Origin of the sequence: Bradyrhizobium sp. 197 (assembly GCF_023073375.1) — a bacterium.
Classification (GTDB): domain Bacteria; phylum Pseudomonadota; class Alphaproteobacteria; order Rhizobiales; family Xanthobacteraceae; genus Bradyrhizobium.
The window spans coordinates 1-57,671 of record NZ_JADPJJ010000121.1 but is presented as its reverse complement, the minus strand read 5'-3'; the positions used below and the strand labels follow the sequence as shown (position 1 = coordinate 57,671).

Here is a 57,671-nt window from a genome sequence, read left to right as displayed (position 1 = left end):
GCGGCGAACCCGGAATCAAGTCTTGCCCCTGGGGAAGGCAGCCAATCATTCGATTCCGCCGAGCGGATGCACTCTGGGCCTCAAGATAGAAGGAAGTCCTTCGCTCGCATTGCGCGCGGTGCCGATGATGCCCTTGGCGACAGATCTTCCGGACCCTCCGTTGGCGCACATCGGATCCTGGGCGCTGCGCCAGGTGAAGCCACTGCACGACGGTGCGGTTTTCCCCCAGTGCCGGAGGGTGGAGCGCCAGGTCGAGAAGAAACCTTTTTAGGTTCTGATGACAAACCCTGGCTCGGCAATAAAGGATCCAGAAGCTCGCAACCAGACACGGTGCTACCCCATAGGCAAACGGAGTCCGACCCGGGTGCAGGACCGGGAAGGCGGCGTTTCGTCCATGTAGCCGAACAGAGCTTCAAGCGTGGATACTCGGAAAACCTACTTAATAACGCTTTACATGACATTTCCTTCGCTGGCGACATCACTAAATTCTCGTGCGCTGTGGTGGAGTATGACAGGAAGCTGCAGGGTCGAGCGGACCACGCAACATTCCTGCAAAAGGCCGCTTCCGAGTTCAAACGCGAATTTGTCCCAAGATGGGAACAAGATATCCGCGCCCGGAATACATGGGGGTACGCCACCTCATGCAACACCATGAGCCGGGAGGCTGGAGGTCAGGCAGGCGTGGAAGCGTGCAGGGCCATGGCAGCTCAGGTGTCGAGCCTCGGCAATGCACTAAACGACGTCGAAAGCAAAACGCTTTCCCTATTCGTATTGTCGTTCAGTCGATATCCCGGGGTGGCGGAATGTCGCAATGGAATGATCCGAATCGCCAGATTTTTTCGTGAGCAACGCGGAGCACTTTCGGAGCTCAACGCTCAAAGTCTCGCCCTGCTGGTCAACGGCTTCAGCAAGTGCCCGGAACAGGAGAACTCTCGTGAGGCCACAATAGCAGTTGCCGCTGAGATTCGACGCCGCGCTCCCGGGCTCTCTGATTTTGGTCCGCAGAGCCTGGCTATCGTGGTGAACGGTTTGAGCAAGTGGCCGGAAGAGGCGGAGTATCACGGTGCTATAAGGGCAATTGCCAGCGAGGTCCGTCACCGCGCGGGCCGCCGCGACGTCTGGCTCTCTGACTTTGGTCCGCAGAACTTGGCTACCGTGGTGAACGGTTTGAGCAAGTGGCCGGAAGAGGCGGAGTGTCGCGGTGCAATGAGGGCAATCGCCGTCGAGGTCCGTCGCCGCGCGGGTCGCCGCGATGTCTGGCTCGCTGATTTTGATCCACAGGCGTTGGCGAACCTGGTGAACGGCTTCAGCAAGTGGCCGCAGGACTGTCGAGATGCTATAGTTCAAATCGCCGTCGAGGTCCGTTACCGCGCGGGCCGCCGCGATGTCGGGCTCTCTGATTTTGATCCACAGGCGTTGGCGAACTTGGTAAACGGCTTCAGCAAGTGGCCGCAGGACTGCCGAGACGCTATAGTTCAAATCGCCGACGAGGTCGTCCATCACCGCGGCGACCGGCTCTCCAATTTTACTCCCCAGCACTTGTCGAACCTCGTGAACGGCTTCAGCAGTTGGCCGGAGGGGGCGAAGTGCAACGACGCTATACTTGCAATCGCCGACGAGGTTCGTCGCCGCGCTGGCCGAGCGGACCGGCTCTCCAGTTTTACTCCCCAGCACTTGTCGAGCTTGGTGAACGGCTTCAGCAGGTGGCCGGAAAGGACAGACTGCTGCAGCGCTATAATTGAAATAGCCGACGAGGTCCGTCGCCGCGCCGACCGGCTGTCTGAGTTTGATCCGCAGGGTCTGGCGAACCTGGTGAACGGTTTCAGCAAGTGGCCTGACGAGAGGGGCTGTGGCGACGCCACGCTGGCGATCGCCGGTGAGGTCTGTCGCCGCGCCGACCGGCTATCTGGGTTTGATCCGCAGGGTCTGGCGAACCTGGTGAACGGTTTCAGCAAGTGGCCTGACGAGACGGGCTGTGGCGAAGCCACGCTGGCGATCGCCGGTGAGGTCTGTCGCCGCGCAGACCGGCTTTCTGGGTTTGATCCGCAGGGTCTGGCGAACCTGGTGAACGGTTTCAGCAAGTGGCCACAAGAGGAGAACTCACGTCACGCCACCGTTGTGATCGCCGGTGAGGTGCTTCGCCGCGCCGACCGGCTCTCCGATTTTACCTCTCAGCACCTAGCGAATCTGGTGAACGGCTTTAGCAAGTGCCCACAAGAGGAGAACTCACGTCAGGCCACCGTTGTAATCGCCCATGAGGTCCTTCGCGCCGACCGGCTGTCTGATTTCACTCCGCAGGGTCTAGCGAACCTGGTGAACGGTTTCAGCAAGTGGCTGCAAGAGCAGGACGCTCGCCAAGCCACAGTCGCGATTGCCAACGAGGTCTCTCGCCGTGACAACCGGCTCTCTGATTTTACTCCGCGGGAACTGGCGATCCTGGTGAACGGCTTTAGCAAGTGGCCGGAAGAGGCGGTGTGCCATGGGGCGATAATCGACATAGCGGGCAAACTCGGCTCGGGAGACCTCCGATTCGGAGCGTTCACCACAACTCAGCTCAGCATGATAGCCAATGCTCTCGGGCGAGGTGTCACGAGGGGAGAGGGCACTGGAGAGATCATAGAGACCGCTCTGCTGAAGAATCGGCTGCACGGTATGGCCCACTACCTTCACTATGCCAGTGATCGCCTGGAGCAGACCCAGGTTCTGAACATCGCCATGATTTTCAAAGCGCTGGCTAAGGCTCAATTGTTTGACGATCTCGGTTTGCTCGCACGCACGGGGTTAGACCGGCTGGCGGAACTGCATCGTGCCCCTGGCTTTGCCGCTGAGAACGACCTCGAAACCATGGGTACTCTCTGCGTCGCTCTCCTGCCGCTGGCGCGCAGCCCGCACCTGCGCTGGCACCGGAGGCGGGCTTTAAACTTGCTGAACGACATTCAACCGATCGTCGAGCACAAGATCGAGGGGCATCTCAAAGCAAGCGATGCCGAGCGAGCCCGAGGGCCGTACTCGAGCCGTTGCCCCGCCTTGTCGATCTATCAAACGCTCAAGGCCCGTGCGGTTTTCGCGGCATTGTTCCGCCGGCCCTATGTCGAAGGCAAGAAGTCCGATTTGCGGGTGAGGCAGGAAGAGCTGCAGCGCAAGACTAAGGAGATTTTGGACAAAACGGGCGGCCTCGTCGAAGGCGATCTTTCCAACATGAGCTGGAACCTGATGGCGGAGATCGCGGCGGAGAGTCCGGTCGATGCGCTGGACACGTTCTTGGCGCAGAATGCGGCGACGGTCCAGGCCCAACATCCAGCGTCCGTGTTCGACGTCCATCAGGTGTTGCGAACCATGGCCCACGAGCCCAGACCTCCGCAGGGTGACGCGGGACTTATGCAGTTGTCAGTGGTGGACATGCAGGGCCGGCCAGTGGCCACGGAGCCCGAGACACGCTATTCGATTTTTCATCGCCTGACCTCGGGGGTTTTGCCCGTCGTCGCGGTCCAGCTGCCAGGAAAGCCGAGCGCGTTCATGCTGGCGCGTACGGTCACCGTCCAGGGTGTGCCATACCGCATGGACCTGTTCGGCGGAAGCAAGTTAAAGCCGCCCAAAAAGCCCGTGTCGCAGATCGCCGGCCGCCTTCCAGGTGTGGCGAGGGCAGAGTCCTCCGGGGGAAAGCTGCTGGCGATTCCGTATGCCGAAACGGCGCCGGGCACAGCGTTCGAGCAGCTGTCACGTGCCTGGGCCCCTTTCAAAGAGGCATACTATTACACTCAGCGCAGGGGTTTTGCCGCGCCGCCGGCAATCAAGGACCTAGGTCCTCGGGACTACGCGCTGGAGGGCGCCTTCAAACTGTCGCTGCTGCCGGACCGTCCTGCCAGCGAGGAGCATCCCTTCAAGCTGACTGGGCCAGAAGGCCCGATCGCCTTGCGGCCGCATGATGGTTGCGGTTTTATCAAGGCCTCGCTGGCCAACCGTATGCCAGCTGTAAATCGCGCCCGCCGACAGGAAGGTCCTGATCGGGTGCCTGCCTTTGCTGAGGGAAGAAGAATGTCCGTTCCCGCATCGGCGCTGCAACACTATCCCCGAAGCGAGCCGGTGACCGATGAGGCGCGGGAGAAGGCCAAAACCTGGCTCGAGAGCAGACAAGGGCGAGAGTTGACGTCTGAAGAGTTGTTTCGCACCGTGACGGCCGGACACATCGACGGTCCCGGCGCGGTTGCCGTACCGTCCAGCGATGACTGTCTCCATGTGCCGACGCTCAAGAGCGAGACGTTGATGGGGGCGAGCGGCGTGCTGATCGGGCGCTCGCCCTACGACAAGCCCAATCTGCGCCCGTTTGCCGCCGAGCGAATCAAGTCGGCCGTTGAGGGGGACCCGACCGCTGTGTTCCTCGAAAACTGCACAGCCATCCAATACAGCTTCAATGTCGCGCAGAAGTCGGGGAAGGAACTGGCGGGCGACGATCCGACTTTTTTTGCCAAAGGCATTCTGATGGTTGTGCCGGATAAGATGTGGCCGGCCGGCTACGCCGACCGTGGGCTGGTGTTGTCTGCCGAGGACGTCAAATGCCATTCGAGCTGGACCTCGAGCAAGGACCGCGCCAAGGTGGACACGCCGCTCGAGTGCGTCGGCATCCTGCAGGCTACCGAGGTGTTCGCTCCGGGCTCGTTGGTTGCCGTCCCGATCGGGGAACAGAAAAAACTTGACGGAGACTTCGACGGGGACACCGTCGTCATTGTCGGCGACCGGCCGCAGCTTTATGAGCATGTGCGCCAGTTCGATCGCAAGGAGCAAGCTCTCGGACTTCCGTCGCTGAAGCCGCCAAAGTCGCATACCCCGGCGCTTGAGGGCGACAATTACCAGTTCGGTCGCGCCCGCCAGATCCTCGCCGCCACGCAGGATGTCCTGGGAACCTATAGCTGCCTGCAGCGAAACTTTCTGGCTCAATCCCATGAAGCACAACGCTGGTTTGCCGAGCGTGCTGTCTTTGGCACCTATGAGGGCGTTCACCACGAGCTCAGGCGAGAGATCCGTCAGCTGTTGGGCCAGGAAGAGGTGAGTAGCCAAGATATCCAGAACACGTTTGCGAGAGCGAGGAGCGAGATTGAGGTCGCCAAACATCTGGTTGCTCGCGAAATGGCCGAGTTGCTCGTCGACGACCTAGCGGCATGGGCAGTGAAGCCGAATGAGCAACCCCTGCCCGAAACAATCGAAAGTTCGAACGCCGCAAACCCGAGCCTCAGCGTAAGGCTCTGCAACCTTTTCCCGGATCTGGCGGAGACCTATCCGGCAACGCCTCAGCCACGAGACCGCATCCAGCTTTTACTCGACCACTATCCTCCTCGCATCGATCCCCGCCCGGATGGTTACAATGCGGACGACCTCGTAAAAAGCGCAAACAACTTGCTGAGCCTCGGCATCAAGGTCGGCACCGACGCCTATAAATCCGATACTGGCGCCAACCTCTTTTTCCAGAAGAGCAGTCATCTTCAGCGGCTCCTCTACAAGACGCCGGGCTTGAAGTCCGTGCCCTACGTCAAGGGCGTGGCGGCGACCCTCGCCCGCGGAAGGTTTGATGTCAATGCGACCTTGGAGGATCTGAGGGACAACCCCACTCTGGCGGCTTCAATCATGGAGACCTCGATCAAACTCGCTGCGGAGCAGGGCATTTTGCGCAAACCGTCCGGCCTCCGGCCAGCCGCTGACGATGCTGACATGATCACGCTGACCCGCGAGCAGGCCTCAGAACGCGCTCAAAATGAGGCTGGCCGAGCTATAGCCGAAGAGAGGAAAATCACCGCAGCGGCACGCGAGGTTGCCGGAATCCTTGCGCAAGCCGGCATCGAGGTGAAGATGCCCCATCTGGAGCGCCGCTTGAAATCGCATGCCTCCATGACAGATCAGCTCACCGGCATGAGCATCCCACCCAGCAGCGCCCCACAGCTCTTCAGCAACGCGGTACGCCACGTCTTAGAAATTCCTGACAAGGATTTTACACGTGCCTTCAAGAAAGCCATGCTGGCCTTCGAGGAGCGGGACTACACCGAACGCCAGACAACCAACTGGTTCAGAATGCGCAGTCCGACTTTCGTCGGCGTCAAGACAGTGCTCACCACGGCGGACTCTTATCGCTTCGAAGTGGAGTTCCACACGCCAGGCAGCTATCAAGCCAAGCTTGCCAATCACGACAGCTATAAAATTCTCGGCAGGCTGCGGCGGCAATCAAGGGAGGATGCTTTGGAGCAAGCTGAGGCCGAGAAACTGGTGCAGCGGACGAGAGAGGTTTGCACAGAGATTGCGATCCCCGACGGCGCCCTGGGCATACCCCACTGGGGAGCCGAAGGAGATCGTAAGGACGGTGCCGCTGCGGCATTTGGATTGCGAGCTTTCGATGAATCAAGAATGCCCGAGATCGCCAGGTCAACGGAGGCAAGAGAGATTATCGCGGCGACTTGTTCACACCGCGCAAAACCAGGGTGAGCCGCAGCTCCCCTGTGCGGTTCTTGACCGGAATGGTATCGCCGATGTGCGGAAGCGAACAGAACAGCCATTTTGCCTGTGAGTAAGCTCGCGCTCGCTTGGCCCTTCTAAGGTTCAAGCGCCTCCAGCGGCCTCGGCCTCCGCGCCCCCAAAAGTCCCCATGGCCGAGGCCGTCTTTAAGGCTACCGATGGCCCAATGGCGCCGATGGACCCTTCGACATTCAAATGGAAAGTTCCGAACCTCGGCGCCGAGCCGGCCACAGACGCCTCAAACGAACCGCGGCTCGACGTCCGACAGCCGAAACGAACGCTATGGCTGCACCAGTCCTCTCCGGCCGCCTTAAGGAAGCTCTGCAAGTCGTAGGAAGTTTGCGAACAGTACGTCCCCTTGTGGGGTGAGTATCGACTCTGGATGGAACTGCACGCTATATGTTGGTTGATCGCGATGGGCGAGGGCCATGAGTTCCGCATCATCCGAGCGTGCTGTCACCGTCAGGTGACGGGCAGATGAAGGATCCAATTCGACGATAAGCGAATGGTAGCGCCCCACACGAAGTGGAGACGGTAGTTCTTTGAAAAGCCCGCCGCCTTCATGTGTGACATACGAGGACCGACCGTGCATAGGACGACGGGCGCGCGTTACGCGTGCGCCGAACACCGTCCCAATGCACCGGTGTCCGAGACAAATCCCGAGAATTGGCACCTGACCCGAAAGTTCACGAACGACGGCTGTCGATATTCCAGCCTCAATTGGAGTGCACGGACCGGGGGAGATGACAACCGCGCGGGGCCTGAGGTCAGCAAGTTCGCTCACGTCCATCGCGTCGTTCCGGACGACACGTGTTGCTGCACCAAGCTTGCGAAAATATCGCGCAATGTTGAAGACGAAAGAGTCGTAGTTGTCGATAATGACAATCAAGATGCACCGGCGTCTTCAGCAATGAATGCGCGAAAAATGCGCTCTGCCTTTGCAAGGCTCTCCTCATATTCGGCGGCCGGATCGGACATTGCTGTTATCCCGGCCTGCATGGAAGACGGCCTGGCCGTCGCCGATCGTTACGGTGCGAATGGCAATATTTACATCCATATGTCCATTGAATCCTATGTAGCCTATGGCCCCGCAATACACCTCTCGCGCCACACGCCCGATATCCAAGATAATTTCCATCGAGCGTACCTTGGGAGCTCCGGTAACTGAGCCGCCGGGAAAGCAGGCCCTAAGTAGGCCTACGGCATCCTCTCCGTGTGCTAGCTCACCCGTAACGACGGACACGAGATGGTGCAGTGAGGCATAGGACTCGAGATTGCATAAGGACGGGACGTGGACTGATTCAGGCGTGCAAACGCGCGAGAGATCATTGCGCAGGAGGTCGAGGATCATGGTGTTCTCGGCGCGGTCTTTCTCCGAATGTACCAGCGTCTCAGCGCGACGCCGGCCTTCCTCGCAATCAGCAAAACGCGCCACCGTCCCCTTGATAGGTCGCGTTTCGACCTGTCGCCCGTCAAACTTTAGGAAACGCTCGGGCGAGCTCGATGCAATGGTGAGCTTGCCATACCGAAGAAGGGCGGCAAAGGGAGCCGGATTCATTTTCCGCAGCTGACAATAGAAGGCTATCGGATCGAACGAGTTCGCCAGGCGAGCGCTGAAGCGCTGCGCAATGTTGACCTGGAAGGCGTCACCCGACAGAATGAGATCAATCACGCGCTGTACCGCCGCGATGTATCCCTGGCGACTGAAGTTTGAATGCCATGAGCCGGCCTCGCCTGGTTTAAAATCAGGAGGAGGGCTGAGACTGTAAGCAGCCCAACAAATCCTTCGGCTCTTTGGCGAGCTCTCTCACGGCGGCGAACTGGATCCTGCTCCGGCCACCCGGTAGAAAGGATCCAGCATCTATCATGGCGATGTCGAAGCTTATCACGACGTCGTAAAGATGTAGGAGTGCCTGAGGCAAGCGATGCCCCCCGATGGTCGGCACCGGCAATCGCTCCAGCGTCCTGTTCAGCTCGTATCCAAAAAAGCCGGCGGCGCCGCCCTGGAATGCCGGGAGATGGGCGCGATGTATTTGCGGATAGTTGGCTAGCAGAGCGCGAAGTGCCGCCCACGGATCGCCCACAATGGACTCTCCGTTGCAAATACCTCTCCCGTCCGCGATGATGTAAGTGCTGAAGGGATCGCACGTCACATACGAGTACTGCCCGAGCACCGCGTGTCTCGATGCGCTATCCAGGAACGTGAGGTGCCTCCGATGCGCGAGGCGTCGCATGGCTATGAGGGCTCAATCCACTGCAGTTCCAATACATGCATTAGTCTGTCGCTCAGCGATACATGGCCGATTGTAATCCCGTCCGGCGAAGGCGTGCCTCGTGGGCACCCAAAAACCCCTACGTGCCGGCCAGGTTAATTACGCCCGCGGGTAGGGCCAGCCAAATGGCTCCGCATCTGTTGACATGCTGTAATCGGCCGCGAGACGTAGCTCTCGGAGCGGTCTTACCTGCCGGATCGACTCCTGGTAAAGCTCGTGCGCTTTATAGGCTACCAGTTCGACTTCGTCGTCGAATTCACCGTAGACGATCACGTCAATTTCGTTGCCAGGCCGGTCACTCTTGCGGTTGCGAGCGACCTCAAGCCGGCGTGCGTGCGGGATTTTGGCGAGTACGGAAAGGCCGTCGACTATTTTGTCGACATGCGCCTAATCTTTTGCGGTGAAGAATACGATGTGTCGAATCATAGATGACCGTCGGTAATCGCGAACATTGCGGTTTGACTTCGCCCAAAGCGACAGATGCCTCATCGCAAAGCTGCAAGCCTCGGGCAGCCGTTCAGATGCCACTGCACGGCAGGCGCCCTGCACCATCGCGGTGGCGGGTGTTTAGCTCGCTGTTCTTCCTCCGCTATTACGCAAGGTAGACAATCTCTGAGACGAAATTCTGCATCGAAGTAAGGAACCGCCTGATCATAGTCGCTAGGACAACTTCAGCAGATGCTTCCGTCGACGGTCATTAGCTTCGCGCGGATCTCGTGCATGAAACGGTCTCACTTGCAGAATCGGCGCATAAGAACTGCAGCAAAATGCGCTCCTTCGTTGAATACAGGCTGGGTCACCAAACAGAAGGGGGAAGGCCGCCGCCAGCCCCTGAAGCGATGACATCGACGCGTGACTTCAAGGTTGATTCCGCTCTTCGGCTGATCACCGCAAAGAGATGATCGTGAAACGACTTTCAATCGCGGAACGTGGCGATAGTCTTAGCCATACATGTCGCCTGGGAGGAGCTTATCGTTTCGGCGCTGCTCGTCGCGAAGCAACCACGGCACCTCGGGCGGCCATTTTTCCCAAAACTTGGCGAAGGCGGAGCAGCATTTCAGCGACTTTCCGGAAGGCAGCGCAGCCTTCCGGCGCGATGCAGCTTCTGATCGAGCACTCCGAGACGGCCTTCATTTGGACCGCGTTGCTTGCATGCGCGTGAGAGCCCAACGCGCTGGTACATCGGTGGATGCGATTGCCCAGGGAAGCGCGGCTGCCATTTGCTTGACATCAATACAAGTAATTCGATGGTCTTTCCTTAAGCAAAGCCTAGCGGAGGCAAGACATGCGCTATCTGCTGTTTGTCGCTGCTAGCACTTCCCATGCCACTTGGCTTTGTCTCGCCTTCGGGTGTACGTCCTGCGACACGCTTGGCAGGACGCTCATTGTCCGCAAGGACGTATCTGGGGGGATCCTGGCAATTGCCAGTTCTCGTTCGGGGACGGACGCCTATTGCGGTATCGACCCGACATACGCATTGGCGCGGCGGGTAGAACGATCGCGCTGACGACTAGTACAAGACGCCACGAAAAGACGCACAAGGGAAATGCGGGGTGTTGTTACGAAATCGTGTCTTCGACGAATAGTAGTGGCCTTTGAACGTGTGCAGCAGAAGCTGCTGACCTCGCAATGGCGGCCGCCGCTTAGATTGCGACCGCACTACTGCGCCTTAACCCCGCTTAGCCCTTTTTGCATCGCATGACTTGGCTGGCCGTGTCAAACTGTCGACTCTTCGATGGCCTGACGCTTGGGTTGCCACGGCTACTGCGAATTGAGCAGCAAGCGGACGGCAAGCGCACCGGCGCCTCAGGTCAGCGACGCCTCTAAGCGGCTCGCCTGACAAGTCTGTACGGTCGGGTTATCCACACGCCATCGAATTAGCGGCGGCAGACGCGCGTCTGCATAGCTTTCACGATCTGCTGCGCTGGAAAGCACTCCCATGCTTGCATTTGACGAAGGCGCGGCAGTCACTCCGAGCTCGTTTGAAGGATTTCACCGCGGAATTACGCGCAACGCAATTTTCGGCCGACAGGCAGGGGTTCATCGAACTAATCGATCGCGATATGCCGCTACAACAGAGGGTGAGCGCGAGGCCTGTTTCGGGAGCTGGAAAGTGCCAAGTATCCCGGGGAAGGGATTGCAGCAGGGCATGGTACGCAATTTCTATCAGCTCTGTATGGGGAAGTATGCCGGAGCGTTGATGCAGCGCAGCAGGTGTGAGCGGCAACAAATCCTCTGGCTGCAGTTGAACTTGATGAGGCTCGGAAAAGAACTCGCTCCGGTAGAGTATTGCCTCCCTGGGCAGAGCCAGCCAGTCCGACATGCAAGAGATGCGGTTAAGACAACGCGCAGGCAAATTGCCAGAATGATCGCATCGGCGCGCCCTGAGGCCCAGCGTGACGCAAGGCGCTTCCAAATGACAATTTGAATCTGGGAGTTCTTGCTTGATGGTCGCGCGACCATTGGAGTTTTTATGCACGCGCCTGCTACTTTGGAGGCGTATGTTTCCCTTTCATGGTTGACGAGTTTTCACTCGTCCGCCATAGAAAAAGGGTGGTCCCCCGGGATGCGCGCAATACTCAACTGCTTCGGTCGCAAGAATCGGATTACCGTTCGCCTAGCATATTCGGTGACGCGGGGACTTCGGGAGGGCGGTGGCTTCAAAATCGTAGGCGAGACAGGTGAGATTAAATTGTATCGCTTCGAGCTCCGAAATCGACCTGAGGCCATCTGACGGAACGGATCGAAAATGAGCCACGCTTCGGAAGTATCAGTTGAGCGGATCACGATTCCAATCCTGCAGCGGTGGAAGCAGGAGCGGCGGCGTGTCGCCATGACCACCGCCTACGATGCGGTTACTGCAGGCATCGCTGACCCCATCGTCGACATCATTCTTGTCGGCGACAGTGTTGGCAATGTCTGCCTCGGATTCGACAACACGTTGCCTGTCAGCATGGCGATGATGAATCATCATCTCGAGGCTGTTGCGCGCACAAGGCCCCGTGCCCTGCTCGTGGCCGATATGCCGTTTCTTAGCTTTCACCTCAGTCCGGAGGAGACGATACGCAACGCCGGAGGATTCCTGCAGCGAGGTGCAGATGCAGTGAAACTCGAGGGCGGGGCCAAGCGCGTGGAAATGGTGCGCGCCCTGGTCGATTGCGAAATTCCCGTCATGGGCCATCTCGGCCTCACCCCGCAGAGCGTCAATATCATGGGCGGATTCAAGGTGCAGGGCCGGAAAGCCGATGACGCTTTGCGGCTGCTTGATGACGCTCACCGTCTGCAGGAGGCCGGATGCTTCGCGTTGGTGCTTGAAGGCATTCCGGCCGAGCTAGCCCAGCGAGCGACCGAATCGCTGTCGATACCAACTATTGGAATCGGCGCGGGTCCTGGGTGCTCGGGCCAAGTGCTCGTATTTCATGACGTGCTGGGGCTGACCGAAGGTCATCGGGCCAAATTCGTTCGCGCCTATGCAGATGGTTTTCAGCTGTTGCAGGAGGCGCTGTCGCGCTGGGCTACCGATGTCCGCAGTGGAGCGTTCCCGGCGCCGGAAGAGTCCTATCGGCTTCCTGAAAGCCTGGGTAACATCATCGCAAACTGGGCTCCTCCTAAGACAACCTGATGTAGGTGCTACGATGCAGACGATTACGACGGTGGCTGAGCTTCGTCGTGAACTCGCGAAGGCTTGCAGCGCGGGCAAACGCGTCGGGCTCGTGCCGACAATGGGCTATTTGCACGAGGGCCATCTCGCCCTGGTCAAGGCGAGCCGAGCGCAATGCGACGTCACCGTCGTTAGCATCTTCGTCAATCCGACTCAGTTCGGACCAAACGAGGATCTCAGCAGCTATCCTCGCGATTTCCTGCGCGATGAAAAATTGTGCCGCGATGCCGGTGTTGCGATTGTCTTCGCGCCGGGTGCACGGGAAGTCTATCCGGCTCAATTCGAGACCTTCGTCGAACCGGGCGAATTGGCGAAGCCACTATGCGGGGCTTTTAGGCCCGGACATTTTCGCGGCGTCGCAACCGTGGTATGCAAGCTGTTCAACATGGTGCGTCCGGACGTCGTGTTTTTCGGGCAAAAGGATTTTCAGCAATGCGCGGTCGTGCGTCGCATGGCAACTGATCTCAATCTTCCGATCGAGATCGTCACCGTGCCAACCGTTCGGGAACCGGACGGGCTCGCGATGAGCAGTCGCAATCGCAATCTGAGCGACGAAGAACGTCGGCGAGCCGTTGCCATCAGTCGTGGGCTGTTCGCCGCGGCCGATGAGTTCCGCTCAGGAGTGCGCGAGGTGGATAAGCTGATTGCGATCGCGGAGCGGCATCTTGAGACCGTTGATCGGCTGCAATACCTTGAACTTGTCGATGGTGATACGCTCAAGCGGGCCGCGAGTCCGCTGCGACTTCCGGCGGCGCTCTGTGCCGCAGTCTACGTCGGTTCGATCCGGCTGATCGACAACGTACTGCTGGCGTTGCCAACTCTGTAGCGCAATTCAGAACCAAATCGACAAACCGTGTTCTTCTTATCCGTTTCGGCGGTCTCGTCGGTGTAACCCTGGAAGTTCCGACGCGGCCGCCCCTCGCGCTTCGCCGCGGCAAGGTTTCTAGCCGGGGTAGATCGAAGTGGTCGAAACTAATGCGCACGTAGCCCGCGTCGACCGGGGGCTTCCGCAATCAATTCCGACTGAAGATGACGCACGACTGTCTGGGGCAGCGCGTATTCGCCGATCTTGCACTGATCCTTCTTGAAGGAGAGAATATGCGCGTAACGGAACACCGACGCGCGATCCGGACGGAGTTCGATGCATTTGGCGCACCGGATCTAGCACTACAGTTGCAATTTTCGGGTGGTTCTGAATCTATGGGCCACCATCATTCGGGATTTGATGATTGGTGGAGCGTCGGTCGAAGATGCGCGACGCTGTGGGCTTCTTTGTTGCGGCAGACCAAGCAACGGATTCGTCCGCTGTTTACGCGGAGCGGGTCGCGATCTCGGCGGGGCAGCTTTCTCGACGGACTGTTGGGCAACGAGCGCATCCCTCCCGCACACGGACAAGAATCAACGCCGGTCCATGTGCACAGCCAATTCGATGAAGAAATCGTTAATGGCGAGCCGTGACGGGGGCGTTGACAAAGACGATGGGTCTAGCAGGCACATAAGCCTCTGCGTGCCTTCCATGATCAAACTGTTTATGTCGGCGTCTACACCGCGATCTCGGTTGACACAAGCTTTGGCAGGCTACGCAAGCCCAGAGTAACAGGGTTGCAGACCCCTCGCCTCGCATTGAGATCGATTGCGGTCGGCAGACAATTTCATGTCAGCTTTGCGACTGAGCCATATTGATTTCTCGCGAATATGACTACGGAAGGTGAGGCCGCGTTGGCGCGCTAAAGGGCGTCAGGAATCGTAATACGTGGTCTCGAGGCGCACTCGGGTGCTTCGTGCTCCTTCAGTGCGCGACCGCGCTCATCAATCAGCAAGTAACAAGCTTGTTGAGAGCCCCCGACGCTCCATGCCTAGCCGGCACAGTTGCCCGATCGTATCGAGATCGGACTGAGTCGTCACGTGCGTTTTCGCGGTGGCATCGTATTTGCAGTCAAAGATGTCGTCGCGGATCGAACTAGAAGAGTGACGATCGACGCGATCCGATATCACGCGCTGAACCGTCCGGCATGGCGGATTGCGCCAACAAACGATGCCCTCTCGACCGCCGAACCTGCGCACTCCTGTCGCTCGGGAGTCCGTCGTTGGTACAGCGCCCGCAGGTCGTCTATCAATAGGGTCCCTGTCATGGCGTCTGCTGGTCAACCATCCTCTCGGTTAGCAACGCGTCTTGCATTCTTCGTTCCCGGGGTTGGCTTCGGGGCCTGGGCCCCGCTCGTACCATTCGCGAAAGACCGGCTGGCGGCCGATGACGGCGTACTTGGCCTACTACTGCTCTGCCTGGGTGCTGGATCCATCATCGCGATGCTTCTGACCAGTGTTTTGAGCGCCCGCTACGGCGTCAGGCTGATCATTCTTGTGGGTGGGCTTAGTCTCGCGATAGTCCTGCCGTGCCTCACGACAGCTAGCAAGTTGGCGCTCGGCGTCGCGCTATTCGCCTTAGGCGCCTCGATAGGCTCGATTAGCGTGGCCGCGAACATTCATGCGATGGAGGTGGAGCGCACGGCGGAGTGCCCGCTGATGTCCAGCTTCCACGCTCAATTCAGCATCGGGGGACTTGTGGGGTCTGCAGCCATGACCGCTTTTCTCTCGCTGCAGATTGACGCATTTGTTTCGGCTGTGGTCTGCTCGGGATTGATAGTGATCGCGATCATGCTGGCGTGGCCGCGATTGGTACCAACGGCGCAGGCGGACCAGGGACCGTCGTTCGTTCTGCCGCGTTCCATCGTGCTCCTTCTAGCCGTGATTGCGGCGATCGCCTTCCTTATCGAAGGCGCGATGCTCGATTGGGCTGCCTTGTTGGTCGTCGGCGCTGGTCTTGCTCCAAAGACGCAGGGCGGCTTAGCGTATGTACTGTTCTCCATAGCCATGACGGTGGGACGCCTTGCTGGCGACGCCGTCGTCGAACGCGCGGGGGACCGCGCGACACTTATGTTCGGAAGTCTACTGGCCTTGGCAGGTTTCGGAGCTCTGCTGGCGGCACCGGCGGCCGTCATCGCCATGATCGGCTTGCTGCTCATTGGTCTTGGCCTATCGAATGTCGCCCCGATTCTGTTCCGGCGCGCCGGCACGCAGGAGGCGATGCCCGTTGGTCCGGCGATTGCCGCGATCATGACGGTGGGTTATGCCGGAATTCTCATTGGACCAGCTGGTATCGGCTTACTGGCCAAGTACGTGGGACTGCCGGCCGCATTTGGGGTCCTAGCCGGGCTCATGTGCCTCGTCGTGCTCTTGGCGCCGATCGCGACGGCGAACACACGGTGAATGCGTTTGAAACGTGAAAGAGCGGCACCCGCGCGCAAGAGAAGCTCCGATCGTATCTTGTCTCTCATCGAGACGGCAATGAGTTGGCTACCTGATATCTGCCTGGCGCCGATGATCGGCTTTTGCTGGTTCGAAAGCGGTGCGCTTCTCCGGAAGTGCTTCAGGCCCGGCGATTGGTGGTCCGCGTTCTTACAGAGATCTGCCTTCATGCCTACAATAGGTCGCTTGATGCGCTTGCTGTTCGCCCAATCGCTTCATCCCAGGCTTCTATGCCTATGTGAATCCGCGCTTTCGGCTGTTGGCAAGCTCGAGCGTTAAACCCGATTGCCCAAAGCGGACGTTCGCCGAGCAGGCGTTGATACCTAACGGACTTGGAAATACCGGTATCTGGTATCTCGCAGCCCCTGGACAGGTTTGTGCGGTGGCCTTAATCAATCGAATTCTGCAAGCCCGGTCGATTTGATCATTCTTTCTCGGGACTATCCCGACGTTCGAAGCCGAGACAACCTCGCCGGTGCGGGCGGTGCTCGATAGGGTCTACGAGAGTGAGAAGGACCACGAGATCGGCCTTCGTACGGATCTCGCATGGAAGAGTCTCGAAGTCGGCACCAGAAGAGAAAGCTGGATTGACGCGTACACGACGTGAAGATATTGCAGTTTTTGGTCGGTACGCTTTCATGGGCATGGTTCGGTCACTTCGTTCCCTTAGGATGGTGCCGCGCTTATCGCAAACCCTGCAGATGAACCGCTCCTTACAAGGCGGACGTGTGTCTGGCCATTACTCGAGCCTAGACCGTGGCGAGGTACTGCCGGACATTGGCGGCGACGATTGTCGTGTTTGAGATCAATTTTGACCGCCGACGCTCCCCGCATTTATCACGAAGCGCCTGCACCCTTTGGTTTTCAGAGTTGGTACGCGGCTTGGTCCGTTCGGGGCAACATTATGGCGCGACAATCAGGATGAGAGCGCGTATTGCCTCATGAAGGGAGTGTTCCCGAAGACGATGCCTCATCTATTTTGCTCCCGAGAAGACGGACGGACCATACGGGGAGGCCGATCGTGGAGCTGGCCGAGGTTTGCGCAACAACAGGCTTCCCTGTGCCGGAAGCGGGCGCTGTCACGGCGCAACCGGTGCCGCGTCGAACCGCTCCGCAAGATCTGCCGATCCAATCAGTAGCGCGCTAGCCTGCTCGCTGCGTCACGATTTGATGCGGCGCTGCAGCTTTCGCAGCAGCTTATTCGGCCAAAGTGACGATCTTTACCTTGGCATGGGCCATACGCTTGAACACGCAGCTATGTCTTCCTGATCACGTCAGAGACGATCATCGCCTCCGTCGGCACCACTTGAAACCGCCCGCGCAAGGCGTCGGTAATAAGCGCTCTGGCTGCCGAGGCTCTCGAATAGGGCAGGGATGAACCCAATGATGAGACCCTGGGCATGTTCGAGACCCTGCATGAACGGCTTGTGCGCGCCGCGAGCGCAGTCGCTGACGAGATCGCGCGGCGCAGGCGATGAAACGTCAGCGGTGAGTGAAAGAGGGGCGTGGTCACCATCTGATAGCCAACCGAGCGAAGCATGTAGGCAGCGTCTAGATGTGCTCACCTGTAGCCCGTTTCGCCCACCGACAACAGACGATCCTCCTCCGATCAGTGGTGCGAGTCTAGAATCGCTATCACATTCGAATCGCACTCTCTCTTCGCGTCTATGCAGAATTTCTGCCCGATGACGGTTTGTGAACACGCGGTCTACTGATCCGTCGTCGCATTGCCGATGATGACTTTGCCTTCTTCACCACCTGGTGCCCAGCGGGAACAGCCATTGAAACGCTTGTCTGTCAATCGGCCCATTAATTCCGGATTGATTGTCAATTCTCCTTTTGAAGCCACTTCGCGCCGCGGTGCGCCAGCCGAAGCTCGGGTGACGCGCTCGCGTGCCGGCGTTCGTCGAGCAGAAGAATGGTGCGTTGTGCGTCGCTTGATGGGCTACGGCCGCTTCGATGGCCTCGACACGGCGCACGTGATGGGCCGCCTCTTCGGCGGCAACTCTACGTCAACTTCTTTCAGCCGTCGTTCAAGCATGAACGTGCTGTCGTTGTCGAAGTCCACACCGCGTAGAAGCCAGCGGAACCGGCTCTGTGCGTGTTTCATAGCCTCGACAACCAGCGAGCCATCCCGCCTCACCAACGGCAGGCACTCCGTCCAGCCCGTCGCGAATCGGCCATCGTCATGGTCTGGATGACGATCCCGCCACCGACGTGCCGCCAGGGGCGACCATGTCGACCTCGCAGAAGCCCGGCCGCGGGCTGTCCCAGTCATTAAACGTCCGGTTCGGAACTTCCCGCCGGATGACGCTCATCATGCCGGCGCGTCTCAACAACATCGATCCGAAAGCGTGGCTCGCCGACGCCTTCGCGCGCATCGCGGACATGCCACAGAGCTGCCTACACCAGTTGCTGCCGTGGAATTGGACGTCGCTCACGTCGACGTCCTCCGCTCGGCGCACGTCAACAGAGTCAAGTGAGTCTTCACCATCGGTCGCGTCGCAAAGGACCTCGGCGAGGACGAGGACTGGCTTTGGGATGTGGCCAACGGAGTGGACCCGGTGGGCGGCGTCATCTGGGTTTACAGCATACGTAACGACGGCGTCATGGCGTTCACCGACTCGGCTAACCTGATGGAGCTCATCAGGATGCACAGGGGAACCGAACCCCTCAGGCGGTGGAATCGGTGATCCACTATCCGCGGCTTATCTCGGATGGATACAGTTCAACCAGCTGCACGCGCTATTCAGTTGAAGCCGACTTCACCCACTTAGCCGGTTTCGCAGTGCCTGCCGATCGACGACGAGGTAGAGGAGGCTCAGATCTGCGTGCCGTCTTCCCGCGAGCCGTCTGACCAGCGCCCGGGTACCGTCGACCACAAACACTCCGCAATCATAGCCGTTCCCCTGCTCGCGCATGGGGGCATCTCGCAAATCGGCTCCCACCCGCGCTGCGAGCATTGCTGCAGGTCTGGCATTGTGTCGCTTGGCAGAGTCATAATGATGGGCAACAGGCCGGTGGCGATCGCGGCGATCTACCAGCAGCAACGACCAATGGGAGCCGCGGGCACGAAGGTTCGTAGCGCTCGCATCACTCACCGGCAAGAACAGGAAGTCGGCCGTATCGTTGCCATTCCGATCGTTGACAATGCGACGGAATGCGTCCTGGGCGTCGCCGTCCGTACCATGGCCCACCTGAAAGGCGATGAGAGGATCGACGAACCGGGTCCGGGCGGCGAGGTTTGGATTGTTTTGCCGCAACTCCTGCGACAGCAGCTCGTAGTCCCGCTGGATATGCGCGTCACCCAGCCATTCCGAGGCTCCGAGCACCCGTCCGCTGCGGTCGCCGGCAGAGGCACTCGCCCTCGAAGCGCCGATCCGGGCATCAGGAACCGAGGATGGGCCAGGGTGATGGATCAGTTGGGCGTCGCGGCGTCCTCGCGGCCCCAATGCGATGGAGTAGGTCTCACCGTTGATAGAGACCGGCTGGGGAGCCATTCGCGAACTCGGCAACAGCATTCTATTGTCCAGTACATCGAGCAGGAAGTCCGGCACCGGCTGTGAGCCATGCTGCCAATCCTCGCCGACGAGATATCCGATATCCTCGAGCTCTTGCGGCGTGCCTGATGAACCGATGAAGAACGGCGGTCTGCCGGCAGGGCTGAGCACCGGCCTTGACTGGGCGTCGTCACGCATTTCCTGCGGTGTGGACGGCAGATCAGTGAAAGAAGCCAAACCGTGGTAGATGTCTGAGGACCGAGCTGGCGCGCCCTCCGGAGTTGGCCACTCGAAGTCGGACGGCACCCGTGGAGACCAGGTTAAGCTCGAGCCGGCCAGGTCCTGCCAACCCGGTCCAACCGGGCCTTGCGGTGCCGGCCACTCACTTGGATCAAAGTCGGACGGCACGCGCGGGGACCAGGTCGAGCTCGACCTAGCCGGTTGCTGCAAGCCGGCCTGCCCAAACGGATCTAGCAGCGGCGGCCACTCACTTTCGGACGGCGGAGTCTGCAAATCTCGTACCCAGGTTGAGGTTGAGTTCGAGCTAGCCCTCTGCTGAGGGAAGGTCACACCCAGCGCCCGGTTCGCCTCAACGAGTTGCAGATACTGCCTGAGCTTCTTGAGACTCAGGCCAAGTTTCCCTTTGGCTTCCGTGAAAGCCCGGTGGTCTGCGTCCAGCGAGCGCCGCTGCTCACTATTGCCGTTGATTCGGCTCGCGATGCTTTCCCTACCCTCTGTGCGGAGCCAATTACTGAAATTGCGTTGGGCCGAAGCAGTATTACGAATTGTTTTTCTTCTCTGTTCGGAAGCTGGGTCGAGGTTTCTCAGCTCTTCCTTGGCCAGGCTCTCGATCAGGCTGGCGTCATCGTCATAAGCACGAAGTCCTTGTTGGGGCTCGAGACCCAGGTATTGTCGAAGGAGATCGAGTGGGGGTGTCTGCTTTGTGGCTTTGCTGTACGCCGCATAATCTGCGCTCAATGACGACTGCTGCTTAGCATTGCCCTCGATACGGTCCATGATGCTCGGCCTGCCCTCTCTTTGAAGCCAATCACTAAAAGAGCGTAGCCTGGAAGCCCTCGCCGAAGCGCAGATTTTCTCCTTGCGAGTCGCGTCGGATCCAAGCTTGGATAGAGCGTCCGTCAAAAAGTCACTGATCGTGGAGACGTCCTTCGGATGAGCCGACAATGTTTCGCGCCCCATCAGGCGGGGCCCGGCACCGACAGCTTGGAGCCCGTCAGCCCCGATCCTCCGGAGATGAGACAATGCCGCGCTGAGGCGGTCACGATCATCGCCGCCAGCTTCGAAGTACTCGTGGATGTCGTCGGCGAGCGACATTGGCTCATTGAATGCCCGAGGAGCCAGGGGCTCCTTGTTCTGCGCTCGGAGCCAACGAGCAAACGCGTTGAGCGCCTGCACATTGCCCTTGATCGTTGCAAGCGGGACCTTTCCAGTCCCGCGGCCTCTGGTACCATCGGGATCTACTCTGTAGTCTTTGACGTTTTCCACGAACTGGCGGATCATCCGCTCGTCTTGGGGGTGCATCGGTTGCTCTCGCGTACCCACCCCAGCTGGAGCGGATATGGGATTTCCAGCCTGGAAATTCTGGAGTGTATCCAAGGCTCCGCCCACATAGTTCCTGCTATTGGCGCTCGCCACCTTCTTGAATTCATCTTTATAGGCTGTCAGCAGATCAGCATTGCCAAGCAGGTCGTTCAGAGTGACGCCTTTGGGTTGGAGGAATTCGCTGAACATTCGAAGAGCCATCACATAATTCTCGATCGTCTTCGTCTTACGGTTCGCGCTGCCCAATGCCGTCTTGAACTCTTCAATCAGCGCTAGGTCTGCTTCGGACGGGCGACTGCGCTTTGCAAAGTCGATGCGAAGCTCCGAGTAGACGTCATCAGAGGCTGGGCCGCCGGACAACTTCTCACGGTGGTTTCCTCCAAAGACTTTGCTTAACCCTGATTTGACCCGAGAGAACAGTCCACGCGGCTTGTTGTCCTTCGTCCGCGCCGTAGGTTGTTCCTCCGAGGGCGCTGCGTAACGCATGCTGCTGAATGGCCTGTCCTGCAAGTCAGACCGGTAATTATTTGCAGCCGAGCCAAGATGAGCGTGCGGAACATCGACACTGTGACGCGTGCTGCTGAACGAATTGTCCCGCAGGTTGGACCTTGGCCGCATTCGCATCGAACCACCAACGTCCGTACGCTGGATGTTTTCATGCGACCGTGCGGCTGAACTGTCGGGGGAACTAACCCCGGAACTCTCCTCAGGAGAGCGGAGTTGCAGCTCGCCCAATTGCTGCTCGAAGCCAGCTTGATCCGCAGGGTCGACGTCGGCCTCTTGCCCCGCACGCTGCAACGCCTGCTGCTCGGCGTACCAGCGCATCCAAGAGTTCGGATCGTTATAGATCGGTTCCACACGACTCTCCTAAGATGAGAAGATTCTTCATAGCTGCCCCGGAGCCACACTCCGGCGCATTGACCACAGAGACTCCGGCTTCAAAAAGCCGGACGTCAAGATCGCCAAATTGAACAAAAAGGGACTGTTATCGCGCGTCGCTCCGAGCTCGTGCATTACTCACACCTGCCCGGTCTTGGCTGCTGCAGAAAAGCGCCCCGGCTCCTGGGCAACAGGTGACCGCTCGCCAAACCTCAAAACGATCCAGGAGAAACGAAACCCAAATACTCGCACGACTCAAAAAGCCACGGTGTTGCCGCCCCTCCTTCCGGGACATCGCATGCGGCACATCGGCGACCGACATTGGGCCGCCCCACTGCTGTTGGAAGGCGACCGGGTTTCAATACTTGGACTGCAAGCTCTGCTTCCTCTTCAGATCACCGTCCTCACATTCGCTACAACCAACCGAGCCTCTCCGAGTGATCATGAAGCTTCAGAGAAGGCCGTATGTATGATTCAGACTGTACAACCTGACGCTACGTAGACTTCAAGCCCCCATCGCTGTCGCGTCGAGCCTGCTTGGGTTTTCATACCCGTTTCACGATGCGGCAAATCCTCTCAGCTTGGTGATCTACCCCGCTTTCGAGCGCCTTAATTGCGCGAGGCGCGCCGCCGCCGATGAATACCAAAGACGTGTTGGCAGCGGCGTAAGCGCGAAGCTTTGGCCGTTCAGGCTTGGAAGTTCAGGGCATGAGAGTATCGATCTGAGAGATCGGCCAGCGCCGCGCGATCCCTTCGAGAGTTTGCGTGAGCCAGGAGTGCGGGTCGAGGTCGTTCATCTTCGTTGGTCTGCAGCAGCGTGGCGATGGTGGCCCAGGTCCGGCCACCATGGCTGCCCGCGAAGAGCGCGTTTTTTTCCTGTGATGGTTGGTGGCCGGATTGCGCGCTCGACGGTGTTGGAGTCGAGCTTGATGCGACCGTCGCTTAGGAAGCGCTCGAGAGCGGTGCGCCTGGATGTGGCACACGGATCGGCCTCAAGCGTGTAGGGCATCATGGGCGATCGTCCCGGTCGGAAGCCATACGAGGATGGCAAGAAGTCGGTTGAAATGTTCCTGAATGCTGTGCTGTGCCTGCCTCACGTAATTTGCTCCCCAGTGGGATGGGACTGCGGGCGCGATAATGAGGCAACTGAGCATGGCGATTCGGAGAGAGCTGACGGGCGCTGTGGGGCAGCGCTACAGAGAGGCGAGCCGCGCGGAGAAGCGCGAATGCTGGACCAGTTTGTGCTTGTGACGGGCTTGCATCGAAAGCATGCGATGCGCCTGCTCCGAGGCGAGATGAGGCAATCCTCGGTTCGGCGCACCCGTCGCCGGATTACGAGGAAGCTGAGCGAAATGCGCTGGTAGTGCTTTGTGAGGCATCCGACCGGATCTGCGGCAAGAGGCTGAAAGCGCTGCTGCCGCTCCTGATCGAGTCGATGGAACGCAACGGTCACATGGGCCTGGCTCCTGAAATCCGTGCGAAGCTACTGGCGGGGAGCGCGTCCACGATCGATAGGGCGCTGGGCAAGATCCGAGAGGAAGGTGGACGCCAGCGGCGCCGCCCGGTGGCGAGCGCAGAGCGACGGAATCCCGGTACGGACGTCCGCCGGCTGGAAGTATCCGGCGCCGGGGTTAGTCGAAGCCGATCTGGTCGCTCACAGTGGGCCCTCGGCGCGCGCCGGTTTTATACAGACGCTGGTGCTCACGGATATTGCGACCTGTTGGACGGAGTGTGCGCCGTTGCTGGTGCGCGAGCAAACGCTCCTGAGCACCGTGACGACAAAAGTTCGCCGACAGCTGCCGCTCTCGCTGCACGGCATGTGAGCAGATGAACATCGAGTTCACGCGTTGCCGACCCTACCGCAAGAACGACCAGGCGTTTGTCGAACAGAAGAACGGAGCCGTGGTCCGACGCATCATCGGTTATCGGCGGTTTGAAGGACTTGAGGCGGCTGCGTGAGCTATCACCCAAAGTTGGTGACGGCGGGAATCGGAAAAGCGGCATATCGTGGGGGTGCTTGACGCCTCCACTTCTCCACCGAAGGAGCGATATGCTGTGTCCACGATAACGTCATCCATCTGATTCAACCAGGCAACTTCGACGATCAACTCACAGAAGTCTTGCGCAATGGGGCGCGTGCCCTGCTTTCCCAGGCGGTCGAGGCCGAGGTTGCAGACTTTCTCGGCCAGGATGCCGATTTGAAGACCCGGGACGGCCACCAGTCGTCCGCCACGGTCACCTGCCGGAGCGCGAGGTGATGACCGGCATCGGTCCGGTCGCCGTCCGCCAGCCGCGTGTACGCGATCGCGAAGCGGACGCCGCCGATCCTGGCCGCATCCGGTTCTCGCCGTCGATCCTGCCGCCCTTACAGCCGTCGTTCAAGCTGATAGCGCGATGGCGCACGCGTCCGTAAATCTAATAGTGGCACCGACGCCGCCGCATAAGCGGCTGACAGCTAACCCACATACCTCCGATGCGGTTCTGGCCCGACTGCAGGAAATCTGCTTCAGCTTGGACCCGGTCGCGTTGCTGCGTAACATTCGGTCTGCGCAGCAACGTCTGGCCGACCTTGCCGACGTGAAGTCGTCGGGCGATTCCATTACTGCGGCCCCGCCCATCGACTTCTTCCTCGCCAGCTTGCGAACGGCTTGGAAGAGGGCGCATCTCGACGGACGGACCGTCCGATCCTCAAAGCGAAGCGAGGTCGTCGTCCCCCTGATCCGCTCGTTCAGGCGACCCCACAGCTGCAGGAGTGGTTCAAGGCCGAGCCGTGGCGAAACGGCGCCGAGCTCCTGATAAGGCTGCAGGCGGAATATCTGCTATCCGGATAAGTTGCTGCGAACGCTTCAGCGCCGCGTCAAATCCTGGCGCAGCGAGGAGGCAAGCGCGCTGCTGTTTGGATCGGCAGATCATCCAGGGCGGTTCGACGAGGAGGGAGGCCGGTCGTTGCGCAACCCGGCCAGCTGCGGGATGGTCACCAGGAAACCTGAGAGATCCCGTTGGTGTCCACATGGAAAGCCCGCGCGGAGCACCGGCGTTAACAACGCTCCTGGCCCGATGTCCGGCGCGGCGGCGTCTCAAACGGATGGTTCAGAAAATGAGCAGGAAGAAAGAACGACGCCTACTGACGTTGATGCGCGGATCGCAACAGCAGCGGCAGCGCAGGAAGCTCTATTCCTTCCATGCGCCCGAGGTCGAGTACATCCGCAAAGGCAAGGCGGCAGCGCCTTACGAGTTCGGCGTCAAGGCCTCGATCGTCACCACCAACGGCCGCGCGCCGGGCGGCCAGTTCGTGGTGCACGCTCGCGCACTGCCCGGTAATCGCTATGACGGACACTCGCTCGGCACCATCATCGAGGTGACGGAAACGCTAACCAGCTGCGCGGTCGAGCGCGCTTATGTCGACAAGGGCTATCGCGGCCGCAACACCGATAGACCGCGCAGCGTCTTCATCTCCGGGCAGAAACGGGGCGTCTTCGGCGTCATCGAGCGCGAGCTCCGGCGCCGTTCAGCCATCGAGCCCATCATTGGCCACATGAGAGCGACTGTCACCTCGGCCGCTGCCATCCCAAGGGTCGTCAGAGCGACGCCAGCAACGTCATCCTCACCGCCGTCGGCCACAACCTCCGCCGCGTGATCGCCTGGCTGAGGGATTTGCTGACATCAATCCTGATCATCCTCTGGCAAGCAGGTGTCCGGTCGGAGGCGCTCAAACTGCCTTCTTAGCGGCGACGATTCCACGATGCTTGGCGGCAGCGAGTCAGTCCGAGCCTGATGAGATTTCCGCCGATCAAGCTAGCTTGGCTCCGAAGCCGCCGCACACAAGCTTGTCGAGATCGCATCTGGCATTAAGCCGGTTCAGGACGGGCCACATCGCACCGGTCAACACGTCCGTCCTTAAGGTCGGCGGCAGCGGCGCAGAGCTTAGCGCCGGGATCAGAGCGCATGGTTGCTGTGGCTCAATTCGCTCGACATCTCTATCACTTCGGACCGGCCCGATGGTGAACATTGGTGCCTTGTTACAAAGCACCTCGCGGATCCAGTCGAATTGTCGGTTTCGCTCGGCTGAGGCTTGACCTTTGCCGCAGCTGTCCGTTTGCCTGCGCTCCTTGCTCCACCGCCTGCCCAAACATGAATGCCAGCGGATCTGGGCATTACATAAAGTCACCATCCTCTTCGGAATCTGCTGCAACCTCCGTATCACTATCGACCTTGGAGAGATAAAGCTGAGATTTAGTTGCGCGCTGCCATTCACCGAGGCTGTTTTTTGTCCACTGGGCGGACTGAGTGGGGTCAAGTACCATGTCGTCCTCGTCCACTTCAACGAAGCCCATTGTCTCTGCGCGGGCCTTCGCTTCTGCATTAGCAGGACGCCAGTTCACCAATGGTCGTTCGCCGTCTTGCCGAAGCTGATGTTCGAGCAGAATATCGCCGGCGTTCGCGACAAGCGGATGAGCAACCTGAAAATCAACAATTGAGGTGACTTCACTTCGTCCAGGGAACTGTTCTCGCCACTTATCGCTTTCGAACTCAGTCATGTTGAATCCGGCCTCCGTTCTTTGGAGGCCGACGCTCACATTTCCTAATTGGTAGCTGTAATATCGGGCGTCTTCTGAATCTCTTCTGATACCGTATTCCTTAGCGACCTCTGCTGTGCGCTTAGCTCTTGCGGATACAAATTCCGAGTACTCGTGTGGATTGTTGGCGATGCGGTTGATTGCGTCGCCATGAAAGGTCCTCACTTCTGTCCTGAAGGTAGCTCTGTCGATCTCGACCACAGGAGGTTTTCGAACGAGGGAATAACTCGGTTGCGAAGGTGAGCTGCCAGCGGACTCCTGCAATCGCGTTCTAGCGAACGCATCCGCGAAGCCCTGGCTTTCGGCACCCGCTTCCTCAGCGTTTGCTGCCCGATGATATCTTTCTTCGGCCGGAATATCGGGCCAATTGTTAACTCGACCGTACATGACGACTGCACCTGGATCATACGTCTTGCATTGCTTCAGGTCGTTAGACCTTACCCGATTGATAGACAGCTTAGCTGTCCGTAAGCTGACGCCAGCGCATAAAGGGAAAATCCGACCCCTTTGGGCAGCTCGACCGCGTATCGTCGAGGCGTTGCGCGATGCAGGCTTCCACGTTATCCACCCAGCACGAGGCGAGGAGGTGCTGGACTGGTGCAAGCGGCACGTCGCAAGGGGAACATGATGCGGGGCACTCGGACCCGCCGAGGCGTCGAGCTCGCCGCGAGGAAAGCGACTTCCACCGCCGCCCGAGCGTCTCGTGCGCTGGATGGCTTGCTCGACCTGGTGGCACTCCCAGTCCGAGGCAGCGAACTGCACGCAGTGTCGACTGGATGGTGGGCGCGTGGCGCGCAACGCGATCGCGAGAGTGACTCCGGATGACGTCGCCTACTACGTGGCACTGCCGTTCGACGAGCGCCTGAACGGCGGTTGGCGTAGGAAGGGGCGCGCCGTGCTCGAACTCATGGAAGCTCCGCCTTCCGAAGCCGAGTCGAGAAGACAGGCAGCCGGAGCTGAGCCATCGACTACCACGCCCGCGGCTCGTCTTCCGGTCTCGAGCCAGCTCTGCTGGATCAGTGGCGGACGACGGTCTGGCCGCCGGCGAAGTGGTAGATTACCTGAGCGCAAACGCAGCTCTTGTGCTCGCCGAAGCGCTCTCGCGGAAGCCGCGCACTGCTCGTGGCGATCGCCTTCGCGGCCAAGATGGCTGGGACGATTTGGGCCATGGCCACCCGGAAGGTGGATTATCGGAACCCAGCGCAGGCAGTGACGGCATCATGACGAATGCAGCACGAAATAGCCTGACGTTGGTGAAGGGTGTGAGAAGGGGACGACCCTAATGGGCGGAACGATCGAACAGATCTGGATCAGGAAAACCAGTTAGAGCTGAAGAGCCGAGGTGCTCGGAGATGAGAATTGGACTTGATCCGCGGATCACCGTACCGGCCAGCGGCTTCTGAGGACGCCGTAAAGGAAGGCCTGACAGAAGAGCGCATCGTCCACACGCCGAACGGGTCAGAAACTTCTTGCATCACGGGCGGCAACGACAGAAGGCTCTACACGAAGTACCGTCAGCCCGCCAGTGGCCGCCGCCAAGGCGTCGTTTAGTCCGTCAACCGCGTATCGGACCCAGAACAACCCCGCCTACCATCGCAGAAGAAGGGTGGCGCGGCCGTCGCCGGCCGGACCGGTTGGCCGATGTGTTTTGAGTCAGAAGTGGTGCCGATGCTCGAGGCAGCCCGATATCACCGATGCGCAGTGGCTGCAGCGGCTCCATTCGTTTGGGCTGTCGCGAGCCAGCTTTCGGCCCAAAGGACAGATTGCGGAGCTGCGAGCCTACGTGCGCCAGCGCGAGCGTCTGATTGGGTACGCGGCCTCCCACATCAAGCATATGCACAAGGCCTTGACGGAGATAATCTTCAACTCCACCAGATCTCGCCGACATCACCGGCGCCACCGGCTGCGCCTCATCCGCGCGATCCTGAGGCGCTGGCGTGCTTGCGCCATTACAGTTGCCACGCTAGCGCGGAGACGATCGTGAACGCGCTCACCGGAAGCTATCGCGCCGAGCGTCTGTTTGCGCTCGAGCAGGCACTTGCGCTTTAGGACGCCTACCACGAGAAAGCATCTGTCTGCGACGCCCCGGATCGAAGCCGTGTTGAAGGCGCGTCGGAATCGAACCGATCAGGCGAACGCTCTAGCTTACGAACGTCCGCGTGGCGCTGTTCCGTTGCTCGGAAAGGACATCACCACGCTCGACGGCCTCGGTCCTTACCTCTCGCTGAAGCTGATCGCTGAATGGGGCGACGACCTCTCCTCGTGGCGAAGTGCAAAGCATTTTACCTCCTGGCTGGGACTGGCGCCGAACGACAAGGTCTCCGGCGGCAGAATGCTCTCGTCCCGAACGCGCGGATCCGGCGGTAGGGCGGCGGCAATTCTGCGCCTTGCTGCCGTAACCGTGGGCCGTACAGACACCGCGCTCGGCGGCTTTTACAGGCGACTTTCATCGCGCGTGGGGTGCGCCTCGAGTGCAGCGCGCGTTCTTCCGCCGCTTGCCGAGCGGCGGCTTCGCCCTGATGACGTGGCAAATACCGACTTTCTCGAGGCCGTACTGTCGAGCGGCGCAGAAGTTGCAAGCGTCCGTCCCTGAAAAGGTAGATACGAATCGCACCTTACCCGCAACTGGCCTTTCAGGCCACCTTCTGAGACGACGGCGGCGTAGCGACCTAACTCGGAACGCCTGCGGCCTGCATGGGCTCGGTAAGGCGTGCCTTCAGGTCGTCCAAATGGTCCTCGGCATAGGACTGCACTTTCGAGATCGCCGTATCGAGGCCGAACTGCACGGTCTGTTCGAGCATCTCCTTTGCGAGGCCCTCGCGCAGCGCGAATTTGACCTCGGGCCCAGCAACAAAGCTAATGGCCTGCCCCGCAAGATTAAGGCCAACCTCTTTCAGAGCCTGTTTCATATCACCTCCGCTAATGCCCGTATGCAGAAGGCTCAATGCTTGCGACTCGAGCTCGAGCACCATCGATATGCCATCGGCCAACTCGCCCAGTCCCGGAATGACGCCGAGCAGGCCTACTGCCGTGGCCTCCCAGTCGAGCACCTTCGAGCCCACCTTGGCTACGTCATCGACCGCATGCATGAGGACCCCGCCATTCTTCTTCGGAGACGCGACATCGGGTTGGTCGGATACCCCCATCAACATGTCTGTGACTGCATTTTGTTCAGCGGCGGTCTTGGGGACATGGGTCTTGATCTGCTGAACGGTATGGTTCGCAGGTGACATGTTGCTATAGAAGTGCCTGAAGTCGTTGTTGCTGATATTACCGGAGTCGACCGTATGCCCGCCGCCTAAATCGAAGAACTCCTGATGGGTCTTGTAGCCCGTAATCGAATTGTTTAGCAAACGGAACAAGATCGGGTCCGAGAGCAGTTGCGATGCCGCTTCTCGTATCTTCGGGTCGAGAGTCTTGTCCTCGACCATACTCGCCAACTTGTGTCGTGTCAGGTCACCGTCCCCGAAGAAGGCGTTCTGATTCTTGTTGATCGTGTCGAGCGTGTTCAGCTCGCTTTGCGTGGAATTCATCGACGAGGAGGCGACTTGCAAGAAGTCTTCCTTGTGGATTTTATCAGTCGCACCACCGCACAACTGCTCCCAGGCGTCCGGGTGCTCGAGGAAGTGTTGAGCCGCCGCGATCAGCTGAGGCGGACACTTACCAGTGTCAGCTTTGCCGTCGACGATCCGCTTGAAATCGTCCAGGCTCAAATTCTTGGGCAGGTAGTCAGAATACTTGTAAAGCTCGCGCAATGCATCATTCAACGTCATGACCGATGCTTGTCCATTCGAGGTGCCGTCGGATGGAATATAGTTCTGCTCGTAGCTTTGCGCTTGCTGCTCCTGGAATGTAGCAACCTGCGAATGGCTGGCGGAAAACTCTGACAGATCCTTGGCCTTGATCTTGCCGCCGCAGCGGCCGTCCCCTTGGGAGCCAATCGCATAGAAGAGCTCTGGATCGCGTCGCAATCCTTCGATCGCCTCCTTCAGATCCGGGGGCGTCGACGGATCGCTGGCCTTGGCTGCCAGCGAGTCCCAGCTGAGTGGGCATTGGTCCTTATGCCGGTTCAGCACTGCCACGATCTGCAACTCGGCATTGGTGAGCGTGCCGCCGTTCCACGTGATCCTAGAGCTTGGCACCGGAGTGCTCGGTACGTCAGGCGATGGAGCAGCCGTCGACGATGCGTCTGCACCAGGGGTGTCGACCGAAGAGGAATCGACCGAGGAGGAATCGACCGAGGAAGAAAAAACCGGATCCTTCATCACCGCCTCGATCGCCGCCTTCGAGTGCGCTGACAACTGGTCCAGCGAATCCTGCGGGATCTGTCGTTCTGATTGCAGCAGATCCGGTGGCGTGGAGGGAACGTCGGATTTCTCTTCCCGCGAGCAGATGGACACCATCGCCTCGAACATCGAAGGTTCGCCTTCCCGAATCTGGCCGGGGGTCTGCGCGGATGATCCCAAGGCCGACGAAGCCCCCGGAACAAGCCCGAACAGAGCTGGATCTGCACTGGCGGGCAGCGAAACGCTGTTGAGCTGCATTAGGTTCATTTCCATTCCATTGCGGTAAATACTTGGCATCGACATCGTAAGATCGAGGCTTTCACGTTAAGGGGGCGAGCTTTCGAGAAGCTGACGACTTTTAGACGGAGCAGGACGAGCCAATGTCGGTCGTCTTAACATCCCGGAGAGGCGTCATCGTGCTCATGAAACTCATCTCCGGCTCAGAGCATGTGCAGGCACGACGCTGCTCTGACGCTTTCGCAAAGCAGGTGCCTGCGGTCGTCAGTCCCGAGTGACGATCGCTGTGGGGCCACGAAACAACATCACCACCGATTCCCGCGGTAGCATTTCCAACTGCGCGCGGTTTTGCCTCTGACTTGCCATCACACCATTGCTGATCGAGCAATGTGATGAGGTGCGTTGGGCCGGCGCCGCGATCTGGCGCTCGTCGGCATTATGTAGAGATTGAAAGTGGGGCCGAGAAATTCGCGCGGTGGCAGTCGCGGCATGTACCTGCGAATGCGCGCTCTCAGCTGGGTTCACTTGACGATAGTGAGGTTGTTCTCATTCTCGTCAGCTTCTCGACAGCTAGTCCCAGTAGCGTGAGCAATGTGAATCGCTCGGTGGTGATACCACCGTTTTGGCGGAACTGAAGTGAGAGGCACCAGATGGCCGGGGCAATCGAAGGCGTGATCCATACCAATTCTGACACTGGCAGCTCGCAGTCGGTAGCTGATCGTCAGAAGTTCGAATCGGCGTTCGGTTCGGTTCTTGCCAACGTCGCGATGCAGGCGATGGAGCGAAACATGTCAAATCTTCGCGAAGCTATAGCTGAAACAGAAGAGGATACCTGACGCCGGTTCTTCGACGTCAGTGGAGTGTTGCCATTGATGGCAGCAAAAAAATGGAAGGTGAAGCGATATGACCAAAACAAGCTCTACTAGCCCTTCTACTGGTGGTGTCCACGACTCCCATGATAACAAGAATGCTAGCAAGACTGATAACAAGACTGATACCAAGTCCGCGGGTCCCGGCGTCGGTAACTCGTCGACCGATAACGTTGGTGGGACGGGTACTTTCGAGAAACTGATCGACGACTTGAAGGCGGTTAACCAGCAGGCCATGGTGCAGGACCTAAAGTTGCGTGCACTGACGACCGAGCTCTCGAGTGAGAGGAAGGCGGCCAGCGAGCGCGTCAACGGATAAACGGTGAAAGGCGGGGCGAATCGTCGCTCCGCCTTTCCCGTCATAGTGGTGCGGCCTAGGAATGAGTCGTGCGACCAATCCCCCTGCCGTGCTCCTCATAGTTCGGAGAATTGTCCGTGAATGAGGCCGCCTCCTTACATTTCGAGGTACTGTCGGGACCGTATGCCGGGCTAAGCGGGAAGGCTGCTGTCGGAACGAGCCTTATCGGTAGCGGCCTCGACGCGGATATGGTTTTCGTCGAACAAGGGCTTGAGCCGCATCACCTACGTGTCACCCTAGTTGGCAATTCAATCGAGCTTGAGGCGCTTGCAGCCGTAAGCACCCCAGAGGGCGACGGGGATATTGCCGCAGGTGAACGTGTTGTTCTTTTTCTTCCTGCCGTCATTCGTGCGGGCGCCATGTCTATTCGCTGGTCGATGCAGAATGCGATTGAGGCTCGGTCGATCAGCCTCTCGCGCGTTTGGATCTCAGCTCTCGCCCTCGTGCTCCTCAGCTTTCTTGGCGTAGGCAGTCTCTCGACGATTTTCTTCAAAGCCAGCGGAAGTGCACCGACCGGCATTGCTCCGCCTGCCGCAGAGCTTGTACCCAAGCTGGGTATGAATCGGCCTGACGATCGGCGAGCTCAGGCTGCGGCCGAAGTGCTGAAACAGGAAATTGATAAGGCGGGCCTGCTCGATATCAGGGTTGGTTCGGGGCCGGGTTTTGTTAGCGCTGAGGGAAAAGTCACGCCTGCAACCGTTGCGAAATGGCAGGAGCTCCAGCAATGGTTCGATGGTCGTACATACGGTGCGGTGACACTGGTGAACGGAGTGATCGTCAAGGAGGAAAAGCAGCCATCCTCAATCGCGATCGAAGCTGTTTCGCGCGGACCCCAGCCCTATCTCTTTGTCGGTGGGCAGAAGTATTTCGTCGGCGCTCTCTTGGCCGACGGATGGGCGGTCACTCGAATCGAGGATGGGCGTGTGCTGCTAAGCCGCAATGGCCGCGTTGTTGCCGTTCCGTATTAGGGTTTCCGGGCCCGAAGGAAGGATAAGGAGATCGTCATGTCAAAGGTGTCCCGCTACGATGTCGGGCCTGGCACTGCTTCGCAGAGACTCAGCGAGCACCATCATCAACCAGTGATAGGGCCGACCATCCAACCCAATAAAGGTGAGACGGACGGTGCTCGTGCAAACGGCGAGAAGGAGCTGGCGTCGATCTGGGGCGAGCTGAACACGCGCTATATGCCGCTGGATCTAGCGATCGAAGCCGCATCGGAGGCCAAAGATATTGATGCAGTCGGGCGTGTCAGTCTCAACGAGATGCGCACTCGCATTTATGAGCTCGAGCAACGCGCTGGGATGGCATCGCTCTACGGGCGCGATATCGCGCACGATCTACTCTCCTTCGTCACGCCAAGCCTTCGTCATCCGGACATGCTGCGGGCGGAGCGGTATAGCATTGTTCTGGAAGGTCTCGTCCATAAGCTGGCGGCCGCGCCTGCGGATCCGATAGCTGGGGGCGGTATCGTCGTCCTACGGCAGGGACTGCACTGGCTAGCGCTGCTCCGCCGGAATCGGAATAGCTTGATCGAAGCCTAACAATGTTCAACTCCGATGGAGCGCAACGGACGACCAACGTTTCCAAATCCGATAACGACTCGCTGAGTTCCGGGCAGGAGCGCGATTTGCTCTGTACACTTTCGTATCTTCACCTTGCATGTGGGCAGAGCGCAGAATGCGTGGCTCTCTTACGACTCATCGTCGGCAAGGACTCGCGAGACGTCGATCTATTACGGATTCTCGCCTATGCCCTCATCTTGGAAGGTCTCGGAGGTGAGGCGTTGCAGGTCATAGATAGGCTGAACACACTTGATGACGAACCCTCGGCGCGTATCTCTTTGATGCTGTTGCGTAGCCACGCTCTGCGGCGGGCCGGCCTCATAGACGAGGCGCTCGCCGCTTTCCAACGCTATGTCTCGTTGCGTGACGGCACTGGCCTGATCAATCAACGATCGGAAGGTCCCCATGACCAGCGTCCTGCGTAAGATCATTGCGCGCGCGTCGGCCAGCTCCGATTTGATGGTCGCGTTGATGCTGCTTCTGACGGTCGGCATGATGATCATGCCGATCCCGATAGTGGCGATCGATACGCTCGTCGGCTTCAATCTGGGCTTCGCCATATTGCTGCTGATGGTCGCTCTCTATATTAGCACTCCACTTGATTTCTCGTCCTTGCCAGGCGTCATTCTGATTTCCACGGTATTCCGTCTGGCGCTCACCGTATCAACGACGCGGCTGATCTTGGCTGAGGGGGATGCGGGCAGCATCATTCGCACGTTCGGTGATTTCGTCATATCGGGGAATATCGTCGTTGGTATTGTCATATTTTTAGTCGTGACCATGGTGCAGTTCATCGTCGTGGCCAAGGGGGCTGAACGCGTGGCGGAGGTGGCGGCGCGGTTCACGCTCGATGCTCTGCCAGGCAAGCAGATGGGAATCGATGCGGAATTGCGCAATGGCCATATCGATCAGAACGAAGCCCGCAGCCGGCGCGCTACATTGGAGAAAGAAAGCCAGCTTTACGGGGCTATGGATGGCGCCATGAAATTCGTAAAGGGCGACGCCATCGCAGGATTGGTGGTTATCTGCGTCAACATGCTGGGCGGGATCACCATCGGCCTGCTCTCCAAGGGCATGTCTTTCCAGGCGGCGCTGCATCAATATACCCTGCTGACCATAGGTGATGCGTTAATCTCACAAATTCCCTCGCTGCTGCTCTCGATTACAGCTGCGACAATCATCACTCGTGTAAATGGGGTCGTAAGGCTCAATCTTGGGACCGACATCGTTAACCAGCTCACAGCAAACTCGCACGCATTGCGGCTGTCTGCCTGCGTCCTCGTTGTAATGGGGGCTATTCCGGGTTTTCCGCTCCCTGTCTTTCTCGTCTTGGCTGCAGTCTTTGCGGCAGCGAGCTTTGCCGACGGTGGGACCCAAAGCGGCAAGAAAAGCGCTGATGTCTCTCGCCCGGCTCCCACAGAGTCTAACAAGGAAATCGTGCCTGCGGAGGCGCTTCCCATCGCGTTGTTCCTTGCGTCAAGTCTGACAGGGGCGATCGACAAAGAAGAATTGCAACAGCACATTGCACGCGTTTCGGGACTGATCTCGTCTGATCTCGGCATCACAATTCCGCGCATCCCCATCGAGGTCGACGAGCGCTTGCCAGACCTGCAGTACAGGGTGGATGTCGAGGGCGTGCCCGTCGAGCAGGAGTTAATTGATCCAACCCAGCTCGCACTCCACGACGATCCGGCCAACATTGAATTGAGTGGCATCCCGTTTCGGCATGACCGGGAGACGGATCAAATCTGGATTGAACAGAGCAATGCACCGGCTCTCAAAGCAGCCGGCATCGGGCACCACCGTCCCATTGAAATCCTGGCCTTGCGCGTCCATTCGGCGTTGACCCGCTATGCACAGTGCTTGGTGGGTATCCAGGAGACGCGCCAGTTGCTGGGCCGCATGGAGACGGAATATTCCGATCTGGTCAAGGAGGTGTTGCGTACGACGCCGATCCCTAAAGTAGCCGACGTCTTGCGGCGCCTCCTGGAGGAGGGTATTCCGATCCGGAACACACGACTGGTTCTGGAGGCATTGGCCGAATGGAGCGGACGTGAACAAAACGTCGTCTTGCTCACGGAACATGTTCGCTCCGGTCTGAGACGGCAAATCTGCCATCGGTATGCCAACGCACACCGCGTCGTGCCGGTCTTTGTCATCGAACGTCAAACCGAGGATATCGTGCGCAGCGCGGTTCGAGAGACTGCCAAAGGACCCTACTTGGTTTTGAGCGACGGGCAAAGCGAGGCGCTGCTCTCAAAAATGCGTCACATCCATTCGAACGTAGTTCGGGCGCAGATCAAGCCGGTTATCCTTGCTTCGATGGATATTCGACGCTTTGTCCGCGGCTTTCTCACCCGTAATGGGATCGATCTTGCTGTTCTATCCTATCAGGACCTTGCCTCGGACTTCACAATCCAGCCTGTTGGATCCATTACACTCGCAGCTGCAAAGGACGACGACGCCCCGTCCGAGGAACTCAGCAACACGCTCCTTGCGCCCGATTCACAGGCGCAGCAGTCAATTTAAGAAGGACCGCATGAATTCACCTCGTAAGGCAGCGCGGTGGCGCTTGGGTTCATTTTGTCTGCTTTCGTGCTCGGCTCTCTTCGCCACTCTGGGGCTCTGCAGTTGCGCTAGCTGGGATAGACCAGCTCTTCAAATGCAAGAGCGGCCGGCGCCAAAGTTGCTCGGCGCCAAAGATATCGATCCAGCTATGCGCGAACGCATTGAGTGCGCGATCGGCCGGACTCCTGACCAGGAGCTTTGCGCGACGCGTTGAAGCAAAAAAGCTCGGAAGATCAACGCAGCGGATCGGTCTTGCGTGTCGATGCGAAAGCGCCTCGCATTGATTGCTCGTCAACGTCTGCCTGGACCTGCGACCTATATGCGCTCAAGACTAAATGCGTTAACTTGAGAACGTGGGACGCTTCGTGAGCCACAACCGCAATACAAGCAATCGCGTCAGCGCAGCGTATTCCGATTGCGCGGACCAAATCACGTTGTCCGCAACGATCGGTGCACGATATCGCGCAATGCAAGCACCCGCCCGCTGCGCTGGCGCTGCCGCCCTACACAAGCGACCCGGGCATACCTAATAGTAGCGGACGTATTGGTTCTGTTGTCTCTTGCTCGAGGTCTCGCCGGCCGGCTATCACGCCTGGCGCGAGCGTCCGGACAGAGCACGCACGACGACCAATGCTGCGCTCTCGACTGATATCTCATCAGGACAGCGGCGCTCGGGGACGGCAACCCACGGGTCTATGCCGCGCTGCGGGCACAAGGACCTGGCGCCAGCCCTGGCCGGATCGAATGCCTAATGCATCGGCAAGGCATCGGCGCCATGATGGCCCGGCCGCACCGCGTTGCCGACAGCCGTCATGGCCTGCCGATCGCGCCAAACCTCATCGATCGCAACTTTAGGGCCGCAGCAGCGAACCGGATCTGGCTCGCCGAAATCACTTACGTTTCGACTGCAGATGGCTGTTGTACCTGGTGGCGATCATGGACCTCTGTCAACGGGCAGCGAACTTTCCGTGAGAATGTCCAGATTTCCCTGGGTGACGGCGATTGTGCTTCGGGGATCAGCCGCTAAGTCATTGGTCCTTCCAGGCGGGCGGCCGCGGCGCTTGGGCTGCGGCGGGTTGGCGAGCGGACGTTTTCCGCGACGAGAGCGGCGTGCTGGCGGAGCCGATAGCTCGATCCCTCGATGTGATAACAATTGCGTGGGGAAGCAGTCCATCAAGCACTGCTGTGGCCAGTTTGAATTGAGGATCATCGCGCCCTTGTCATAGCGGGCGTCTTCCAACTGGAAGAACAGATTGCCGCCGCCAGGCGCGACCGGGAGGTAACCGATTTCGTCGACGACAAGGAGGGAGGCGCGGGCGAGGAACCGCAGGTGCTCGCGCACGGTGGTCGTCACGATGTCCGCGATCGTGGCGAACGCGACGCTCTTTCCCGCCTTCACGGCCTCGACCGCGAGTGCCGGCGTGAGATCGCTCTTGCCGGTGTCGCAAGCAGATGAATTTCAATTGGGCAAGCGCCAGAATGCGATTGCGATGGAGCTGGAATGCGAAGTCGAAGCCAGCGAGCCTTTTTGACCGTGGTCAGGCGAGACATTCTCAGCGCGGTGCTGACACCGCGACTGTCGCGCACGGGCAGCTCCTCGATAAGCGTTTCGAGCGCCTCAATCCAGGTGACTTCACCCTCTTTCAATCCGCCGCAGCGTGGTGTCCAGCATTCTGAGCGCACCTGGCATGTTGAGTGCGACTAGGCCTTTCTTGACGCTGTCGATCGCTGCCGGCTGCGCGTGGATGGTTATGGCCGGCCTTCCGATTGGGGGAGGCGCTTGCGACACCTCGGTAACACCCAGCGACCGCCTTGGCATGTGATCGCCGGCCCGATCGACGAGGGCTTCGGATACGCCTGGTCGCGACCTAGACCGGTTGACCGCCTGTCGATGCTCGGGCGCGACGCGAGTTCGCCGGCGGCCTTCTCTAGAACGGGATGGACGGCAACGATTGCGCTTGATCGAGAATGGGATTACATCGGGCAATTGCTGCACCTCGACACTGCGCCGCGTATGGTCGGGTATGCTGTAATAGTTCCCACTGATCCACACGAGCCCGTCGTGGCTGACACGGGTGGCGTTCGGCATTGGACTGGACCCCCGATCGGCATCCAAAAGGGGCTCTGACTCATGTGTGGAACGGCCCGGGCTGCAAGATCGTTCTCTGGTCGAACAAGGGATGACGGTGCGGTCATATATTCGACCTGTAAACGCGGCGCCCGGCCGCTGGCCACGATGATATCCGCGGAAGCAATCGGCCAATCAATTTCTCGCGCTCGAAGCGCAGTAAGCCAGGCGGTCTGATTGCGACCGGGAATGTCGTCATTCGGGGTTCATCCAGATTTGCACCTTGCCTCCTCGGCAGCTTTCTTCTTCCGCCGGAGACTTCTTAAGATTAGGCTTCAGCATTGCACGCGACGCATGATAGATGCCGCCTCTGACCAGCAAGGCCCATATGGTGCGCGCAAGCTATTGGCGAACTCCACCGCTATGAGCTTGACGGCCCGTCTTTGCAGCATGGTCCGAATCCAGAGCGGGGCTTTCGAGCCTCGCTTGCCAAGCTTGATGATTGAGGTCGCACCAACGATCAAGTGCGTCCGTAGTTGCCGATTTTCAGGCTTTGATACTGCCCCGAGCCTTTCTTTCCCGCCGCTCGACTGTGCCCTCGGTGTTAACCCGTCCAAGCCGCAAAATGCGGTGCAGTCGCAAAACCGGGGCCATTCAAGACTGCTGTCCGAACGCCAGCGCCGCTACCAGTGCCTTCTCCGAGCGCTGATAGCGTTGAACAGCTTGGTCGAGAACCGCCCCTGACGGTCCTGCGGCACCTTCACCCGGGGTGATCAGCGAGCGGGTATAGTAGCCGGAGCGATAGCCCAGCCGCGCCTCGCCCAGCGCCTCCGCCATCGTGGCTTCGAGAGCTTCCTGCACCGCACCCCGGATTAGCGGTTTCAGGATCCCTTTCCGACGCAATAAGCTGTTTGACGGTAGAGCCATCCGTCCTAATCTTCGTCACGGTCTTGGTGGCCTTGCTCCGCTAGGGGCGGTGATCTTCGCAAGCACCGGATTTACTATGACCGCTTCAGCCGCTAGCTTTTGCAGAACCTCCCGCACACTACCACCGGATATCCCGGTACTGGTGGACAAGGTCGCGCAGCGACAATTCTCGTGTTCTGGAGCCGATTTACGACACGTTCGTCTCGCCCTGCTTGTGCGGCGTCTGATCAGACGATCGGTCCAGCCTCCTTGCACACCCCGCGTAACGGCTGATTGAGCGGTATCATCTTGGGCCCGGCCCTTGCGCAGGCAAGGTACCCTCCTGACGCGGCAGGTCTGAAGAGTACGGGGCTTCAGTTCGCCCATCCCGAACGATCGTCGCGGAGGCGCCGCGATATAACATCAGCACAGATTCCCGAGACGGCATCTCGATGGAGCGAGGTCGCGCCTGCGCCTCCGCCACGAGACCATTGAGCGTCTGATCCACGAGTGCGATGAAGCGTGGTGGACCGGACGCAAGGACTAGGCCATTTCCCGGAGCCGATCTCATGATGTAGCGTTCGTCGGAAATGGCGAGCGCATCGAGGGTTGCCTTGAGCGCGTCGCAGCTGATTGAAGTTAGCAGAAGCAGACGAGTTTGCGCTTCCTTTGCGGTAGAGACGTAAAGCACGAGCCCATCGTAATACCATTGAAGATTGTAGACTTGAGTCAGATGATCAAGGAACTCGCGCGGTGGCAGGTCCGGCATGTGCCCGCGAATCCGACCCTTCACCTCGGCGCTGATGGTGACTTTAATATTGAGGTTGTTGCCGAATTCCTGCAGCGCGGCAGAAAGCTCCTGATCCAGAACCGTATATCGATAAGGGGTCGAGGGCAGCGACAGGGGAGCGCCGCGCGCGATCTGTGTTCCGCCGGAAACGAAAACGGCGACACACAGAACTCCGTTCAAAACGTGCGGGATTATGGATCGGATGAGCATTCATGGTTCTCTTTGACTTAAACTAACAGGAGTACGTTCGGTACGTGAACGCGAAACGTGATCTTTAGATGGCGATGTGCGGGCGAACTCGTCAGCTTGTCGTCAGCTGGCCTGTCTAGGACATTGAGCCGCTAATCGGCTTGAACGGCTGGTCGTATCACATCTCGATGAGAGCGAGTCTTTCCATGATGATGTTAGGCGCTGCGCCGATCTCTCACAATCTAGAAGGCCTGTCCAAGGCCTGTTCGGCAACAGCGGTCGACGAGCAGGTCCAGTTTCAGCAGAGTCTCTTGCAAGCGGCTTCGGTTCAAGACCTTGCGCCTCCAGTAACGGGAGCGGCGGCGGTTCCGCCGACATCCGAGGTATCGCGTGCAACAACACAGGCGAGCCCGCTGGGCGATCGCATCCTCCAGAATCTTTCTGCGATGTATCCGGTCAATGCAGTTCCAAAAGGTGCGGAGACCGGGTCGACGTCGGAGCCCCTTTTGCTGCAACCGGGCAAAGCGGAAGCAGGTGTGCCGGGCGCCCCCAGTGGCGCAGGTGACTTCGAGGCGATGTTGGCGAATCTGAAGGATGTTTCTGACAGCGTCATCCAGGCAACACTCATTTCAAATGGCATCGGTAGCCTCGGTTCATCTCTGAATAAGCTGATATCGGCGGGCTGAGTGGGGCGAATGATTGGTTTAATCGATCGCGAAAGCGATCAGGCGCGCCCATTCCGCAAGCGGCTTCAACTTGTGGCTCTGCTGCCGCTCCTGCTTGCCCTGGTTGGTTGCAAAGCCGATCTCTACACGAAAGTTCAGGAGCGTGAGGCCAATGAGATGCTTGCGGTCCTCCTCAAGAACGGGGTCGATGCCCTCCGCGTTGCTGCTAAGGACGGGACTATCACGATCCAGGTCGAGCAGACTCAGATTGCTTCCGCAATCGACCTGCTGAATGGCGAAGGGTTGCCGCGCCACGCTTTCAAGAGTCTAGGCGAAGTGTTCAGCGCGGCGGGTCTGATTGCTTCGCCAATCGAGGAGCGCGCCCGTTACGTCTATGCGCTGAGCGAGGAATTATCTCGCACGATCAGTGATATCGATGGTGTCCTCTCGGCGCGCGTCCACGTTGTTCTGCCAAAGAACGACCTGTTGCGACGTGACACCACGCCATCTTCGGCGTCGGTTTTCATCCGACATGACTCGAGGGCAAATCTCTCAATCTTGCTGCCGCAGATTAAAATGCTCGTCGCTAACAGCATCGAGGGCTTATCCTATGACAAGGTGGCTGTTGTTTTCGTCTCAGTCGAGCGGCCCGCACTAGAGCCGCGACCGGCGGCTGCGGCTGGTCTCGCCCAAGCATCTGGAGTCATTTCGACGCCATTGGTTGCGGTTGGCATGGGTCTCGGCGGGTCTGTATTCGGCGTGCTGTCCTGCGTCTTGCTGAGCGCTCGTGGGCGTCAGCGCAGGCAATCATCTCAGAAAGTTAGCGCTGTTGGTGGGCGCTCGGCTGTCTCTGCTATGGAGATGATTCGCAAAGCGATTAAGCCTAATGCGGCGTAGTGTGGTATCCGACATGACGAGACCGAATCCGTCTGCCGAGCGGCATGATCCGCTGAAACTAGCCTCTGTAGGTATTCGTAAGCTTGCTGCCACGATTCATCCGACCCGCCTTGCCGCGCGACTTGACGCGAACCTCTCGTCCGCGACGTTGGTGCGACTGCAGAAGAGTCCTAGGCTGCAGATAAGACTGCAAGCGTTGCTGCTTGAAGATGAAATGGGCTTGAACGGAGGTGACTTCGGGCCAGACCTTCTCCTCGGGCATGATCCGAGCAGGGCTGCCCTCCTCGCCGGCGGCATTTGGCATGCCCGTTCGCTGACAAGGCTGGTTTCAAAGCATGATGTCGCCGTTCTGGTCGAGCACGTCGGCACCGAGGTGCTGGCTTTCGGGATCCGACATGCAGCGCATGCGGTTTCGACCAGATTAATTGCTGATCCTCAACAACTCGCGCTAGGGATTGAAGACGATGGACATGCCTGCCTCGGCGCTTGGCTCGATGAAGCGTCAACGCTTGATTGCCGCCGCGTGCTTCTACGCCTAGCTGTCGGAACGGCCGCCGACAATCCGGCGACTGAACACCGCGATGCCGCGGGCCAATTGTTTTCGCCGGTGTTGGCCCATTTGGCGAGGGAGGCCCCAGCGGGATGACAGACGACGAAACTGCGCCGCCCGTCGCTCCGCACATCCGCCCCCTTGGGCCACTCATAGCGGCGAGGGATCTCGAGATTTGGCACAGCGCCTTCGAGGCGCGTGCCGTGGCCGAGCGCAATCTGAAGCGCGTTCGCGGCTGGGCGCGCAGAGCTTATCAGAAGGAGCGTGCGCGCGGCCATGCTGAGGGGGTGAGGGCCGGCGCCGAGGAAATGGCACAGCTAGTCGCGCAGGCTGCCTCGGAAGTGGCACGACGAAAGGCCGTTTTGGAGCAGGAACTGTCAGCGCTCGTGATGGACATCGTAACTGATCTACTGGGCGATTTCGATCCCGGCGAGATGTTGGTGAGGACGGTTCGTCACACGATTTCGCACAGATATGGCGGGCCGAAACTGTCCCTTCATGCGTCCCCCATGGATGCTGATGCGCTTACGCGCGAATTTGCTGCCTGCGACGGACGGGAGGACCGGCCGGAAGTCCGAATTATTCCGGACCCGGCGCTGTCAGCGAACGAATGCGTGCTGTGGAGCGAATTTGGCAATATCCATCTCGGACTTGACGCGCAGCTCCGCGCATTGCGTTTGGGGCTTGGGTTAGATCATGAGGCAGACGAATAGTGACGGCGCCGAGACCAGACCATAACTGTCCTGATGGAGATGGGACTCTGCACGCGGCGCTGGCGCGTCTGCGAACTACGGCAAGCCATGTGGACACGCGTGCCGTACGCGGGCGGATCACGCGTGCGATCGGCACGTTGATCCATGCAGTTTTGCCGGATGCTTGTATTGGAGAAGTTTGTGTGCTCAAGGATCCGCGCACCGGATGGTCGCTTGAGGCCGAGGTGATCGGTCTGTTGCAGGACGGCGTATTGCTGACGCCGATCGGTGACCTGCAAGGCATGTCCGGCCGCGCAGAAGTCGTTGCCACTGGCCGAATGCACGAAGTGCCGGTCGGCCCCAATTTGCTTGGCCGGGTGATCGACAGCTTCGGCCGTCCACTCGATGGCAAGGGCGCAGTCAAAGCCATGGAGACGCGCCCGCTGCGCGGCAAAGCGCCAAATCCAATGACGAGGTGCATCATCGCTCGCCCTCTGCCACTCGGTGTTCGCGTCTTGGATGGTCTTCTGACATGCGGCGAGGGCCAACGCATCGGCATTTATGGAGAGCCTGGTGGCGGCAAGTCGACGTTACTGTCGCAGATCGTAAAGGGCGCGGTCGCTGACGTGACCGTGGTTGCGCTGATAGGCGAGCGTGGACGCGAAGTGCGTGAATTCATCGAGCGGCATCTTGGGGAGACTGCCCTCCGCCGCACGGTCGTCGTCGTTGAGACCTCCGATCGCTCAGCGACGGAGCGGGCGCAATGTGCTTATACGGCAACCGCGCTCGCCGAATATTTTCGCGATCAAGGCCTGCGCGTCGTTCTGATGATGGATTCATTGACGCGATTTAGCCGCGCTATGCGGGAGATCGGGCTTGCTGCCGGTGAGCCACCGACTCGCCGGGGCTTTCCTCCCTCTGTCTTTGCAATGTTGCCAGGTTTGCTGGAGCGCGCTGGTATGAGTGAGCGTGGCTCAATCACCGCCTTCTATACCGTGCTTGTGGAAGGTGACGGCACGGGCGATCCAATCGCGGAGGAAACGCGTGGCATTCTCGATGGTCATATCGTTCTTTCACGCTCTCTCGCGGCGCGGGCGCATTTCCCCGCCATCGACGTACTGTCGAGCCGCAGCCGCGTCATGGATGCCGTCGTATCTGCACCGCATCGCAAGGCAGCATCCCTCTTCCGTGATCTTATCTCCCGTCATGCAGAGGCCGAATTTTTAATCAAGGTTGGCGAATACAAGCAAGGCAGCGATCCGCTGACGGACCGAGCTGTCGCTTCGATCGATGATCTGCGCGAGTTTTTACGCCAGGGTGAAAACGATGCGTCCACTTTTGAGGAAACCGTCACATGGATGTGCCGTCTGACCGCATGAGTTGCATACACGTTTCGAGCTTGCGGCAAGTGAAGGATATGCGCGAGCGTAGTGCTCGTAGTGAGTTGTCCAATATGGAAGCCAAGCGTCATATCGCGACCTCGGCCGCGGAGCACGCATGGCAGGAACTTGGAATTGCTGAAAAGCATCATACAGAGGCCCAGGCGGAGGTTTACCAGCAGTTGATGTCGGTCGGTACCTTGTCCGTCGTTGAACTCGATCATTGCCAGCTCACCCTTGAGAGGCTAGCGATTGAGATCACCTCGAAACGCCGCACACTTGAGGAGGCGCGTATCACTCAAAAGCAGGCCGAGACAGCGGCATCCGAGAGGCGTGCGCACTGGGCGAAGCGTTCCGCAGCGACTCATAAATGGCGACAAATCGAGACCGACGTCCGGCGTGCGGCCGATACCCATTCGGAAGTAACAGCCGAGCTAGAGGCTGATGATGAAGTCTTGCTTCGCCATGGGAGGGGTTTGCCCACGCTGGTGGCGGGCGGTTCAATTTGATGACCGCTAGTCCAGTTGGGAACCAAATGCGCTGCCCTGTACAGTCGCCTCCTGCAACTCGCGCGAACGCATACGCGAAGTACGAGCCGAGCCAGCGTCTAACCCAGAGTCTCGTCTCATGGCTCAACAGAAACGTGCGGCCCTCCGCCTCTTTGCGGAGTAACCTTTGCGACAAGCCGCTATCGGTGCGACTGGAACGACTTGTGTGGCAGGAGGAACCTCCGGCTCTGTCGATGCTCGATTGCGTTTGGCGCCTCGGCGATGATGCGCTCGTGTTGTCGATACCGCATGCGCTTGCGGAGGTCTTGATCTCGACAGTACAGAGTGGCCTAGCTTTACTTTCCGAGCCAAGTCGTTCGCTGGTTCTCGAACTTGCACTTGAACCGTTGCTCGCGCACCTGGAGACTGAGACAGAGCAGCAACTGCGACTCCTTCATGTTGGAAAGGCCGAGAAGAACGGGCCTCATATCGAACTCGACATCATCTACGGTCCGGTCAGGGGCAAAGGTCGCCTATTTCTTTTCTCGCCTCTTGACGGACCGATACCGCCGGCGTTCCGCGCCTTAGGCGAGCTGCTCGGCCAATTGCCGCGACATTTGTGTGAGGTCCCCGCACAGCTACCCGTTACAGTTGCAGGAGAGATCGGCTCCCTCCGGGCGTCAGCCGCGCTTCTTCGCAAAACACGTAAGGGCGACGCTTTGTTGCCGGATGTAATGCCATTCGCCCGCGGTCAGATCATCCTCACTGCCGGCCCGTTATGGGCCGCGGCAGATGTCACTGGCAACCGCCTGATCCTGCACGGACCGTTTCGCTTGCGGCCGCGCCCTCTGGAGTATGCGCATATGACGACACTGCCCGGTTTACAGCAGCCGCCTTCCGAAGCCGATCTCGACGATATTGAGATTTCGCTTGTCTTTGAATGCGGCCGCTGGCCCATCACGCTGGGAGCCCTGAGAAGCATCAGCGAAGGATATGTCTTCGAACTTGGCCGGCCGGTCGACGGCCCGGTCGATATCCTAGCAAACGGCGTACGTATCGGGAGTGGCGACATAGTACGTATTGGAGACGAGCTCGGCGTTAGACTGCGTGGCGGGTTAGCGGGCAATGACTAACATTGAACCAGCGATACTGCCGCTTCTTGCGGTCACGGCCGCGCTCGGCTTGTTGGTCTTCGCTGTCGTCACGACCACGGCGTTCGTAAAGGTATCTGTCGTTCTCTTCCTCGTTCGCAATGCGCTTGGGACCCAATCAATTCCACCGAACATCGTTCTATACGGCGCAGCATTGATGCTCACCGCCTTCACGAGCGCCCCGGTCTTTGAGCAGAGCTACAATAGAGTCGCCGATCTGCAGCTCCGCTATCAAACGCTCGAGGATTGGGTAGCCGCTGCGAAAGTGGGGCAGGAGCCGCTGCGAGGCTATCTCAAGAACTTCACCAATGAAGAACAGCGAGGCTTCTTCCTGTCCTCGACCGAGCGTGTCTGGCCGGAAGAGATGCGCGGCAGAGCGACAGTCGATGATTTTGTCATTCTCGTCCCATCTTTTCTAATCTCAGAACTCAAGCGTGCCTTCGAAATCGGGTTTTTACTATACCTTCCGTTTATCACTATCGATCTGATCGTAACGACCATTCTGATGGCCATGGGCATGTCAATGGTGTCTCCGACAGTGATCTCAGTTCCTTTCAAGCTGTTTCTGTTCGTGGCGATTGACGGCTGGTCGCGGCTTATGCACGGGCTGGTGCTGAGCTATACAACACCTGGAGGGTGAGCATGGATGAGGCCACTATTCTCCCTTTTATGAGCCGATCACTGGTGCTTTTCATGACCTGGGTTCTGCCTCCGCTCATTGCAGCGGCGGTCGCCGAAACCATCATCGGCATCATCCAGGCGGCAACGCAGATCCAGGATCAGACATTGCCACTGACTGTGAAGCTTTTGGTCATTGTTGGGATTATAGGTTTGTTTGCTCCGGTGCTGAGCGCCCCGCTCATCGAACAAGCCAAGCAGATCTTTACTGATTTTCCCGCGCTCACGACGGGCTACTAGCAGCAGCCGTCATGTATGATCTGTCAACCGCCGACACGCAAAGTCTGATCCAGGCGACTATCGAACTCGTCGTTGCTGCCGGCCTTGGTGCGGCCCGCCCCGTGGGCATCATGCTGGTGCTTCCGGTATTTACGCGTCCGCAGATCGGCGGCCTGATCCGCGGTTGCCTTGCCGTCGCGCTCGAACTACCATACTTGGCGCACATCGCCGATGGCCTGAAGGAGCTAGATCCGGACACTCGTCTGCTCAAGATCGCGCTACTCGGTCTTAAGGAGACGTGTGTCGGCCTACTGATCGGCGCCCTCCTCAGTATTCCCCTCTGGAGTCTTCAGGCCGTCGGCGAGTTCATCGACGCGCAACGGGGCATCAGCAGCGTGGTCACTCCCGCCGATCCCGCGACACGCAGTCAGGCTTCGGCGACGGGACTTCTTATCGGGACCACCGCGACCACGATCTTCGTCGTATCGGGGGGCCTGCAAACCATGATCAGCGGGCTTTACGGCAGCTATCTGGTTTGGCCGGCTTATCAGCTTGGACCCACGCTGAGCATGCAAGGGACGCTGGAGTTGTGGGGCGTGCTCGACAGCATCATACGTACCGCCGTCCTGGTCTCTGGACCTGTGGTAGCTTTCCTCTTGCTGGCCGACATATCAGCGCTTCTGCTCGGGCGCTTTGCGCCGCAATTCAACCCGCGGGACCTATCGTTGACGATCAAGAATATAGGTTTTGCGATCGTCATGGTGACTTATACGCTCTACCTCATCGAATACATGCAAGCGGAAATCATGCAGTCGAGCCGAGAGCTGGAGAGGCTTGAGAGGAAACTGAAGTGAGCGACACGAGCGAAGAGAAAACGCTCGCCCCCACTGAAAAGAAGCTAAGCGACTCGCGCAAGAAAGGCATGGTTCCGCATAGCACGGATCTAGTCAGGGGCCTCAGCGCGTGCGCCGGTCTCGGTTATGTCTGGTTAGAAGCGAGTTCCATCTACGACAAATGTCGTGAAGCGCTCATGCTGACTGACAAGCTGCTTGATAAGCCGTTCAATATTGCGGTCGATCTTGCGCTCGGCGTCTTGCCCGAACTTGCACTGGGAATTGTTGGCCCGCTTCTTGGGAGTATGGTCACCTGCGCAATTCTGACGACGGTCCTAGCCAATGGTGGATTAGTGTTCTCCTCCGAGCCGATGACGCCGAAATTCGAGAACATTGATCCCATCAACGGACTGAAGCGCATCGCCTCTTTGCGTTCCCTCATCGAGCTTGGCAAGACCTTGTTCAAGGTCTTCTGCCTCGGCGCGATCTTTGTCCTGGTCGTTGTCGGCGCGTGGAAGACACTGGTCTATCTGCCGGTTTGCGGCACGGGCTGCTTCGAGTTCGTGTTCATTCAAGTGAAACTGTTGATCGGGATTGCAAGTGGTGCATTTCTTATCGGCGGATTGGTCGATCTCCTCATCCAGCGTTGGTTGTTCTTGCGCGGCATGCGCATGACTAAGAGCGATATGAAGCGCGAGGACAAGGAGCAGCAAGGCAATCCGGAGGTCAAACGCGAACACCGACGCCTTCGGCGGGAGCAGGCGAGCGAGTCTCCTCTCGGCGTGAGTCGCGCGACATTGATCTTGACTGGGCGCGAGCTGCTGGTCGGGGTACGCTACATCCGTGGCGAAACGGGCGTCCCGGTCCTGGTTTGCCGCGGCGACGGGGAGGCGGCTTCACGGCTCTTTGATGAAGCGAGGCGCCTTCGTCTCAGTATCGTCGAAGATCACGTCCTGGTCCGTGAGCTAATCCGCAACACTAGCCTTGGCAATTCCATTCCTGTCCAGTACTTCGAGGCTGTCGCAAAAGCTCTCTTTGCCGCCGGCCAAGTCTAGTTCGTGTTGTGAATGAGGTCGCATCGAATGACTGATGTTCTCGCTATCGAGAGGGCTGCACGGTCTGGGTGCCGGCAGACGTGGGATCTGACGGCAGCTTGTTGTTAGCCATACCCAAGTTGCTGTTATTGCCGGTCGCGAAGGTTTTGTATGTGGCAACGGGAATGGCCGCACGATTGCCATCACTCGGCACAACGGCCTGATTGTCAATCAAGTCGCGCGGATCGTTGACCATGCCGGCCAAGTTGTTGCGGATCGAGCAGCCAAGCGTCGGATCGAAAGAATTGTCGTTCACTGAAGGGCCGACGATCGCAATCGACGGACAAACGGGAGGGCGCGCCTCGTACGTAATCGCCTCGATTCGGGCGGCAGAGCCATCACGCCTATCGATGAATGGACCGTACAGGCGGATGTTGTGAGCGTCGACGCCCACTGCGCGGGCCTCAGCTGCTATCTGCGCCCCGAGCCGACGTGAGCCGACGATATCAAGATGGAGCGTGTCGTACCGACCGCGACTGGTACTCGCTATGAAGTAACGCAGACGCTGCCGTTCGGGCCCTCCAAGGGTCTGTAACAGTAAGACGTTCTTCTCTTGTTCAACCAGGATCGCTTGCGCGGTCGGCTCGAGGTAAGTCGGCGCGGTGCTTGCGCAGCCACCTAGACTGGCCGTCAGACCGATGAAGGGGCGCACGAATCGTAATCTCATTGGTCGATCCTCATTCGATGGTGTGGCCGGTGCCCCTTGTCGCGCCTGGTACGCTTATCGGGGGAGCACCGCGAACAGGCGAGCGCGTTGCCAATGTGTTCGTCAGACTGCGCGCGAGGTCTGAGGGCGGAGCGATGCGGTCGGTGGGCGCACTCATCTGCTTCGAGTTCGATCTTGGCCGCACGACGTAAGGCGTGACGATGATCACGAGTTCCGTCTCATCCTGTTGAAATGACGATGAGCGAAATAGCGCACCAAGAATCGGAACGTCGCCGAGCCAAGGGAAAGTCGTGATCTCAGTGCTGAAGTTGCGCCGGATAAGCCCACCAATTGCAAAGCTCTGGCCGCTGGCGAGCTCGACAACCGTGTTTGCACGCCGGGTGGAGAGAGCCGGCACGGAGATGCCGTTGATGTTGACAGCACCTTGTGACGATAGTTCGCTGACTTCAGGCTTCACGCGGATGTTGATCTGATTGTTACTGAGAACGGTCGGCACAAACTCCAGGCTGACGCCGAAGTGACGGAACTCGACAGAGACCTGCCGATTGTCCTGCAACACCGGAATGGGAAATTCGCCGCCGGCGAGGAAGCTGGCGGATTCGCCTGACATTGCGGTGAGGTTCGGTTCAGCAAGTACGGAAGCGAGGCGCTCGTGAGCCAGTGCATCGAGCATAGCGCTGACGTTCACATGGCCAGTGTTGACCCCCATCTTCGCCGTACCGCCGCCCTGCGCCGCGCCGTATCCACCACCACTGCCACTGACCAAGCCGAGAGTGAAAGGGCCAGCTTGCCCGGAAGCGGAGAGGTTGACGCCGAGCTCCTTCATGGCGCTCCGCGAGACCTCCGCCACCCGCACGCTCAGATTCACCTGCAATGACCCCGCCACCTGAATCTTGTTGACGACGAGCGCACCAGACCCAAGAAACTGCTCGGTCACTTTCATCGCTATATCGACGATCTCCGCATTGGGCGCCGTACCGCTAAGGATGGCCCCACGCGGGGTGTAGCTTACCTGGATGGGATAGTCGCCGACCTGGGCTTTCAGCGTGGCGCGCAGATCCTCGATCGGCTGGGTGACGACAACACGCAGCTCAGCGAGAGCCTCCCCGGCCTCGTTCAGTGCGAACAAGGTGGTCCGACCGGATTTTTTGCCGAAAACAAAGATGGTCCTGTTCGAAGGTGCCTGATAGTCCGCGACCGTAGGATCTGCGACAAAGATGCTCGCGGCTGGCGCTGGCAGGTGAATCGTCTTACCTAGCGAAGAGGAAAGGGTCAGGGTTGCGCTAATGCCGTCGGCAGCCGTACGCTGCGGCCCACTTCCATCATCCCGCTTGATCTGAGCTACGGCCGCAGCCGGGAATAGCAGGATGACCACGCACAAAAGCTGCCAAAGACAAGGAAGAAATGTGGACGAAAGGCCGTTGGCGGCGATCGATCCTCGAGTGACGCCAGCATGCTTGTCAAGAATGATGCTCAAGATGGTCTTTTCTTTCAAGTTCAATTAACTACGCGGTCGATGCCGCGCCTTTCAATTCAAGGACGTAGCCGATCCCGCGCGCGGTTTTGATCCGTAGCGTCGCACCGGACCGACTCAAATGACCGCGCAAACGATAGATTCCGACCTCAAGCGCATTGGTTGAGACCTCGTCGTCAAATGCATAGAGGCTATCTTCCAATGACGCACGAGCCACGGTGCGGCCGGCGCGGCTGAGCAGATGTTCGAGAATGCACACCTCGCGGCGGGCAATTTTCAGTGGTCGACCATTGACCGTCGCTTGCCGACCGATCGAATCGAATCGTAGATTGCCAAAGGTAACAATGGGGGCCGTCATTTGCGTTGACCGGCGCAGAGTAGCGCGCATTCGTGCGATGAGTTCATCAGTAGATACGGGCTTGGGCAGGAAGTCGTCCGCACCGCCATTAAATAGCGCTATCCGCCTACCGAGCTCATTGAAGTTACTCATCATCACGGCAGGCATCGAATGTCCGTCACGTCTCAACTGCTTCAGCCAATCCAAGCCGTCTCCATCCGGTAGAACCAACTCGAGCAAGAGAATGTCATAGCTGGCGCAAGAAAAAGCGGCGGCGGCCTCGTCCAGGGTGCACGCTACGTCAACGGCAAAACCGCAATCGGAGAGCGCATCTTGTACAACGCGCGCAGGGTCCCTCTCATGATCAACGAGTAGCGTTCGCATTCCAGGACCTCATATCAAGTCACGCCAAGACACCCACCACGTCACGCCACCCCCGAGCGGAATTGAACAGTCCGGCCTCCGCGTAAGCATTGGAATCCGGAATAGACGAAGAGCTGCGGTACTGGCGAATCGCATATTGGATCGGGATTCCATTGTGAGCTCGACTGGCGTTGTTCACTGTCTCACGTGGCGCGCGTGAATCTTGGTGACGTCGAATGTGCTCTTTCCATCGGGGCGTAGGCGGCAATCAATACAATGCATCGATAGGCGGGCAGCACCCGCTCAGCGCCGGAACAATCGCGGCAGTTGTCGCCGACATCGTGAAGTCGAGATGATTGCCGAGAACACATTGATTGGTGAAATCGATGGTTTGGTTCGATGCATTCACATGGCGGATTAGTGACAATGCCGTTCCATGGTCTGGATTTAAATCTCCTCATCACGATCGATGCTTCCGATGGCGAGCGCAGCCGCACGGCCGCAGGTTTGATGGGGGAGCAGCGATGATATGCGATTTGCATCGCGGCCCTCAATTTGCAAAGCCTCACACGCCGGCAGGCGTTCCGTGCTTGAGCAACGAACTTCCTCATTCGGCCAAAAAGGTGAGCCTCCTTCGTGCTCCGATCACCGGAGCGACAGTGATGGCCAAGCGCGGCTACGCTCAGCTGGAGAACGCCATAACGAGGCCGTCCTGCCGCGCCTTCCTATTTTTGACTTTTATAAAATCACCGAGACGCTTTGGAAAGAACTGCTCAACGGCCGGACAATCCAAAGACGGGGGGTGACATGAACTTGGCCGCACCGGGCAAAACCGTGCCTACAATCCGATCGCGGTGTCCATGATCACGTACTCATCGCAGCTTTGCCGACAGCAAACCTACGACGTTGCGTGATGCACGGCGCTTTCCCTACCCGGCAGCACATGAAGTGTGAAATCAATTCTTTGGATAGATTGCATTCACATCCTGGATAGTGACAAGACCTCTGAGGTCTGTGTCTCAGTCTCCTAGTCGCACCTGATGCTCTGATGACCGAACGCAATCTGTCGCTGACAGCTCTGGTAGGGTGAGCGATGATTTTGGTGATTTTGCATGACGGCGTCTTCCTGCAAGGCTCACATTGGGCACCGACTCTTCTGGACTAGCAAACCCAGTCATGGTCACTCGCCCAGCAATGTCGGTTTGGCTCCATCCGGACGTGAGAAAAATGTTGTTCTGATCGACATTCTACGTCTGATCAGAATGTGCAGCATCTCGCAATCGGTGGGCGACTTGCTCAGGAAATCGCATGGTGCATGACCGCGCGTCTGCAAGTTGTCCCGTCTGAGCCGAAGCGCCCCGGTCCTAGAGAGCTTGACGGCCAATAAGTCTTCCGCAGAGTGCTTGGCCGGCGCATTGGAGCGCGGACAGCTGCTTTGGTCACGTTGTGGTCAGCTAAGCTGTATATCCTCCTGACAAAGCTTGCCGCGCACGAGCTCAATCGCGTGCACTTTGCCAATGCGGGAGCGATCTGATGTATGGGCAGAATCGGTGGATCCGTTTTGCGGAACGGTTGCCGGCCTGGAGCGAGGTGGGTCGTCGTCGACGGGCGCGTCGCCATACTCCTTGCGTTCCAATCCGCCCATTATCAAGATCGTCGACCGAGAATCTGTTCATGCGCAAAGTGAAGAGAGTTTTGTCCAGTGACATCATGCACATCGCCAGTAACCCGCAGGAGCACTCGGATTTTGTCGGAGAAAGCCGAGCGGGCTGCAACTGCCGGTGAAGGCTATTCCAGTACTTACGGTGATCCGGATAAGCCCGCGCGATTTTTCAGCTATCAGGTCGGGTGACGAAACTGTGAGCCGGAGGCTCAGTCCGGATCGAGGGAGACCAGTTTCGCCGACAGTTCGGGCGTAACGTTATCACGTCCCTGCTAGATGTACGCAGTACTCATCCGCTCGACGAGTGCGCGGGCGATATCCTGCTGGAGCATGAACTGCGAATGGACGGCGATCATCCGTTGGTCTTATCACGTCCTGGCATAGGAGGTATGGAACCCCGTCTACGGAAATGGGTTTTGTTCATGGCGGGTCGCAAAAAATGGGTGCTTGATCCTCAACAGCATCCCAAAGTGTGGACGGAGAACGAGAACGACCAGTAGCACCGAGTAGACAGCCCTACAAAGTATCTTTCCAAAGTCGAGGATAGCGATGGTCAAGAGAGCTGCGAGACGGATTTCGTCTGACGATGATCCCTCGTATTACCTGGAGCGCGCTGTTCGAAGATTGGCTGTGGGACAAGGCGATTCGGAATGATGAAGGCGGCTGGAACCGACTGGTATTTCGCTATTGCAGGGGCCGATTCAGTAGTGAACTTGAAGGAAGCGCTCGCGCCGGATAGTGCTCGTCGCGCGTGACAGATGCCCGGTTTCGAACGTCAAGTTTGACTTCCTGGCTACCGCTTCCGGCCGCGACGGGCAAAGAACTCACAAAACGCCTCAGCATTTTGCAGTTTTCTGCCTCGGCTCAGCGCTTCGGCGGTGAAGTTTATGCGGGTGCCTCCGAAAACGACCCATGTGTCAATGGTGACATCGCTCGGCAGCTCAATCCACTCCTGCGGCCGGGGATTGTATATTTCGGTCGATTCAGGCGGGCGCCTCTGTGGCAATCCTTCGATACGTCAATCAGACAATCGAGGCTTGGATGATGCGGAGGTCCAAACGCTTTATGGGTCGCAAGGCCAAGACCGGCCGCGTTCTCGAACGGCTATCTCGCGAACGTCCCGGGTTTTTGCACAATGGAAGGTCGGCATACCCAGCTCGTTCGCCTAATGGGAGCCCAGTGACGCGAGAGTCTCACGTGGGGATCCATGAGAGCCCGGCAGTGAGATTCCGCCGGCCTACTCGCCAAGCCGTCTGCCCGGATGTGTGAGGGCAAAGCCAAATGGCCTAGCTACTCGACCACGATCCACGGCGATGTGGGTTTCCTGTGCAACCGGAAAAACGCCCTTCGTCAGCTACTCGTCAGCCAGTCTGTCTATCCAGACAGGCTGCGCATTCTCGACTTGATTGGAGATGGAATATGACGGGCATTGGCCGATCTGGAAGATCGCGCACTGCAGATGCTGGAGCCGGATCGAGCAGTTCACGCTCGCACTCAAGTCTAGCCCCTGGGGAAGGCAGTCAATCGTTCGATTCCGTCGTGGAGCGGATGCGCTCTGGGCCCCAAGATAGAGGGACGCCCTCCGCTAGCACGGCGCGCGGTGCCGACGATGCCCTTGGCGACAGGTCTTCCGGTCCCTCCGTTGGCCCAGATCGAATCCTAGGCGCTGCGGCACGTGCAGCCGCTGCGCCACGTGGAGCCACTGCGCGGCGGCGCGGCTTTCCCTCAGTGTCCGAGGGTGGAGACACGGCGCCGGTCGCCAGCCAGCCGCCAACTTCCGGTGTGGCAGTCCCTATTTCCTCGTCAGAGGAAGAAATCAACGCAACAAGGCGACACATGGACCGCCTGCGTGAGGACTATGCCGCTTGCCGTCAGCCGGGCGAGGATGCCGAGCTGAAGGAGGCGCTAGAGCTGAGCGATCGATTCGTCAAAGCAGGCTCGGCAGTTCTGGAGTACTACGCGAGCCTGCGCCCGGCCGTGGCGCCGAGCATTCTGTCCGACGCCGAGGCTGGTCAATACTGCTATGCCGTGCTCCAGGCGGGGCGTCAGGGCAACATGGTGGCCTCGGCGATTATCCTCGCCTTAGAAGAGCGCAGACAGGTATCGGCAGGCCTGTTCCAGCGGATTTCGAAATCCAACGCTACCCCCGACCAGCTGAGCCGAGTGGCTTCCAGTATGGTGAAGGACCATGTGCCTGTCATCGAGTGGTGGGGAAAGAAGCTGTTGCGCTCGGAACGGATGCAGTCCGCCTGCGAGACCACTGCCAACTTGCCAAGCACGACGCCCGAGATGCGGAAGGCCAACGAAGCCGCACTACGCCTGCACACCGGCTCGGCACTTTATGATGGGTGCTTGTATCTGGAATCGCGGATTAAGCTCGCGAAGCTTCTGATTGAGTCTCAGGCGAGCACGTTTGAACCAGCCGTGAGGGACGCCCTCATGGATGAGAACGGGCGGGTGCGTCTGCTCGGGACCTATATCCAGGATGCTTTTCCGGCATTCGTCTCGACGTACAAAGCCGTTCTGAACAAGGACGGAGAGCCACTCGACGCAGAGCACTGCACCGTTCTGGAAGGAGTCATGGAACGGCATTCGGAATTTGCCTCAGAGGTGGAACGTATCGTTGCCAGGCTAAGGGATGCTAGAACGGATGCCGACCTTCCATTGGAACAGTTGGACCAGATCGTGGAAGGTGCATGGGTCACCGCGCACCAAGTCACGCGACTTTTGGCAGTGCAGCCAAAGAGGCAAGTGGAGCCGCCTGCCCAGACTGCGATATCGGAAAAGACCGACTTAGCGGCTGAGAACCACGCGCCGCGCAGGAAGGGGAAAGGCAAGCGCGCACCGGCCGCACGCGAGGGGAGTTCAACGGCCGGGCTGCGCGAGCCGCAGCTCGCTAGGCCCGACGCTGCCACAGCCTCTACTGCCAAGGTTATCGTACTCTCGGATCTGGGTACGAAGAAACTCGCGAGTGCGGAGGAGGCACGCGCGAGGGCGTCATCATCGGCGACCGGGCACCTGGCGATGTGGCAGGCTCCGCCCTCCAGGAACGCACTGACGGGACTACTCAAGCGATTGGACGAGCTGCTGCAGTTCGATCTGCCGGCTCAGCAAAGCGCCGTCTCGCAAGCGCGCCAGATGAAGCCTGAGGACGCCGACCACGTCGTGGATCTCGTCCTTAAGCGCCTGGAGACGCAGACCGCCGAGATTAAGAACTGTGTAGCCGCGCTGGAGGAGCCCCGCCGACATGGCCTACTCACGCATGCGCAATTGCCTGAAGTGCACGGAAAAATAGTCCGGCTTAAGACGATGTTGTCCGAGGTTCAGGGACAGGCAAACTCGTTGAACGCACGAAAGGCGGCGATCACGATCGATTGCATGAAGACGTACGCGTTTCCGTCGCAGAAGTACCTTGAACAATTGCAGGCGGCCGAAGAACTTGCGTCTGTGGATCCACCCCGCGCCTTGAAGAGCGAGCCAGCGACGCTGTTCGAGGTCAAGCTGCAGCCCAAGGCGCTGCGCAGTGGTAGGATGCCAAATCCGATGTGGGTGCACATCCATACCAAGCTGCCGGTACATGCCTGGCAGTTGGCCACGCTGGGCGGCGCCGACTTCGCCGCTTGCCACGTGAAGTCCAATGAACAGCGCGGCTACAATCGGCAATGGCAGAGCGCTCGAGCCGCCACGGGGCACGAGAACGTTGTGATCCACCGCGGCAAGCTCACGCCTGCGTTCTGTAAGTCGTTGTTGAGCATCGTCCCATGCGACTCCCTTCGCGAGGCGGAGCATGCGTCGATGCAGTTCGCGCGCCTCAGGATGTAGTTACCTGAGTGTCTCACGCCAGAGCGTCGCTGTGGTGACACCATCAAGCAGACCGTTATCAACGAGAGGAAATCCTCGATGAAATCGAAGCCGGCGCGGGCTCCTCGAACAGATCGACAACGGGTCCGACTGAAATTCGATCGGGAGCGTGGAGACCCCGACTTCCGTTCGCTTGAAAAACAGCATCGCGGCCCTTGTCGCCGCGCTTGCGATGGCCGGGTCCGAATAGCCTAGGATCCGGCTATGCTTCAGATCGTGAATGAAGCAGTTTTGCGCATTTGTGTTCGAGATCCCATCGCCGATCGCTTCGTAAGTGTCTGCGGCGCCGTGCTTAGCGCCCTACTGTCAATCGGCGTTCGACTGGGGCTCTGACTCACTTTTGATGAAGTTCAAGCGCCGGCTCGTGTTGGTTTCACAAAGGAATCAATATGATGCAGCGAGCCCTACGTCCGTCGGCTCTGGTCCCTCACGGGTTTGACGTGCAAAGCGCCTTTTGTGATGGCGCTACGACCGTGATCACCGTGCGTCCCACGAGCGGGACGAGTCTCTGTCCCGGATGCGGGACCAGTTCTGGGCGGATCCATAGCCGATATCAGCGGCGCCTAACCG

Annotated in this window: 36 protein-coding genes and 9 pseudogenes (1 of these 45 running past the window's edge); 31 read left to right on the top strand and 14 right to left on the bottom strand. The window is 59.0% G+C overall.

The window, feature by feature from the left end; genetic code table 11:
- A protein-coding gene (gene xopAD, locus IVB27_RS27810; protein ID WP_524536520.1) for a XopAD/skwp family type III secretion system effector crosses the window boundary here: on the top strand, window positions 1-6,468 show its 3' portion. The gene continues 1,923 nt to the left of window position 1, outside the view; 6,468 of the gene's 8,391 nt are visible here — the last part of the coding sequence; its start codon lies beyond the left edge, outside the window; it ends in the stop codon at window positions 6,466-6,468.
- A gap of 340 nt (window positions 6,469-6,808) precedes the next feature.
- On the opposite strand, the gene IVB27_RS27805 is transcribed toward xopAD, so the two are convergent.
- The 3 genes and pseudogenes from IVB27_RS27805 to IVB27_RS27795 form a co-directional block, all read right to left on the bottom strand.
- Window positions 6,809-7,387: an anthranilate synthase component II gene (locus IVB27_RS27805; RefSeq protein ID WP_247446192.1), complete on the bottom strand. Its 579-nt coding sequence runs from the start codon at window positions 7,385-7,387 to the stop codon at window positions 6,809-6,811.
- Window positions 7,384-8,773, bottom strand: a pseudogene (pabB, locus tag IVB27_RS27800) (aminodeoxychorismate synthase component I). Before pabB ends, IVB27_RS27805 begins: the two are co-directional and overlap by 4 nt.
- Window positions 8,774-8,870: 97 nt before the next feature.
- Window positions 8,871-9,143: a Dabb family protein gene (locus tag IVB27_RS27795; protein WP_345946932.1), complete on the bottom strand. Its 273-nt coding sequence runs from the start codon at window positions 9,141-9,143 to the stop codon at window positions 8,871-8,873.
- Between the two features lie 2,377 nt (window positions 9,144-11,520).
- Between IVB27_RS27795 and panB the strand changes: the two genes are divergently transcribed.
- The 5 genes and pseudogenes from panB to IVB27_RS27765 form a co-directional block, all read left to right on the top strand.
- On the top strand, window positions 11,521-12,393 hold the full coding sequence (panB, locus tag IVB27_RS27785; RefSeq protein WP_247446191.1) for a 3-methyl-2-oxobutanoate hydroxymethyltransferase: 873 nt from the start codon (window positions 11,521-11,523) through the stop codon (window positions 12,391-12,393).
- 13 nt (window positions 12,394-12,406) lie between these two features.
- Window positions 12,407-13,258 carry a pantoate--beta-alanine ligase gene (gene panC / locus IVB27_RS27780; protein WP_247446204.1) on the top strand — a complete coding sequence of 284 codons (852 nt, stop codon included), beginning with the start codon at window positions 12,407-12,409 and terminating at the stop codon, window positions 13,256-13,258.
- A 203-nt stretch (window positions 13,259-13,461) separates the two neighbouring features.
- Window positions 13,462-13,890, top strand: coding sequence for a hypothetical protein (locus IVB27_RS27775; RefSeq protein WP_247446207.1), 429 nt, complete (start codon window positions 13,462-13,464; stop codon window positions 13,888-13,890).
- Window positions 13,891-14,562: 672 nt separating this feature from the next.
- A complete protein-coding gene (locus IVB27_RS27770; protein WP_247367985.1) occupies window positions 14,563-15,699 on the top strand; it encodes an MFS transporter in 1,137 nt (378 codons plus the stop codon).
- Between the two features lie 2,355 nt (window positions 15,700-18,054).
- A pseudogene (locus IVB27_RS27765) lies at window positions 18,055-18,168 on the top strand (transposase domain-containing protein); the annotation flags it as partial.
- A 335-nt stretch (window positions 18,169-18,503) separates the two neighbouring features.
- Here IVB27_RS27765 and IVB27_RS27755 read toward each other — a convergent pair.
- Together IVB27_RS27755 and IVB27_RS27750 are read right to left on the bottom strand one after the other, a co-directional pair.
- A complete protein-coding gene (locus IVB27_RS27755; RefSeq protein ID WP_247446190.1) occupies window positions 18,504-21,659 on the bottom strand; it encodes a Ulp1 family isopeptidase in 3,156 nt (1,051 codons plus the stop codon).
- Window positions 21,660-22,381: 722 nt separating this feature from the next.
- Window positions 22,382-22,674: pseudogene (locus tag IVB27_RS27750) on the bottom strand (IS66 family transposase); the annotation flags it as partial.
- A gap of 143 nt (window positions 22,675-22,817) precedes the next feature.
- Between IVB27_RS27750 and IVB27_RS27745 the strand changes: the two are divergent.
- The 4 pseudogenes from IVB27_RS27745 to IVB27_RS27730 all read left to right on the top strand — a co-directional run.
- A pseudogene (locus tag IVB27_RS27745) lies at window positions 22,818-23,633 on the top strand (ISNCY family transposase); the annotation flags it as partial.
- 95 nt (window positions 23,634-23,728) lie between these two features.
- Window positions 23,729-24,069, top strand: a pseudogene (locus IVB27_RS27740) (IS256 family transposase); the annotation flags it as partial.
- 443 nt (window positions 24,070-24,512) lie between these two features.
- A pseudogene (locus tag IVB27_RS43800) lies at window positions 24,513-24,572 on the top strand (hypothetical protein); the annotation flags it as partial.
- Between the two features lie 175 nt (window positions 24,573-24,747).
- A pseudogene (locus tag IVB27_RS27730) lies at window positions 24,748-25,406 on the top strand (transposase family protein); the annotation flags it as partial.
- Window positions 25,407-25,834: 428 nt separating this feature from the next.
- Here IVB27_RS27730 and IVB27_RS27725 read toward each other — a convergent pair.
- Window positions 25,835-26,644, bottom strand: a complete 810-nt coding sequence (locus IVB27_RS27725; RefSeq protein ID WP_247384375.1) for an effector protein NopP — start codon at window positions 26,642-26,644, stop codon at window positions 25,835-25,837.
- 1,786 nt (window positions 26,645-28,430) lie between these two features.
- Here IVB27_RS27725 and IVB27_RS27720 point away from each other — a divergent pair.
- Window positions 28,431-28,850 carry a transposase gene (locus tag IVB27_RS27720; protein WP_247446189.1) on the top strand — a complete coding sequence of 140 codons (420 nt, stop codon included), beginning with the start codon at window positions 28,431-28,433 and terminating at the stop codon, window positions 28,848-28,850.
- 76 nt (window positions 28,851-28,926) lie between these two features.
- Here the strand turns inward: IVB27_RS27720 and IVB27_RS27715 are convergent, their stop codons facing one another.
- The gene (locus IVB27_RS27715; RefSeq protein WP_276001493.1) at window positions 28,927-30,846 is read right to left on the bottom strand and encodes an HrpF/NolX family T3SS translocon protein; all 1,920 of its coding nucleotides are present in this window, start codon (window positions 30,844-30,846) and stop codon (window positions 28,927-28,929) included.
- A gap of 584 nt (window positions 30,847-31,430) precedes the next feature.
- Between IVB27_RS27715 and IVB27_RS27710 the strand changes: the two genes are divergently transcribed.
- The 6 genes from IVB27_RS27710 to sctV all read left to right on the top strand — a co-directional run bounded on the left by IVB27_RS27710 (window position 31,431) and on the right by sctV (window position 36,098).
- Complete coding sequence (locus tag IVB27_RS27710; protein WP_247290861.1) at window positions 31,431-31,616, top strand: hypothetical protein; 186 nt, start codon at window positions 31,431-31,433, stop codon at window positions 31,614-31,616.
- Between the two features lie 67 nt (window positions 31,617-31,683).
- Complete coding sequence (locus IVB27_RS27705) at window positions 31,684-31,968, top strand: hypothetical protein (RefSeq protein ID WP_247359460.1); 285 nt, start codon at window positions 31,684-31,686, stop codon at window positions 31,966-31,968.
- A 116-nt stretch (window positions 31,969-32,084) separates the two neighbouring features.
- Window positions 32,085-32,975: a SctD/MshK family protein gene (locus tag IVB27_RS27700; protein WP_247359461.1), complete on the top strand. Its 891-nt coding sequence runs from the start codon at window positions 32,085-32,087 to the stop codon at window positions 32,973-32,975.
- A 36-nt stretch (window positions 32,976-33,011) separates the two neighbouring features.
- Entirely contained in the window at window positions 33,012-33,548 is a 537-nt protein-coding gene (locus IVB27_RS27695; RefSeq protein WP_247446188.1) for a hypothetical protein, read from the top strand.
- Window positions 33,549-33,550: 2 nt separating this feature from the next.
- On the top strand, window positions 33,551-33,994 hold the full coding sequence (locus IVB27_RS27690) for a tetratricopeptide repeat protein (protein ID WP_018458377.1): 444 nt from the start codon (window positions 33,551-33,553) through the stop codon (window positions 33,992-33,994).
- Window positions 33,975-36,098 carry a type III secretion system export apparatus subunit SctV gene (gene sctV, locus IVB27_RS27685; protein WP_247446187.1) on the top strand — a complete coding sequence of 708 codons (2,124 nt, stop codon included), beginning with the start codon at window positions 33,975-33,977 and terminating at the stop codon, window positions 36,096-36,098. The genes IVB27_RS27690 and sctV overlap by 20 nt, the downstream gene beginning before the upstream one ends.
- Before the next feature lie 973 nt (window positions 36,099-37,071).
- On the opposite strand, the gene IVB27_RS43140 is transcribed toward sctV, so the two are convergent.
- The 4 genes and pseudogenes from IVB27_RS43140 to IVB27_RS27665 form a co-directional block, all read right to left on the bottom strand.
- Window positions 37,072-37,536: an ATP-binding protein gene (locus IVB27_RS43140; protein ID WP_276011502.1), complete on the bottom strand. Its 465-nt coding sequence runs from the start codon at window positions 37,534-37,536 to the stop codon at window positions 37,072-37,074.
- Between the two features lie 1,004 nt (window positions 37,537-38,540).
- Window positions 38,541-38,822 (bottom strand): transposase, encoded by a 282-nt coding sequence (locus IVB27_RS27675; RefSeq protein WP_247359464.1) that lies wholly within the window; start codon window positions 38,820-38,822, stop codon window positions 38,541-38,543.
- A gap of 55 nt (window positions 38,823-38,877) precedes the next feature.
- A pseudogene (locus IVB27_RS27670) lies at window positions 38,878-39,151 on the bottom strand (transposase); the annotation flags it as partial.
- 264 nt (window positions 39,152-39,415) lie between these two features.
- On the bottom strand, window positions 39,416-40,111 hold the full coding sequence (locus IVB27_RS27665) for an EscC/YscC/HrcC family type III secretion system outer membrane ring protein (protein WP_247344785.1): 696 nt from the start codon (window positions 40,109-40,111) through the stop codon (window positions 39,416-39,418).
- Window positions 40,112-40,296: 185 nt separating this feature from the next.
- On the opposite strand from IVB27_RS27665, the gene IVB27_RS27660 reads away from it, so the two are divergent.
- From IVB27_RS27660 to IVB27_RS27610, 11 genes are read left to right on the top strand one after another with little or no spacing between them, the layout of a single operon-like run.
- A complete protein-coding gene (locus tag IVB27_RS27660) occupies window positions 40,297-40,776 on the top strand; it encodes a nodulation protein NolB (protein ID WP_247402497.1) in 480 nt (159 codons plus the stop codon).
- Between the two features lie 9 nt (window positions 40,777-40,785).
- Entirely contained in the window at window positions 40,786-41,652 is an 867-nt protein-coding gene (gene sctJ / locus IVB27_RS27655) for a type III secretion system inner membrane ring lipoprotein SctJ (protein ID WP_247399041.1), read from the top strand.
- Between the two features lie 13 nt (window positions 41,653-41,665).
- Window positions 41,666-42,298 (top strand): nodulation protein NolU, encoded by a 633-nt coding sequence (locus IVB27_RS27650; RefSeq protein ID WP_247344782.1) that lies wholly within the window; start codon window positions 41,666-41,668, stop codon window positions 42,296-42,298.
- Complete coding sequence (gene sctL, locus IVB27_RS27645) at window positions 42,295-42,915, top strand: type III secretion system stator protein SctL (protein WP_247402499.1); 621 nt, start codon at window positions 42,295-42,297, stop codon at window positions 42,913-42,915. Before IVB27_RS27650 ends, sctL begins: the two co-directional genes overlap by 4 nt.
- Entirely contained in the window at window positions 42,915-44,273 is a 1,359-nt protein-coding gene (gene sctN / locus IVB27_RS27640) for a type III secretion system ATPase SctN (RefSeq protein ID WP_524536519.1), read from the top strand. The genes sctL and sctN overlap by 1 nt, the downstream gene beginning before the upstream one ends.
- Window positions 44,249-44,782 carry a hypothetical protein gene (locus tag IVB27_RS27635; protein ID WP_247344780.1) on the top strand — a complete coding sequence of 178 codons (534 nt, stop codon included), beginning with the start codon at window positions 44,249-44,251 and terminating at the stop codon, window positions 44,780-44,782. Before sctN ends, IVB27_RS27635 begins: the two co-directional genes overlap by 25 nt.
- 26 nt (window positions 44,783-44,808) lie before the next feature.
- Window positions 44,809-45,894 (top strand): type III secretion system cytoplasmic ring protein SctQ, encoded by a 1,086-nt coding sequence (gene sctQ / locus IVB27_RS27630; protein ID WP_247402502.1) that lies wholly within the window; start codon window positions 44,809-44,811, stop codon window positions 45,892-45,894.
- On the top strand, window positions 45,887-46,552 hold the full coding sequence (gene sctR / locus IVB27_RS27625) for a type III secretion system export apparatus subunit SctR (RefSeq protein ID WP_247402506.1): 666 nt from the start codon (window positions 45,887-45,889) through the stop codon (window positions 46,550-46,552). The genes sctQ and sctR overlap by 8 nt, the downstream gene beginning before the upstream one ends.
- Window positions 46,553-46,554: 2 nt before the next feature.
- Window positions 46,555-46,830 (top strand): EscS/YscS/HrcS family type III secretion system export apparatus protein, encoded by a 276-nt coding sequence (locus IVB27_RS27620; RefSeq protein WP_018458364.1) that lies wholly within the window; start codon window positions 46,555-46,557, stop codon window positions 46,828-46,830.
- Window positions 46,831-46,841: 11 nt separating this feature from the next.
- A complete protein-coding gene (sctT, locus tag IVB27_RS27615; RefSeq protein WP_247446186.1) occupies window positions 46,842-47,663 on the top strand; it encodes a type III secretion system export apparatus subunit SctT in 822 nt (273 codons plus the stop codon).
- On the top strand, window positions 47,660-48,697 hold the full coding sequence (locus IVB27_RS27610) for an EscU/YscU/HrcU family type III secretion system export apparatus switch protein (RefSeq protein WP_247402511.1): 1,038 nt from the start codon (window positions 47,660-47,662) through the stop codon (window positions 48,695-48,697). The genes sctT and IVB27_RS27610 overlap by 4 nt, the downstream gene beginning before the upstream one ends.
- A gap of 43 nt (window positions 48,698-48,740) precedes the next feature.
- On the opposite strand, the gene IVB27_RS27605 is transcribed toward IVB27_RS27610, so the two are convergent.
- Genes IVB27_RS27605 through IVB27_RS27595 form a run of 3 tightly spaced genes read right to left on the bottom strand, consistent with a single transcriptional unit; the run spans window position 48,741 to window position 51,598 of the window.
- Window positions 48,741-49,403 (bottom strand): CpaD family pilus assembly lipoprotein, encoded by a 663-nt coding sequence (locus IVB27_RS27605; RefSeq protein ID WP_018458361.1) that lies wholly within the window; start codon window positions 49,401-49,403, stop codon window positions 48,741-48,743.
- Between the two features lie 10 nt (window positions 49,404-49,413).
- Window positions 49,414-50,904: a secretin GspD/PilQ domain-containing protein gene (locus IVB27_RS27600; RefSeq protein ID WP_524536518.1), complete on the bottom strand. Its 1,491-nt coding sequence runs from the start codon at window positions 50,902-50,904 to the stop codon at window positions 49,414-49,416.
- A gap of 4 nt (window positions 50,905-50,908) precedes the next feature.
- Window positions 50,909-51,598 (bottom strand): response regulator, encoded by a 690-nt coding sequence (locus tag IVB27_RS27595; RefSeq protein WP_018458359.1) that lies wholly within the window; start codon window positions 51,596-51,598, stop codon window positions 50,909-50,911.
- 1,860 nt (window positions 51,599-53,458) lie between these two features.
- Here IVB27_RS27595 and IVB27_RS43795 point away from each other — a divergent pair.
- The 3 genes and pseudogenes from IVB27_RS43795 to IVB27_RS43790 form a co-directional block, all read left to right on the top strand.
- Window positions 53,459-53,740, top strand: coding sequence for a hypothetical protein (locus IVB27_RS43795; RefSeq protein WP_524536523.1), 282 nt, complete (start codon window positions 53,459-53,461; stop codon window positions 53,738-53,740).
- Between the two features lie 919 nt (window positions 53,741-54,659).
- Window positions 54,660-57,062: a T3SS effector XopP-like protein gene (locus tag IVB27_RS27590; protein WP_345946930.1), complete on the top strand. Its 2,403-nt coding sequence runs from the start codon at window positions 54,660-54,662 to the stop codon at window positions 57,060-57,062.
- 431 nt (window positions 57,063-57,493) lie between these two features.
- A pseudogene (locus tag IVB27_RS43790) lies at window positions 57,494-57,671 on the top strand (ISL3 family transposase); the annotation flags it as partial.

Bases quoted from the DNA above. Each gene is read 5' to 3' on its own strand.
- panB (WP_247446191.1), top strand. From the start codon at position 11,521: ATGAGCCACGCTTCGGAAGTATCAGTTGAGCGGATCACGATTCCAATC.
- panC (WP_247446204.1), top strand. From the start codon at position 12,407: ATGCAGACGATTACGACGGTGGCTGAGCTTCGTCGTGAACTCGCGAAG.
- IVB27_RS27775 (WP_247446207.1), top strand. From the start codon at position 13,462: ATGACGCACGACTGTCTGGGGCAGCGCGTATTCGCCGATCTTGCACTG.
- IVB27_RS27770 (WP_247367985.1), top strand. From the start codon at position 14,563: ATGGCGTCTGCTGGTCAACCATCCTCTCGGTTAGCAACGCGTCTTGCA.
- IVB27_RS27725 (WP_247384375.1), bottom strand. From the start codon at position 26,644: ATGTACGGTCGAGTTAACAATTGGCCCGATATTCCGGCCGAAGAAAGA.
- IVB27_RS27715 (WP_276001493.1), bottom strand. From the start codon at position 30,846: ATGTCGATGCCAAGTATTTACCGCAATGGAATGGAAATGAACCTAATG.
- IVB27_RS27710 (WP_247290861.1), top strand. From the start codon at position 31,431: ATGGCCGGGGCAATCGAAGGCGTGATCCATACCAATTCTGACACTGGC.
- IVB27_RS27705 (WP_247359460.1), top strand. From the start codon at position 31,684: ATGACCAAAACAAGCTCTACTAGCCCTTCTACTGGTGGTGTCCACGAC.
- IVB27_RS27695 (WP_247446188.1), top strand. From the start codon at position 33,012: ATGTCAAAGGTGTCCCGCTACGATGTCGGGCCTGGCACTGCTTCGCAG.
- IVB27_RS27690 (WP_018458377.1), top strand. From the start codon at position 33,551: ATGTTCAACTCCGATGGAGCGCAACGGACGACCAACGTTTCCAAATCC.
- sctV (WP_247446187.1), top strand. From the start codon at position 33,975: ATGACCAGCGTCCTGCGTAAGATCATTGCGCGCGCGTCGGCCAGCTCC.
- IVB27_RS27665 (WP_247344785.1), bottom strand. From the start codon at position 40,111: ATGCTCATCCGATCCATAATCCCGCACGTTTTGAACGGAGTTCTGTGT.
- IVB27_RS27660 (WP_247402497.1), top strand. From the start codon at position 40,297: ATGATGATGTTAGGCGCTGCGCCGATCTCTCACAATCTAGAAGGCCTG.
- sctJ (WP_247399041.1), top strand. From the start codon at position 40,786: ATGATTGGTTTAATCGATCGCGAAAGCGATCAGGCGCGCCCATTCCGC.
- IVB27_RS27650 (WP_247344782.1), top strand. From the start codon at position 41,666: ATGACGAGACCGAATCCGTCTGCCGAGCGGCATGATCCGCTGAAACTA.
- sctL (WP_247402499.1), top strand. From the start codon at position 42,295: ATGACAGACGACGAAACTGCGCCGCCCGTCGCTCCGCACATCCGCCCC.
- IVB27_RS27635 (WP_247344780.1), top strand. From the start codon at position 44,249: ATGGATGTGCCGTCTGACCGCATGAGTTGCATACACGTTTCGAGCTTG.
- sctQ (WP_247402502.1), top strand. From the start codon at position 44,809: ATGCGCTGCCCTGTACAGTCGCCTCCTGCAACTCGCGCGAACGCATAC.
- sctR (WP_247402506.1), top strand. From the start codon at position 45,887: ATGACTAACATTGAACCAGCGATACTGCCGCTTCTTGCGGTCACGGCC.
- IVB27_RS27620 (WP_018458364.1), top strand. From the start codon at position 46,555: ATGGATGAGGCCACTATTCTCCCTTTTATGAGCCGATCACTGGTGCTT.
- sctT (WP_247446186.1), top strand. From the start codon at position 46,842: ATGTATGATCTGTCAACCGCCGACACGCAAAGTCTGATCCAGGCGACT.
- IVB27_RS27605 (WP_018458361.1), bottom strand. From the start codon at position 49,403: ATGAGATTACGATTCGTGCGCCCCTTCATCGGTCTGACGGCCAGTCTA.
- IVB27_RS27595 (WP_018458359.1), bottom strand. From the start codon at position 51,598: ATGCGAACGCTACTCGTTGATCATGAGAGGGACCCTGCGCGCGTTGTA.
- IVB27_RS27590 (WP_345946930.1), top strand. From the start codon at position 54,660: ATGACGGGCATTGGCCGATCTGGAAGATCGCGCACTGCAGATGCTGGA.